This is a genomic window from Limnohabitans sp., assembly GCF_046052765.1.
Classification (GTDB): Bacteria; Pseudomonadota; Gammaproteobacteria; order Burkholderiales; family Burkholderiaceae_C; genus Limnohabitans.
The window spans coordinates 55,865-112,853 of sequence record NZ_JAVLFQ010000048.1 but is presented as its reverse complement, the minus strand read 5'-3'; the positions used below and the strand labels follow the sequence as shown (position 1 = coordinate 112,853).

At 49.6% G+C, this 56,989-nt stretch carries 52 protein-coding genes (1 of these 52 only partly in view); 22 read left to right on the top strand and 30 right to left on the bottom strand.

Annotation, left to right across the window (positions count from 1 at the left end; translation table 11 throughout):
- Positions 1-135 precede the first annotated feature (135 nt).
- Both AC9UG7_RS06175 and AC9UG7_RS06170 read left to right on the top strand, forming a co-directional pair.
- Positions 136-1,131 (top strand): alpha/beta fold hydrolase, encoded by a 996-nt coding sequence (locus tag AC9UG7_RS06175; protein WP_509585652.1) that lies wholly within the window; start codon positions 136-138, stop codon positions 1,129-1,131.
- A 60-nt stretch (positions 1,132-1,191) separates the two neighbouring features.
- Positions 1,192-1,827, top strand: a complete 636-nt coding sequence (locus AC9UG7_RS06170; protein ID WP_509585651.1) for a ParA family protein — start codon at positions 1,192-1,194, stop codon at positions 1,825-1,827.
- A gap of 61 nt (positions 1,828-1,888) precedes the next feature.
- Here the strand turns inward: AC9UG7_RS06170 and AC9UG7_RS06165 are convergent, their stop codons facing one another.
- From AC9UG7_RS06165 to AC9UG7_RS06140, 6 genes are all read right to left on the bottom strand, one after another.
- On the bottom strand, positions 1,889-2,137 hold the full coding sequence (locus AC9UG7_RS06165) for a hypothetical protein (protein WP_509585649.1): 249 nt from the start codon (positions 2,135-2,137) through the stop codon (positions 1,889-1,891).
- Between the two features lie 123 nt (positions 2,138-2,260).
- On the bottom strand, positions 2,261-3,529 hold the full coding sequence (locus AC9UG7_RS06160) for a serine hydrolase domain-containing protein (RefSeq protein WP_509585647.1): 1,269 nt from the start codon (positions 3,527-3,529) through the stop codon (positions 2,261-2,263).
- Positions 3,530-3,548: 19 nt separating this feature from the next.
- Positions 3,549-4,481 carry a fatty acid desaturase family protein gene (locus tag AC9UG7_RS06155; protein ID WP_509585645.1) on the bottom strand — a complete coding sequence of 311 codons (933 nt, stop codon included), beginning with the start codon at positions 4,479-4,481 and terminating at the stop codon, positions 3,549-3,551.
- A 34-nt stretch (positions 4,482-4,515) separates the two neighbouring features.
- On the bottom strand, positions 4,516-5,325 hold the full coding sequence (locus AC9UG7_RS06150) for a crotonase/enoyl-CoA hydratase family protein (protein WP_509585643.1): 810 nt from the start codon (positions 5,323-5,325) through the stop codon (positions 4,516-4,518).
- 13 nt (positions 5,326-5,338) lie between these two features.
- On the bottom strand, positions 5,339-6,265 hold the full coding sequence (locus tag AC9UG7_RS06145) for an NAD(P)H-dependent flavin oxidoreductase (protein WP_509585641.1): 927 nt from the start codon (positions 6,263-6,265) through the stop codon (positions 5,339-5,341).
- Positions 6,262-7,305, bottom strand: a complete 1,044-nt coding sequence (locus AC9UG7_RS06140) for a pirin family protein (protein ID WP_509585639.1) — start codon at positions 7,303-7,305, stop codon at positions 6,262-6,264. The genes AC9UG7_RS06145 and AC9UG7_RS06140 overlap by 4 nt, the downstream gene beginning before the upstream one ends.
- 223 nt (positions 7,306-7,528) lie before the next feature.
- Between AC9UG7_RS06140 and AC9UG7_RS06135 the strand changes: the two genes are divergently transcribed.
- From AC9UG7_RS06135 to AC9UG7_RS06120, 4 genes are all read left to right on the top strand, one after another.
- On the top strand, positions 7,529-7,870 hold the full coding sequence (locus AC9UG7_RS06135) for a hypothetical protein (protein ID WP_509585637.1): 342 nt from the start codon (positions 7,529-7,531) through the stop codon (positions 7,868-7,870).
- Positions 7,871-8,003: 133 nt separating this feature from the next.
- Positions 8,004-9,383, top strand: a complete 1,380-nt coding sequence (locus tag AC9UG7_RS06130) for a TolC family protein (RefSeq protein ID WP_509585634.1) — start codon at positions 8,004-8,006, stop codon at positions 9,381-9,383.
- Between the two features lie 17 nt (positions 9,384-9,400).
- Entirely contained in the window at positions 9,401-11,557 is a 2,157-nt protein-coding gene (locus tag AC9UG7_RS06125) for an ATP-binding cassette domain-containing protein (protein WP_509585631.1), read from the top strand.
- A complete protein-coding gene (locus AC9UG7_RS06120) occupies positions 11,554-12,744 on the top strand; it encodes an HlyD family type I secretion periplasmic adaptor subunit (RefSeq protein ID WP_509585628.1) in 1,191 nt (396 codons plus the stop codon). The genes AC9UG7_RS06125 and AC9UG7_RS06120 overlap by 4 nt, the downstream gene beginning before the upstream one ends.
- 22 nt (positions 12,745-12,766) lie before the next feature.
- On the opposite strand, the gene AC9UG7_RS06115 is transcribed toward AC9UG7_RS06120, so the two are convergent.
- The 4 genes from AC9UG7_RS06115 to AC9UG7_RS06100 form a co-directional block, all read right to left on the bottom strand.
- Entirely contained in the window at positions 12,767-18,511 is a 5,745-nt protein-coding gene (locus AC9UG7_RS06115) for a two-partner secretion domain-containing protein (protein WP_509585625.1), read from the bottom strand.
- 2 nt (positions 18,512-18,513) lie between these two features.
- Positions 18,514-20,451 carry a ShlB/FhaC/HecB family hemolysin secretion/activation protein gene (locus tag AC9UG7_RS06110; protein WP_509585623.1) on the bottom strand — a complete coding sequence of 646 codons (1,938 nt, stop codon included), beginning with the start codon at positions 20,449-20,451 and terminating at the stop codon, positions 18,514-18,516.
- A 204-nt stretch (positions 20,452-20,655) separates the two neighbouring features.
- Positions 20,656-21,810 carry a serine hydrolase domain-containing protein gene (locus AC9UG7_RS06105; protein ID WP_509585620.1) on the bottom strand — a complete coding sequence of 385 codons (1,155 nt, stop codon included), beginning with the start codon at positions 21,808-21,810 and terminating at the stop codon, positions 20,656-20,658.
- Between the two features lie 67 nt (positions 21,811-21,877).
- The gene (locus AC9UG7_RS06100; RefSeq protein WP_509585617.1) at positions 21,878-22,798 is read right to left on the bottom strand and encodes a ketopantoate reductase family protein; all 921 of its coding nucleotides are present in this window, start codon (positions 22,796-22,798) and stop codon (positions 21,878-21,880) included.
- A 169-nt stretch (positions 22,799-22,967) separates the two neighbouring features.
- On the opposite strand from AC9UG7_RS06100, the gene AC9UG7_RS06095 reads away from it, so the two are divergent.
- A complete protein-coding gene (locus AC9UG7_RS06095; RefSeq protein ID WP_509585615.1) occupies positions 22,968-24,377 on the top strand; it encodes a di-heme oxidoreductase family protein in 1,410 nt (469 codons plus the stop codon).
- Between the two features lie 4 nt (positions 24,378-24,381).
- Here AC9UG7_RS06095 and AC9UG7_RS06090 read toward each other — a convergent pair whose 3' ends face one another.
- From AC9UG7_RS06090 to AC9UG7_RS06065, 6 genes are all read right to left on the bottom strand, one after another.
- Positions 24,382-27,501: an efflux RND transporter permease subunit gene (locus tag AC9UG7_RS06090; protein WP_509585612.1), complete on the bottom strand. Its 3,120-nt coding sequence runs from the start codon at positions 27,499-27,501 to the stop codon at positions 24,382-24,384.
- 6 nt (positions 27,502-27,507) lie between these two features.
- Positions 27,508-28,551, bottom strand: a complete 1,044-nt coding sequence (locus tag AC9UG7_RS06085; protein ID WP_509585609.1) for an efflux RND transporter periplasmic adaptor subunit — start codon at positions 28,549-28,551, stop codon at positions 27,508-27,510.
- A gap of 17 nt (positions 28,552-28,568) precedes the next feature.
- Entirely contained in the window at positions 28,569-29,942 is a 1,374-nt protein-coding gene (locus AC9UG7_RS06080) for a TolC family protein (RefSeq protein WP_509585606.1), read from the bottom strand.
- A 101-nt stretch (positions 29,943-30,043) separates the two neighbouring features.
- Entirely contained in the window at positions 30,044-31,342 is a 1,299-nt protein-coding gene (locus AC9UG7_RS06075; protein ID WP_509585603.1) for a TRAP transporter large permease, read from the bottom strand.
- On the bottom strand, positions 31,339-31,794 hold the full coding sequence (locus AC9UG7_RS06070; RefSeq protein ID WP_509585600.1) for a TRAP transporter small permease: 456 nt from the start codon (positions 31,792-31,794) through the stop codon (positions 31,339-31,341). The genes AC9UG7_RS06075 and AC9UG7_RS06070 overlap by 4 nt, the downstream gene beginning before the upstream one ends.
- A gap of 3 nt (positions 31,795-31,797) precedes the next feature.
- Positions 31,798-32,802: a sialic acid TRAP transporter substrate-binding protein SiaP gene (locus AC9UG7_RS06065; RefSeq protein ID WP_509585598.1), complete on the bottom strand. Its 1,005-nt coding sequence runs from the start codon at positions 32,800-32,802 to the stop codon at positions 31,798-31,800.
- A gap of 90 nt (positions 32,803-32,892) precedes the next feature.
- Between AC9UG7_RS06065 and AC9UG7_RS06060 the strand changes: the two genes are divergently transcribed.
- Positions 32,893-33,432 carry a cupredoxin domain-containing protein gene (locus AC9UG7_RS06060; protein ID WP_509585595.1) on the top strand — a complete coding sequence of 180 codons (540 nt, stop codon included), beginning with the start codon at positions 32,893-32,895 and terminating at the stop codon, positions 33,430-33,432.
- Positions 33,413-34,048 (top strand): LON peptidase substrate-binding domain-containing protein, encoded by a 636-nt coding sequence (locus AC9UG7_RS06055; protein WP_509585592.1) that lies wholly within the window; start codon positions 33,413-33,415, stop codon positions 34,046-34,048. The genes AC9UG7_RS06060 and AC9UG7_RS06055 overlap by 20 nt, the downstream gene beginning before the upstream one ends.
- Positions 34,049-34,080: 32 nt before the next feature.
- Here the strand turns inward: AC9UG7_RS06055 and upp are convergent, their stop codons facing one another.
- Positions 34,081-34,719: a uracil phosphoribosyltransferase gene (gene upp / locus AC9UG7_RS06050; RefSeq protein WP_509585589.1), complete on the bottom strand. Its 639-nt coding sequence runs from the start codon at positions 34,717-34,719 to the stop codon at positions 34,081-34,083.
- 222 nt (positions 34,720-34,941) lie between these two features.
- On the opposite strand from upp, the gene AC9UG7_RS06045 reads away from it, so the two are divergent.
- Genes AC9UG7_RS06045 through AC9UG7_RS06020 form a run of 6 tightly spaced genes read left to right on the top strand, consistent with a single transcriptional unit; the run spans position 34,942 to position 40,552 of the window.
- Positions 34,942-35,991, top strand: coding sequence for an ABC transporter ATP-binding protein (locus tag AC9UG7_RS06045; RefSeq protein WP_509585586.1), 1,050 nt, complete (start codon positions 34,942-34,944; stop codon positions 35,989-35,991).
- A 32-nt stretch (positions 35,992-36,023) separates the two neighbouring features.
- Positions 36,024-37,298, top strand: a complete 1,275-nt coding sequence (locus AC9UG7_RS06040) for an ABC transporter substrate-binding protein (RefSeq protein ID WP_509585583.1) — start codon at positions 36,024-36,026, stop codon at positions 37,296-37,298.
- Between the two features lie 14 nt (positions 37,299-37,312).
- Positions 37,313-38,224 carry an ABC transporter permease gene (locus AC9UG7_RS06035; protein WP_509585581.1) on the top strand — a complete coding sequence of 304 codons (912 nt, stop codon included), beginning with the start codon at positions 37,313-37,315 and terminating at the stop codon, positions 38,222-38,224.
- Positions 38,225-38,226: 2 nt separating this feature from the next.
- A complete protein-coding gene (locus tag AC9UG7_RS06030; RefSeq protein ID WP_509585579.1) occupies positions 38,227-39,111 on the top strand; it encodes an ABC transporter permease in 885 nt (294 codons plus the stop codon).
- Complete coding sequence (locus tag AC9UG7_RS06025) at positions 39,108-39,821, top strand: GntR family transcriptional regulator (protein WP_509585576.1); 714 nt, start codon at positions 39,108-39,110, stop codon at positions 39,819-39,821. The genes AC9UG7_RS06030 and AC9UG7_RS06025 overlap by 4 nt, the downstream gene beginning before the upstream one ends.
- Positions 39,822-39,826: 5 nt before the next feature.
- Entirely contained in the window at positions 39,827-40,552 is a 726-nt protein-coding gene (locus tag AC9UG7_RS06020; RefSeq protein ID WP_509585573.1) for an aspartate/glutamate racemase family protein, read from the top strand.
- A gap of 16 nt (positions 40,553-40,568) precedes the next feature.
- Here the strand turns inward: AC9UG7_RS06020 and AC9UG7_RS06015 are convergent, their stop codons facing one another.
- The 3 genes from AC9UG7_RS06015 to AC9UG7_RS06005 are packed head-to-tail and all read right to left on the bottom strand — an operon-like array spanning position 40,569 to position 43,003.
- Positions 40,569-41,813 (bottom strand): M20 family metallopeptidase, encoded by a 1,245-nt coding sequence (locus AC9UG7_RS06015; protein ID WP_509585570.1) that lies wholly within the window; start codon positions 41,811-41,813, stop codon positions 40,569-40,571.
- A gap of 17 nt (positions 41,814-41,830) precedes the next feature.
- The gene (gene puuE / locus AC9UG7_RS06010) at positions 41,831-42,772 is read right to left on the bottom strand and encodes an allantoinase PuuE (RefSeq protein ID WP_509585567.1); all 942 of its coding nucleotides are present in this window, start codon (positions 42,770-42,772) and stop codon (positions 41,831-41,833) included.
- Between the two features lie 30 nt (positions 42,773-42,802).
- A complete protein-coding gene (locus AC9UG7_RS06005; protein WP_509585565.1) occupies positions 42,803-43,003 on the bottom strand; it encodes a hypothetical protein in 201 nt (66 codons plus the stop codon).
- Between AC9UG7_RS06005 and AC9UG7_RS06000 the strand changes: the two genes are divergently transcribed.
- Positions 42,987-43,397: a hypothetical protein gene (locus tag AC9UG7_RS06000; RefSeq protein ID WP_509585563.1), complete on the top strand. Its 411-nt coding sequence runs from the start codon at positions 42,987-42,989 to the stop codon at positions 43,395-43,397. The two genes, AC9UG7_RS06005 and AC9UG7_RS06000, sit on opposite strands and share 17 nt — an antisense overlap.
- 19 nt (positions 43,398-43,416) lie before the next feature.
- On the opposite strand, the gene AC9UG7_RS05995 is transcribed toward AC9UG7_RS06000, so the two are convergent.
- Complete coding sequence (locus AC9UG7_RS05995) at positions 43,417-43,872, bottom strand: MaoC family dehydratase (RefSeq protein ID WP_509585560.1); 456 nt, start codon at positions 43,870-43,872, stop codon at positions 43,417-43,419.
- Position 43,873: 1 nt separating this feature from the next.
- On the bottom strand, positions 43,874-44,746 hold the full coding sequence (locus tag AC9UG7_RS05990) for an HpcH/HpaI aldolase/citrate lyase family protein (protein ID WP_509585557.1): 873 nt from the start codon (positions 44,744-44,746) through the stop codon (positions 43,874-43,876).
- A gap of 182 nt (positions 44,747-44,928) precedes the next feature.
- On the opposite strand from AC9UG7_RS05990, the gene AC9UG7_RS05985 reads away from it, so the two are divergent.
- Positions 44,929-45,447, top strand: a complete 519-nt coding sequence (locus AC9UG7_RS05985; protein ID WP_509585554.1) for a flavin reductase family protein — start codon at positions 44,929-44,931, stop codon at positions 45,445-45,447.
- Positions 45,448-45,570: 123 nt separating this feature from the next.
- Here the strand turns inward: AC9UG7_RS05985 and AC9UG7_RS05980 are convergent, their stop codons facing one another.
- The 4 genes from AC9UG7_RS05980 to AC9UG7_RS05965 are packed head-to-tail and all read right to left on the bottom strand — an operon-like array spanning position 45,571 to position 49,482.
- Entirely contained in the window at positions 45,571-46,302 is a 732-nt protein-coding gene (locus AC9UG7_RS05980) for a proteasome-type protease (RefSeq protein WP_509585552.1), read from the bottom strand.
- An 8-nt stretch (positions 46,303-46,310) separates the two neighbouring features.
- Positions 46,311-47,114, bottom strand: coding sequence for a transglutaminase family protein (locus AC9UG7_RS05975; protein WP_509585550.1), 804 nt, complete (start codon positions 47,112-47,114; stop codon positions 46,311-46,313).
- On the bottom strand, positions 47,111-48,061 hold the full coding sequence (locus AC9UG7_RS05970) for an alpha-E domain-containing protein (protein ID WP_509585547.1): 951 nt from the start codon (positions 48,059-48,061) through the stop codon (positions 47,111-47,113). Before AC9UG7_RS05970 ends, AC9UG7_RS05975 begins: the two co-directional genes overlap by 4 nt.
- A complete protein-coding gene (locus tag AC9UG7_RS05965; RefSeq protein ID WP_509585544.1) occupies positions 48,061-49,482 on the bottom strand; it encodes a circularly permuted type 2 ATP-grasp protein in 1,422 nt (473 codons plus the stop codon). The genes AC9UG7_RS05970 and AC9UG7_RS05965 overlap by 1 nt, the downstream gene beginning before the upstream one ends.
- A gap of 357 nt (positions 49,483-49,839) precedes the next feature.
- On the opposite strand from AC9UG7_RS05965, the gene AC9UG7_RS05960 reads away from it, so the two are divergent.
- Genes AC9UG7_RS05960 through AC9UG7_RS05945 form a run of 4 tightly spaced genes read left to right on the top strand, consistent with a single transcriptional unit; the run spans position 49,840 to position 53,353 of the window.
- On the top strand, positions 49,840-51,240 hold the full coding sequence (locus AC9UG7_RS05960; RefSeq protein ID WP_509585542.1) for a threonine/serine exporter family protein: 1,401 nt from the start codon (positions 49,840-49,842) through the stop codon (positions 51,238-51,240).
- Positions 51,241-51,250: 10 nt separating this feature from the next.
- The gene (locus AC9UG7_RS05955) at positions 51,251-52,054 is read left to right on the top strand and encodes a hypothetical protein (RefSeq protein ID WP_509585539.1); all 804 of its coding nucleotides are present in this window, start codon (positions 51,251-51,253) and stop codon (positions 52,052-52,054) included.
- A gap of 3 nt (positions 52,055-52,057) precedes the next feature.
- Complete coding sequence (locus AC9UG7_RS05950) at positions 52,058-52,564, top strand: J domain-containing protein (RefSeq protein WP_509585536.1); 507 nt, start codon at positions 52,058-52,060, stop codon at positions 52,562-52,564.
- Positions 52,565-52,573: 9 nt separating this feature from the next.
- On the top strand, positions 52,574-53,353 hold the full coding sequence (locus AC9UG7_RS05945) for a zinc ribbon domain-containing protein (protein WP_509585533.1): 780 nt from the start codon (positions 52,574-52,576) through the stop codon (positions 53,351-53,353).
- 23 nt (positions 53,354-53,376) lie between these two features.
- On the opposite strand, the gene AC9UG7_RS05940 is transcribed toward AC9UG7_RS05945, so the two are convergent.
- From AC9UG7_RS05940 to AC9UG7_RS05930, 3 genes are read right to left on the bottom strand one after another with little or no spacing between them, the layout of a single operon-like run.
- A complete protein-coding gene (locus AC9UG7_RS05940) occupies positions 53,377-54,303 on the bottom strand; it encodes an oxygenase MpaB family protein (RefSeq protein WP_509585530.1) in 927 nt (308 codons plus the stop codon).
- A gap of 26 nt (positions 54,304-54,329) precedes the next feature.
- Complete coding sequence (locus tag AC9UG7_RS05935; protein ID WP_509585528.1) at positions 54,330-55,145, bottom strand: ion transporter; 816 nt, start codon at positions 55,143-55,145, stop codon at positions 54,330-54,332.
- Between the two features lie 54 nt (positions 55,146-55,199).
- A complete protein-coding gene (locus AC9UG7_RS05930; RefSeq protein WP_509585525.1) occupies positions 55,200-55,718 on the bottom strand; it encodes an RrF2 family transcriptional regulator in 519 nt (172 codons plus the stop codon).
- A gap of 141 nt (positions 55,719-55,859) precedes the next feature.
- Between AC9UG7_RS05930 and AC9UG7_RS05925 the strand changes: the two genes are divergently transcribed.
- Entirely contained in the window at positions 55,860-56,876 is a 1,017-nt protein-coding gene (locus AC9UG7_RS05925) for a MerR family transcriptional regulator (protein WP_509585522.1), read from the top strand.
- 8 nt (positions 56,877-56,884) lie between these two features.
- Here AC9UG7_RS05925 and AC9UG7_RS05920 read toward each other — a convergent pair whose 3' ends face one another.
- Positions 56,885-56,989, bottom strand: partial view of a hypothetical protein gene (locus AC9UG7_RS05920; RefSeq protein WP_509585519.1) — the final stretch only. The gene runs 312 nt beyond the window's last position; 105 of the gene's 417 nt are visible here — the last part of the coding sequence; the start codon falls outside the window, past its right edge; it ends in the stop codon at positions 56,885-56,887.

Here is a 56,989-nt window from a genome sequence, read left to right as displayed (position 1 = left end):
TACATACCATCATTAAAGCGTCATCCATTCCTTTGTAAGAAACACAATCATTGGAGGCTGTTTGTCTTGGTGATAGACATACACCTGCCACAAATTAAGTTTCTAATACAGATTGTTTGATCTCAAAGTTTTCCCATGTCAGTCGAGTCAGTCCGTTCAGAATTCCATTTCATCAAAGAAGGTGAAATGAATCGCAAAATTGCGTATTCATGTATGGGTCATATTGATGCAAAGCATATTTTTCTATGTTTACCAGGGCTATTAGAGACGCGTGATAGCTTTCATCACCTGCTAAGTATGCTTGAATCTTTCGCTGACTGCTGTTGGATCAGTATCGACTATTGCGGTAGAGGTGAATCAGATCCATTGCCGCTAAATACCAAATATTCATTCTCTCAATACCTTGCTGATACAGAGGATGTGATGGCGTCTTTGATTCTGCCCCAGCGAACACATACCAACCGAAAATTCCATTTGATTGGAACCAGTATGGGTGGAATACTGGCAATGCATTTAGCTCATCGTTTTCAACATAGGGTTGACAGCGTGGTGCTTAACGATATTGGTTTATTCCTTCATTGGTCATCTCTGATGAATTTGTACCAGAATATCCAAGAATCAGATACTCACTTAAGTAAGTTGCGAGTGGATGCTCGTGTGGTCGACGCTGTGCTTAGCAGGTCGCACTTTGATTTGCCCTATGAGTTCGATTTATTTGGCATGCGATTTTCATCATTGCTTGATAACTTCCATGGCAAAGTGCTATTGCTGCACAACTCGGAAAGTCCCATATGCCCATCAAACATAGCGAATCAATCTAAAACAAAATACGCTAACCTAAAAATTTGGTCTTTAGATCAACAAGGGCATCCAGCCAAGTGGGATGACAGTGCGGTGATGAAACTTGCTCAATTAATGAGACTCAAGCCCAAATCAGTTGATCATGCGCATCAAAACCTGACGGTAAATTTACCCGAAATAGCTCAAGAAGAAAATATATTCAATTTCAACTTCATTCACGCATTTCTTAAAACCAGTCAAACCTATTTAGAGTCAAGCACAGATGCTCCAAGACACTGGTTGAGTCGCATGGTCAGCAGATTCAAGTTTTGGAAGCGATCCTATTCTTGACACTTAATGGTTTTTACCCTAAATTCAAACCGATGTTCAAAGATTTATAAGGCAAGCCATATGAAGATAGCTTCATTCGTTGGTCAAAAGGGTGGGGTAGGTAAAAGTACGCTTGCCAGGGTACTTGCCGTGGCTGCCGCCCGTCAAGATTACAAAGTTTTGCTCGGCGATTTTGATCTTGAGCAACTTTCTTGTATCGAATGGAGTGCCACCCGTTTGCGAAACGGTATTGAACCCGATATCGAAGCACGTGCTTTTAAAAGTCTTAAAAAACTCCGCAAATCCGTAGAAGGTTTTGATTTAGTGGTAGTTGACACGCGCGGTTTGGCCGATGAGCTCACCACAGATGTCAGCCAGGAAAGCGATGTTGTCTTTCTTCCAACGGGCACCTCCATGGATGACCTGCGGCCCACACTTGCCTTGGCTCGAAGGCTTTCCAAAACTCGCAAAGTGGGTAACAAAATTGTATTGATTCTGTCTAAGGTTGGCCGTTCTGAGCGATTATTGGAAATCGCTAAAGAAACTATTGCAGATGCCGGTTTTGAGATGCTTGACAGCATTTGGCCAGAGAGAGACGGTTTTCAAGCAGACCTAGATATTGGCAAAGCAGGTAGCGAATCCCATAACCCCTATTTACGAGAAGCCGCAGAGGCGATTGAAGCAGATCTGTTGGCGCTGTCGCTGTTCTCCAAATAAACGCAAAAGAGACGATGTAAGTTCACTGCGTTGAATTCAGACAATTGAACGCCTCAATACATCAAGAAATATTTGTCGCGTGGGTAGCGGTATCAAATGCTTTGGCTTTGCCGATGTAGAAGCGATCAATGCGCCAATCTTTGAGTAACTCGATGGCCAATTCAAATTCCTGAGCGTTGAGTTTGTAAAGATCTGTGACTGGGAAATCATGACCTGATTCCAAAGCAAGTATCACCTTGGCAAAGGTCAGACCTTCAAAAGAATGTGGAGCATCCTCGATGAATCTTTTGACTTTTTTAATAGCACGCACAAAATTCCTTTGCAGTTAAACAAGGGTAAATGATACTGGTTTTATTAGCAGTTAAATATGACAATTTCGTGTCAATTTATTGAGTCTGGGGTCTTGATGGACCCCATGACAAGGCCTCAAGCTCTATTCAATCGCCTGATACACCAGTTGCTTGACCATGCGGCGGTAATACTGACGTTGAGGACCAGGTGTTTGCGCCATCAATAAACCGATGACTTGTTCTTTGGGATCGATCCAAAAAAATGTGCCTCCCGCGCCAGCCCAGGCGTAATCGCCTTCAGATCCCGGAACGCTTGCCATCCCTTGGCCTTGACGCACCATGAAACCCAGGCCGAAGGTGTAACCTTGTACACCCATGAGCAATTCCCCAGGTTGTAAGGGCGTTGCTACTTTGGGGCCGAGTTGATCGGAGGTCATCAATGCAACCGTTGTACGACTCAGATACCGTTTGCCTTCCAAAGTGCCGCCGTTCAGCAACATTTGGCAAAACCGCAGGTAGTCGTCGGCGGTAGTTGCCAAACCCGCACCGCCTGAATCATTGCCTTGCGCCTTGGTGATATCCAGCATGGGCGGAAACGGTTTTTGAGTCAAAGGATCTATCGCCAAGGGCTCTGCTATGCGATGGACCTTGCTTGCAGGAACCACAAACGATGTGTCTTTCATGCCCAGCGGTTTGATCAATCGTTCCTCGAGCATCACACCCAGCGGTTTTTTGCCTACGGCCTCGAGCACACGACCCAACAAATCGGTAGACAAACTGTATTCCCATGTGCTGCCAGGTTGCCACTGCAATGGCGCTTTGGCAAAGGCCTCCACTTGTTCATCAGGTGTCAGCGTGATCCATTTGGCGCCGTTTTCAAGTGAGAACAATCCCGCATCTATGTAGGCTTGTTTCATGGCGGCGGACCGGGTGAATTCCGCATAGGTCAAACCGGAGGTATGGCGCAGCAAGTCTTGGACTGTGGTGCCACGCGCCGCAGGCACCGTGCTGCTGCTGCCATCCAAGGGGTTGGCTAATACAGTTTGCTTTGCCAATGCAGGCAGGAATTTAGCCACAGGATCAGCCAGCTGCAATTGGCCTTCCTCCACCATCATCATGGCAAGCACAGACACCATGGGTTTGGTCATAGAGTAAGCACGAAAAATCGCATCATGTTTGACGCCGATGTCATCGCTAAACACCACCGCCCCTTTGCGCAATACCATCACAATCGCACCCGGCATTTGCTTGTTGTCAATTTCTTTTTGAATCACGGGCCGAATGCGCTTGAGCCTTTCCGCTGACATGCCAACCGAGCCAGGCGTTGCAGTGGGTATATCTGCCGTAGCCAAGCCGGCGAACGACAGCAATGCACACACTAGCAAATTTCTACGTTGCAGAGAAAGTTTCATGGCATACCTTTAAAAAAAATCATGGAAGTTGAACAGCTTTGCGTAAAACAGCCGCATAACTCGCAGTGAGTTCCATGTGCGGCCCTAGTCCTTGTTGGATCAGCAGGCGATGCGCCTTTTTGAGTTTCCAGCAGGGTACAAAGGTGAATAAATGGTGCTCTAGGTGGTAATTCACCCAGTAGGGCGCCACAAAAAAACGCTCGAATAAATTGGCAAAAGTCGTGCGTGTGTTGCGCAATCGGTTGTATCTGTCGCCAGTGACCGCATGCTCGGCAATATTGCGTATGCGGCTGAACAGTTGAAACCAAGTCAGCAGTGGCACCAGCCACATCCACACATACAACATGGGCTCACCACAGGCCCACAAGATGCCAAACACTATCAAGTTGCTGAGGAAAAAGGCCTTTTCATGCCGCAGTAATTTCTTCAGTCTCAACATGGGCGAACCCTTATCACCCAGACCAGAGAGCAGTTGCTCTGAGCGTTGTTTCAAACCGGTTCTGCCGCTTAAGTCACGCCATACTTTGCGCCATAAGCTGCTGGCTGACACAGGGAAAGGACGAGACAACACCAAATCGGGATCTTCATCGAGTTGGGTGTGGCGATGGTGGGTCAGATGGTAAGGCCGGTAGCTGTACATGTGTGCTCCTACGGCCCCGCCAGCCAACCAGTGACCGATGAAATCATTCCACTTGGGATGATGCATCAGCACGCGGTGGGCCGCGTCGTGCATCAATATGCTCAAGCCCAGTTGCCGACCACCGATCACTGCACTGCAAATCAAAAACGTCAAAGGATGAGGCCAAAGTGCAAACACAGCCATGCCAATGGCAATCACTAGCCATGCATGAACCACCAGCAGTGCGCCGAACAAGTTAGACCGTTGACGCAATTGAACGTTCTCAGCCTCACTGAGTTTCACGTCCACGTCTGAGATAGTTGCTTCATTCATGGTTAAGTCACAGTGTATGCAGTTTGGCAGTGGTTCAAGTGCCGGTAAAACGAGGATTGCGTTTTTCAATGAATGAGCGCACACCTTCTGCCGCGTCTTGACTGCGGGACAGTCGCTGCTGGGTGGCTTCAAACTTAGTGACCGCCGCCGCAGTACCTTCTTCAATGCACTCAAGCACAGATTGACGGGTAGCAATCACTGCCAGTTGCGCTTGTTCAGCGATCAAATTGGCAATGCGTATGGCTTCTTTCAACTCTTCCCCTGTAGGAACAACTTTTTGCACAAAATTCAAGCGCAAGGCTTCGGCTGAATCGAATTCGTCACCAGTCAGCAAATGCAGCATGGCGTTACCCGCCCCAGCGCGTTGCGACATGCGAAGCGTCGCGCCGCCAGTGGCCATGATGCCTCGCTTGACCTCAAGCTGTGAGAAGCGACAGTTATCTGCTGCGATCACCACATCAGCAGCCAGCATCAATTCAATACCCAAGGTATAGGTGATTCCCTTGACCGCCATCACCAAGGGTTTGACACGTCGACGATAGCCTGTCATGCCAAGGTCAAAAGGATCGACCAGACCATCTTCAATGGCACGCTCACCGCGTTGCATCAAGCCGGCAAACGTGGGTAAGTCCAGGCCGCCAGTGAAATGCTCTCCTTGGGCGCAAACCACACCCACCCGCAGTTCAGGGTCGTCATCTAACAGGCTATAAGCCTGGGCCAGCTGGTTCATCATGGCAGGTGTGAAGCCATTTCGCTTAGCTGGTCGGTTGATGCGAATCATCAGCAAACTATCCTGTATCTCGTGCTCAATGCTTCCAGTTGCAGTGTGTTCTGTGTGTGACATGGTTCTCAATGGATCAAAAGCTGACAGACAAACCCGCCATGCGCTGGGCAATGGCGTGGAATTGAGAGACTGTGTCGTCAATGATGGTTTGCACGCTTTTCACCTCATGGACCAAGCCTGCAGATTGGCCCGCCAGTGCAGGTGCGGCGTTCATATTGCCACCGAAATAAACATCTTGTATGCCGGTAAATGCATCAGGGCCCATTAAACCAGCTTCGTGAATTTGGGCAGTGAAATCGGCTTTCAATGCGCGTATGCAAGGGGAGGATTTGGTGTTGAGCATATAGGTACCCGTGGCAGTTGCGTTCACAATCGCTTGCTTGTAGTTGTCGTGCACAGGACTCTCCCTGCTGGCGACAAAGCGCGTCCCCATTTGTATGGCTTCTGCGCCCAGTGCGAACGCCGCCGCCATGCCTCTGCCGTCGACAATGCCGCCAGCCGCAATCAGCGGGAGCTCTGTTCTTTCCCGGATGGATTGCAGCAGCACCAAGGTGCTGACCTCTTCAGGATTTTTGAATCCACCACCCTCAGAACCCTCTACCACCAGGCCGTCTACGCCCGCATCCACGCATTTCATGGCCGCATCAAGCGTGGGCACCGCATGGTAAACAACGATGCCAGCTGCTTTGAGCGGCGCCATGAACTTGGCTGGGCTACCCGCAGAAGTGGTGACAAAACGGATGCCGGACTCGCATACATAGCGCAGCATGGCCTCGTCTTTCAAAAAACGTATCGGCAGGTTCACGCCAAAGGGCAGTCCGCTGTCGAGCATGATTTGTATTTCCCGTTGACAGTTAGCGGTTTCGCCCGATGAGGTTTCAATGATGCCTAAGGCGCCCGCACGTGACACCGCGCCGGCGAGTTGACTACGGGCTATCCAGCCCATGGGCGCTTGAACGATGGGAAAACGTGCGCCAGTGTGTGCAAGTACGCGATTCATGAAGTGATTCCTAGGGTGGGTTGTGCGAGCTCAACGCGGCCATCAGCATGCTTGGCAAAACGTCCGGCTTCACGCGGGTGAACCGGGTCATTCGAGGACCAAGGCCAACCGCCGAACTCGGTACGCCTGTAATCGGCAAATGCCTGGTGAATTTCTGCTTGGGTGTTCATGACAAAGGGGCCGTATTGCGCCACGGGTTCGCCTATGGGTCGGGCTTGCAACATCAGGACTTCGCTGTCTTGATCGCCATTGACCAGCAGCAAGTCCGTTTGTGTGTTTACCTCGGCGACGTGGCGGTTGGCCACCAGTTGTCCGCCGATATCCACCCCCTTGCCTTGAAACACATACAACTGTCTGCGTGTATCTGCATGTTGTGCGCTGGGTAGCGTCCAGCTGGCACCCGCTTGAAGGTGAACAGTGAAGATAGCCAAGTCAGCATCAGGTTGGCTGGCCCACGAGTGAGGCGGCGGAGGCAGCCCTTTCGCCCCTTCCAGCGTACCCGCTACGACCATGACATCGGTGTGCAAACCCTTGTTATCGGTATGCCGTACTTTTTGAATCTGTTCGTTCCACAGCATGGTGAAGTGGGGTTCAGCCATTTTGTCCTTTGCAGGCAAGTTCAACCAAATTTGAAACAGCTCGCAGGGATTCGGTTGATCGCGATGGCGCAGTGGAAACATTTCACAGTGAACAATGCCTTTGCCGGCAGTCAGCCATTGCACATCGCCGGGCCCGAAACGCGCTGTCGCACCCAAAGAATCTGAATGGTCAATATGTCCTTGACGAACGATGGTGACCGTTTCAAACCCTCGGTGCGGGTGCGAAGGAAAACCTGGAATCGTTTGCCCGTGGTACATGCTCCAGCCGTCTTTGTTAGCGAAATCGCTGCCGATTTGCCGCCCTGTCAGCGAGGCGGCTGGTCCCATGTGTTCGTTTCCAGCAGGGTAGTGGTCCACATGGTGCACGCAAAACAAAAACGGATCCAGCGTTTGCCAAGGAAAAGACAAGGGGGCAGATTGCAAAACAGATGGGTTTTTCATAGCTGACAAGGTTATCAGACTACTTAACGTTGCGTTAAATACACAAAATTAACAAATTCATAGGTTAATTTGTTTAAAAAACTAAAAAAATAGAAAAAAAGTAACTAATTAAGTACCGGTATCAAATATGATTGAGACCAATTTAACTCTTTTATGAAACCGGAGGTATACCGTGGAATCAACCGAAACAGAAGATCAAAAGTGGTGGTCACTGGTTAGCAGCATGGCTGAACTGCATCAATGGGAGTTGGAAAACCATCCCATGTTGTTGTCATTGACTGGCAGGCACTTGTACTACCGGTTGGCCGAGGAGTCTGTGAAAAACGATCAGTCAATGACCCGTGCACTCAAGGATTTCTTCGGTGGCATGCATTTCACAGAAAAAGCATTGCGCACACGGATTCGGCAAATGGAAGCAGATGGCTTGATTCAAGCAGTCACCAGCCAAGAGGACGCACGCTCCAAGCATTTGGTGCCAACAGAAAAATTTAATGCACTCATCACCGCACACGCAGAACAGGTCAAAAAGATTTTTGACAAGCACTTTTTGTTAATTGAGAAATAAGTCACGCCGTGAATTTGTAGACAACTGGATTGAATAGGTCATGACATGAAAGACAAATCTTCATTCAACGTGAACCAAAGCGCACAGCCAATGTCTGTCGTTTGTGAGCGTGGCAACCTTGACGGAATAGCCTATGTTTAACCGTTCCTTGCGCTTTGCATTGCTGGCATCTTTATGGGGTGTCTGTGTCATGGTGTGTTCGACTAGCCTGAACGCACAAACCGCGGTGCCGCAGCCCCATATGCCTTCAAAAGAAGGCCCACAGGCGGAATCACCCGCAGCGCCAATCAAAACCCAAGCGAGCTTGTCATTAGAGTCCGTCTCTAACCCATTGACATTGATAGAGTTGTTGAATGCAGCCTCGGTTTCTTACCCGATGTTGGTGGCTGCCAGAACCGAAGCCAAAGCCACGTTACAAGACGTTAAGGCGGTGGAGCGCTCGCGTTGGCCCAATGTGTCTGCCACTGTCGAATCCAATACGGGCAATTTACGCTCAACGCCCAGTCAGGCGCTTCAAGTAGAACAAACTATTTGGGATGCGGGACGAAGTTCTGCTCGCATCAACGAAAGCAAAGTCTTGGCGGACATCAGTTTGCTCAAAGTGTACTTACAGCAACAAGACGTTTACCTACAAATCGCTAATGCTTGGCAGAGCGCGATTGCATCGCGCGAACGATTGGCGGTGGCTGAACGTACGTTGTTGCGCTTGCGAAGCTATCAAACTCAAATGCGTCGTCGCGTGCAAGCAGAAGTCTCTCCAGTGATTGACCTTGAGCTGGTGGATTCGCGGATATTACAAACGGAGGTAGAAGAAAGCGCAGCCAAAATGTCATTGCAAGTGGCGCTGGCCCGTTTAGAGCAGTTCTCGGGCAAGAACAATTTAGCCGATCGCACAAGCCAAATGGCCTATCCCGCCAAGCTGTCAGACACCTTGGCTTTTAACCAGTTGCTAGACCAGATGGATTGGCTGCAAATCGCGAGCAACCACCCGTCGGTAGCCAAAGCCCGTTTGGAAGTTACCCAGGCCAAGCACAAACTGTCAGCCAAGGAGTCTGAGGTCTATCCGCAGGTGTTTGCGCGTGTTTACAAACCGTTCAATTCATTGCCTGGCAATCCTGATACATCCTTAACAGCGTTTGTGGGTTTGAGATACACACCAGGTGCAGGATTTGCCAATATTGTTGAAGCACAAGCGATCAACACCCGAATTTTAAGTACCGAGCAATCGGTTGAAGCCGTGCTTCGCGAAACGCTTCAATCCATGCAAAACGACCGAGAAGAATTCACCAATGCGCGGGTTCGGCTTGCTTCTTTGGATCAATCGGTCAAAGGCTCAGACAAGGTGCTTGAGTCTTACCAACGACAGTTTCAAGCAGGACGTAAATCCTGGTTGGATTTGCTCAATGCAGTCCGTGAGTTGGCGCAAAACCAGTATGCATTGGCTGACGCCAAGGCCAGCATGGCAGCTGCCATGCTCAGGTTGCAAATTCGCATGGGCCAAGACCCTCAATAAACCATCAGTCCCTCACCATGAATTCCAATCCGCAAAACGCACAATTTATCTGGGCCATGCAACGCTTAGCACAAATGCAAGGCGGAAGCATTGACATGCTGAACCTGCGCTCAGCCAGTTTGTTATTGGATTTCACAGACAAGCCCCTGCAAGCCTTGTCTGAGATTTGCCAACAGCTGACCTTGCCAAAACCCAAAATTCTTAAATACCCTGACCGTGTGCATTTGCCATTGATTTGCTACAGCGAGGAATGGGGCTGGGGCTTGCTTATCGATCGCAATCCACAAAACTTGTGGGTGCTGGTCACTCCGCAAGGCCAGCATACCCTTGGGTTGGAAAAACTCTCAGGCAATACCGCTTTGTTGCGAATCGCAGAGCCGATTCAACTTGGATTTGGTCTGTCTTTTTTAGGTGCACAAGTTCCTGATAACAGTTTCAGTTCGCTGGTCTCTCAAGGTCTCAAACAGAACCAAATGACGCTCTTAGAGGCTTGTCTGGCGTCTGGCTTCATTGGTATTTTGTCGCTGGCCACCTCTTTGTTTTCTATGCAAGTCTATGACCGGGTCATTCCTGTTCGCAGCGACTACACATTGATTATTTTGGGCGTTGGCGTGCTGATTACTATCTTGATTGAGTTGGGCATGAAATACGCCCGTTCGCACGTGATGGATCACCTTATCGTCAGCTTGGATCAGCGTTTTTCCCGAGAGATATTTCAACGCTTATTGCAATTGCGGGTAGACCAAATGCCTGCTTCGGTAGGCAGCTTGTCTGGGCAATTAAGAGGTTATGAACAGGTGCGTGGTTTTTTCACGGCAACCACATTATTTACATTGATTGACTTGCCGCTGGCCTTGGTGTTTTTACTTGTCATCATGGTGATTGCCAGTCCGTGGGTATCTGCGGTTCCATTGGTGTTCTCAGTGATTGCCTTGTTGATGGGATTTTCTATTCGCAAACAAATCATGTTGCGTGCCAAAGAAGGTGCCGCCATGTCAAACATGAAAACCGGTTTGCTGGTGGAGGCGGTCGAAGGTATAGAAACTATCAAAGCAGGTTCGGGAGGATGGAAGTTTTTGTCACGTTGGATCAACGTCACCGGAATGACGATTCAAAATGATTTGAAAATGCGCAGTGCCACAGAAAACGTCGGGTATTTGTCGGCGACGATTCAGCAAGTGAGCTACGCTTTGCTGGTGGCTGTGGGTGCATTGTTGGTGATGCAAGGGCAAATGACCATGGGCTCATTGATTGCCAGTTCCATCCTCAGTGGTCGCATACTCGCGCCAGTCATGGCCATACCCGGATTGCTGGTGCAACATGCGCATGCGCAAGCTGCGTTACAAGGCTTAGAGCGAATTTTTCAGCTAAAGACTGACAACCATGGAACCCAAAGTCCGCTGGCACCTGCTCATATAGAGGGTCACTTCACCATGGAAGAAGTGAAATTCGCTTATGGAGAAAATCCACCGGCGTTGAATGTGCCCAAGCTTGATATTCAACCCCATGAACGCATTGCCATTTTGGGGCCGATTGGTGCGGGTAAATCCACTTTGTTGCGCCTGTTCAGCGGCATGTATGTACCCATGTCTGGCAGGGTGTTGTTAGACCACCTCGATTTAGCGCATATCAACAGGCAAGTCATCAGTCAGCACATAGGCTATTTACAGCAAGACCACCGATTGTTTCAAGGCAGTTTGCGTGAAAACCTGTTGATTGGATTGCCTGATCCGGGTGATGAACTCTTGTTGCAGGCGATGCGGCAAACCGGTATGGATCGTTTCGTGGCCAGCCATCCCAGAGGCTTGGACAGGCAAATTTCCGAGGGTGGTAAAGGATTAAGCGGCGGACAAAAACAATTGGTGGCGTTCACCCGCTTGGTACTGTGCAACCCCAGTGTCTGGTTGCTAGACGAACCGACCGCCAGCATGGACGACGAGCAAGAACGTCGTTGCTTGCATGTGTTGTCGCAACAAGCGCAACAAGGCAAGACCCTATTGATCGTCACCCACAAATCCAGCGTATTGCCTTTGGTCAATCGCATCATTGTGGTTTCTGGTAACAGCATCGTCATGGATGGGCCACGAGACGCAGTCCTGAATGAACTGCAATTGCGGCACTCGCAAACTACTGCTGAAATCACTCCTCAACCTACTTTTGTACCTGCCGTATGAACGAAATCTCAACGCACATTCACCGCGATGCAATCAACCCATCGGCTGCACCCCGTTTTGCCAGATACAGTTTGTGGGTATTCATGTTCGGCTTGATTGCGCTGGTGATCTGGGCCTACTATGGCCGAATTGATCAAGTAACCCGTGCACCCGCTCAACTGATTGCACAAGGACGAACCCAGTTGGTGCAATCCTCGGACGGGGGCGTGCTGACACAGTTGCATGTCAAAGAGGGGGACACTGTCAAAGCTGGGCAACTGTTGGCCACTTTGCAAAAGGAACGAGCCGCCGCGGCTGTATCAGACAGCAGCGCCAAATTGGCTGCATTGCGCATCACGCTGGCGCGTTTACAAGCCGAGGTGTACAACACACCTTTGAAATTTGAGCCCTTGTTGTTGGTCTATAAAGATTACATACGAAACCAGACTGATCTGTATAACAAGCGACAAACCGCATTCAAGGACGACATAGCTGCTTTGGAAAATATCTTGAAGTTTGCAGATGATGAATTGCGCATAAATACCCAACTTGAAGCCTCGGGTGACGTCAGCAGGGCAGAAATTTTGCGGTTGCAACGAAGCGTAGCCGATATCAAAGCGCAAATATCAAGTAAGCGCAATAAGTATTTTCAGGATGCGCAGGCAGAAATGACCAAAGCACAGGAAGAATTAAGTAGCCAGACTGAGCAACTCAAAGACCGATCGCAGGTGCTAGAACATACCGAATTGACCGCGCCAGTCGATGCCATCGTCAACAACATCAGAATCAATACCTTAGGTGGTGTCGTACGTGCAGGCGAAACGGTGATGGAGTTATTGCCCGCTGGGGACCACTTGATTGTCGAAGCCAAAATACCGCCTTCAGACATTGCATTTGTCGCGCTGGGTCAGCCTACCAGCATCAAATTGGATGCTTACGACTCGTCCATTTATGGTTCGATGAGAGGAGAAGTGACATACATCAGCCCTGATGTGTTGGTTGAAGAAACAAGACAGGGAACAGCCAGTTTTTACCGCGTGCGTGTGACTGTGACGGGCAAGGAATTCAGTGGTAGCAAAGCTGATGCCATACGTTTGCGCCCTGGCTTGACTGCCACCGTGGAGATCAAGGCGCTTGACAGAACTGTATTGAGCTATTTGACCAAACCGATCACCAAAACCTTGACCCAGTCTTTAGGCGAAAGATAAAGCGTCTGAGAACTGACTCTGATCAGTTCCCTGTGGCTGTGTTGGTGTCGCGGGCTTGTTTGGGTGTGGGGGAATTGAAAGTCGAATTAGGCGCCCTGTTGTTGAAAGCGTTGTCAACCGGATTGGGGGGTTGAAGAGCAGGCGCTCTTTCGTTGCTTGTTCTTTGTGGTGGCGCTTGCATGCGTGCGGGGGCATTGTCCATCAATGCCAATTGGTTGCGGTTGAGCCCGCTCAATTGCTGGGGATTCAATAGCGTCACCACATTGTTCAATTGTGCGGGTGTGAATTGCGCAACTTGTTCAGGGGTAAATGATTGCAACTGTTTGTTACTGAACGACCATAACAATCGCGGTGGAATGGCGTTGAGTTGCAATGGCGTCAAGGCTTGCAATTGATTGGTAGACAGGGCGCCGATTTGGGGCGGGGTCATATTGGCCACCTGAATGATGGTCAATGACTGAACTTGCGGTATGCCCATGACGGCAATGGATTGAGGCGGCAGCGCCACAAATTGGTTCAAGCCCATATTTTGCAAATGACTGGCTTGAATATTAACGAAGGCGGTCGGTGTTATCGCATTGATTTGGTTGGGTGACAATGCCCTGAATTGTTCTGCTGTCAATGCATTCCATTGGGCTGGACTCCATACAGCCACTTGAGTGTCGGTCAGCGCTTGCAGTTGTGCCGGTTTGAGCGCAGCTATTTGCCCAGGTGTGATCGCAGCCAATTGTGAAGGTGACAAGGCTTGCCATTGCTCAGAACTCAAAGCGTTGAGTTGCTTAGGATTCAAACTCTGCAAATTGGCCGTTTGCACATTCTTAATCTGGTCAACGGTCAATGCTTTCATTTGAACATCGTTGAGTTGATTTAACTGTTCAGGCGAAAGTGAGGCAATTTGGGCAGGACTCAGCTTTTGCACTTGTGTTGCATTCCATGCGGCCCATTGTTGCGGGCTCAATGTTTGTAATTGGGCGGCAGTGAGTGCAGCCACCTGTTCTCTGTCCAAGGCGTTGATTTGCTGAGGATTCAATAGGCGTAATTGCTCCGCTGTGAGTTTGCTCAATAGTGTGGGTGGAATGACATTCAATTGAGCAGGTGTCAGGTTTTGCCATTGAAGGTTGGTGAGCGCTGTCAATTGCGTGGGACTGAGATTTTTCAACACTGCAGGTTCAATATTTTTCCAGGCGTCAGGAGAAATGGCGCTGATTTGTGCAGGTGAGAGTAACTGCCATTGCGCAGGACTCAAACTCGTCAATTGCGTTTTGTTCAAACCGGCCAGTTGTTGCGGTGTCAGCAATCGGATTTGCTGGGGCAACAACACAGGAATTTTTTGTGGCGTGAATTGATCGGCTGCTAATTGCTGAAAGTCTTTGTCCAATACAGTATCGGTGGCGGTTTTAGGTTTGGGCAGTAGCAGTGGATTGGTGAAAGCCTGTAATTGCTGGGGATTGAGTTGAGTTAATTGCTCTGGCAGCAATGCCTGTTGTTGTTTGAGTGAGAACGCAGCAAATTGCTCGGGTTGCAAAGCCGCCATTTGCTCTTTGCTCAAGGCATTCAATTGGCTGGGCGACAGTGTCGTCAGTTGCTCAGGTGTTAAACGCTTGAGCTGTGCCGATTGTAAATTTTGAATTTGCAGCGGTAACCATTCACGCCATTGGTTTTTGCCTATTTGGGCAATCACATCGGGAGAGATTTGGCTGATTTGTTCAGGCAAGAGCGCCTGTATTTGCATGGGCTTGAGTGCCGCTAAATCAGTGAATTTGACCGCTGCCAATTGCGCAGGTGTCAGCGCCTGTATTTGTTCTGGCGTCATGGACTTCAACATCAACCGCACAAAAGCATCATTCAGGGTGGGCATTTGTTCAGGCAAAAGGTGCTGAACTTGTTGAGCATTGATTCTTTGTAACTGGTTTGGCGCCAGCGATTGCAATTGCTGGCTGTTCAAGGCCTGCCATTGCTCACGGTTGAGTTCGGGGGCTTGGTTTTTGATCAAAATCTGCAACTGCTCGGGAGAGAGTGATGCAAGTTGTGCGGCAGACATGCAGTCTGGTTTTTTCTTCACCAGATCTTTAAAAACACCCAAGGGCAAGCTCGCCATTTGCTGGGGCTTGAGTGACTTGAGTTGGTTGCAAGTCAAGCAGCCCAACTGGGTTTTATTCAATGCCAAAAAAATGTCTGTGGACAGCGCATTGAGTTGAGCAGGTGTGAGTGACTGCAATTGAGATTCTTGAAATTTTGCAAATGCTTTGGGTGGAATGACATTCAATTGCAAGGTCGACAGCGAGCTTAATTGATTTTCGGTGAGTGAAGCCAATTGTTCAGGTGTCAAGGCGCTCAACTGTGCATCGCTGAACACGGTCAACTGTGCGGGCGTTAAGTTTGCCAATTGGTCGTTGTTCAGCGCCTTGAGCTGCTGAGTACTTAGATTGCTCAATTGTGTTGTGCTCAGTCCTTTGATTTGCGATGGGCTCACAAAAGAGAGTTGCTGCGGCGAAAGATTGGCTATTTGTTCTGCATTCAAATATTGAATGCCTTTGATGTCCTTGTCTGACAAGGCATTGAAGACTGTATTTTTCCTGTTCAGCCAGTCATCCGTGATAGGCGCTTTGTAGCTGATTTTGTTTTCGTTACTGAGTTGAACGTTACCAGATGCGGTCACTCCATCCTTGCCGCTTGTAGCGTTTGAAGAAGCAGAAGCAGTGGTTGTGCTGCTGGTGGAGGAAGTGGTTGATGTCGACGATGATCCAGAAGATGAGGTTGGCGTGGTGATGGTCGGTGTGATGGCCCAAGTAACTGCTGTGGAGTCCGAGAGTAAGGTCAAGCCAGATGCACTGAGACCACTGGCATAGGTGAGTTTGTAAATACCGGCACTTGAACTGTTGCTGAGCGAGGTGCCTGCCACTGTTGTTCCGCCTTTGGTGATGGCATTGGCTGCCGTACCGGAGGGTGTCAAACCAGTGACTTGGTTACCGCTGTCGTCATAAACAGCATATGAAATAACAGGAGTGTTGCCCACGACACTTGAACCGCTGATGGGTCGGCCGTAGAGTTTGCTGGCACCAAGCTCAGGATAGCCGCTGCTGCTGGTTCGCCACACGCTCAGGTCCCATCCTGCAGCCAAAAGTGCGCTGGTGGATTGCATTTGTGCAGTGGACAAACCGCTTAACCCACTGATACCTGAAGCACTGGAAATACCAGATGTGGTGGTGTTCCAAAAACTGTTGCTGACCGTGCCACCATCGTCAGACCCGAGGAATCCGCTCACCGAACCGGCGGTGCTGCTGACTGCGCCCATAGAGTAGGTATTGCTGAGTGCACTGCCGCTGCCGTTCACGCCAGTGAAGCCAGCCACATTGCTGGCTCTACCCGCTATGCTGATAGAACCGTTCGCATAGCTTTTGGACACCGATCCCCCAAACAGGTCTCCGCTAAAGCCGCCAATGCTGGTTCCTGTCTTACTGCTGTCAGACAGTGTGACCGAACCTGTGGCATATGAACCAGTCACAGTGCTTGTTTTGCCGTAGCCCATCAAACCACCTATGCGTGTGCCATTGCCTGAAACCACTGTGATGTTGCCAGTCGCGTAGGAATTACTGACGGTGGCGTTCTCGGCAAATCCTATGAGACCGCCAAATCCGGATGCATCGCCAGTGGTCGTCAATGATCCTGTGGCGTAGGAGTCGCTGACTGTGCCAGACGAATACCCTAGCAACCCACCGACGCCTTTGTACGTTTCAACGTTACCCCCAGAGTTTGCGCCTGCAGTGATATCGCCTGTGGCATAGGAAGATGACACAGTACCCGAATTCGAGCCAATCAATCCGCCAACGGCTTGGGTGGCAGCGCTGCCAGAGATTCTGGCTGTTGAATAGGAGTTGCTCACTTTGCCGGTTTCGTAATTAAACCCAACCAGGCCGCCTATGCCTATGCCAATGGCACTGGCACCTGTGGTGGTGATACTGCCAGTGACATAACTTTGGTCTACAGTACCCTCGTTTTCTCCGGCAATACCACCGATGTATTTTGAGTAGTTGCTGTCGGTTATTGCGTCAATGGATAAATTTGTCAAACCCAGGTTGGAAACCTTGGCCGTAGAACTCAGCTTTGTGAATAATCCCAAGCTGGTGTTGTTGACCCCATTGATGGTCAAGCTGTCAATGGTATGACCCAAACCATTGAATACCCCTGTAAAAGAAGTACTGGCGCCAATCGGTACGAACCCTTTGTTGCTGTTCCAACCAGCGGTTGCTGAAGCATCTATGTTGCTGCCCAAGGCGTAGTAACCAGCGAGGTCGTTTTTCATACCTTGTAAGTCGCTGGTGCTGGTACTGTCCCAACTGCCCACACTGTTAATCACTTTATACATATTTCCACCGATACTGAGTGATGGATTGGATCCAGACAGCGTGATGGATTTGCCGTTCTGCAATTTCATGGAGCCTAAAGATCCATAGATCACGGCCAAACCAGCGGTGTTACCCGTGGCATTGATGTTGGCATTGATATAAACATTGTTAATTGCGTTGAGCGTCAATGTCGTATTTGCCGACCAACTGATCCCACTTTTGATGTATATGTCCCCCAATCCGGTACTGGCTCCGCTTACTGTGCTTGTTGCATCTAAGGAATCAGAAACAGGTAATTTACGCGTTGTTATTTTGGAGTTGTCAGAATAGTTTTGTATGGTTACATTGGATGTTCCAAGAATATATTGCAAACGTATATTGCTGATGTCCCCGTCTTTGAACGCCACCACAAAATCCACGGGATCGATCAAATAACTGCCTGACTTACCGTACTTTGCGTAAGCCGTGATTTCCGCGCTGTCTGCAATCGTGACCTTGGCTGCGGAAGTTTCAATGGCACCACCATTTCCGCCGTTCGGTGCGCTGGCATCCAGTTTGCCGTCGACCAGAGTTGTGCCTGATGTCATGTCGCCCATCAACATGATGCGACCGTTTTTATTCGCAATGGTTTGGGCTTGCACAGTTCCGCTGTTTTTCACCAGACTGCCCATCAAAGCATTGGCGCTGCGTGCAGTCATCAACACCAAGCCACCGTCTGCCATCAACATGTGTTTGTTGTCAACCAAGGCGTTGACAATGCCTTGGTCTACTTCGATGGATGTCAAACTGCTGCCGCTGAAAACCAAGGTCGCTTTATTGCCGGCTGCCAATGAAATATTGCCTTGCTGTGCAATGATGATGCCTTCGTTACGCACTTCAGGCGCAAGCAAAGCGACAAAACCGCCAATAGCCGCTTGCAGTTTGCCTTGGTTCACCACGCTGGCATGGCTGCTGTTGCCAGAAAAACTGCTTTTACCCGACATAAAGTCATCGTTGCTGATGCCCATGGTGGTCACTAACAGACCACCGACATCAATTTGTGATTGGGGTCCAAAAATAACCCCGCCAGGATTGACTAAAAAAACGTGCCCTGTCGCATTGATGCGCCCCATGATTTGGCTAGGGTCACCACCGACCACTCGGTTGAGCGTGACCGATGCTGCAGAGGGTTGGATGAAGTTGACGCGGGCATCACTGCCCACATTGAATTGGTTCCACTCAATGGCTGCGCGGTTGCTGGTTTGGTTGATGTTTAAGGTATTACCGCTGTTATTGATGGTCGCGCTGCCGCCTACCAATTTACTTCCACTGGGTAATTGATTGGCGTTCACAGGGGTTTGTGCCTGCACAGCAGTCAGGCTCAGGCACGCAACGGTCAGCACCGCTGTGTGTTTGAAGCTGAATGGCTGACTGGATGGCATGGTTAAAACACCTGACTGGCACTGAGCCAAAAACGATTCAAATAGTAGGTGCCATCTGAATCATTGCCGTTGCTGGCACCTGGGTTGCTGCCTATTCTGCGGGCCCAAGTGACACGCCATTGTGACTGACCCCATTTGTTCGGATAGGAAGCGCCCAACCACAGCCCCAAGCCTTGCAATGCGTAACTGCTGGAATTTTTTTCTTTGGTCACATTCCCAAGGTCATAAAAAGCGCTGAATTTATAGGCTTGGTTGTTCCAATCTAAGTCGCGCTGAAGTTCGATGGTCATCAAACTGGCTTGTGTACCGTTGGCTTCACCCGAAGGGTAGGCGCGTACCGCACCAGAACCACCGATATTGAATTTTTCAGAACTGTCCAAGGTTCTGTTAGCCCATTGGCGTTGGTAGGAGGTCAGCAACATGTATTGGGTATCTACTTTTTGTTTGCGATTGAGATTCAACCGCCATTTGGTGTAATACCCTTCGGTGCTGACGCCTGCCGTTTCGTTGTTGACGAAGCCACGCGCAACCTGCACATTGGTATTGTTCTCACCCCCGCCCATCCACAAGTCTTGGTGGGTGGCTTGCCAACTCGCTGACAGCGAATCGAGTTGGTATCGGGTGGTTGCAATGCTGCTATGGTTGGTGAACTTTTTATGGTCACCATTCAATACCAAATCACTGCTGAAATTGCGTACACGTACCAAGGGTTGGCTGACATAAGCATTCACACCAGTAGAAGGCCCGTGTAAATCCAAGGCGTCATAAGTGCTGTTGATCACGGTGTATTTCGTGAACTCTGTACCTAGTCCCCAACGCGCTCCGCCATAACCCATGGGTTCGCTGTAGCCCAATCGCAAGTAATCCAAGCCTTCACTGTGCAGGTATTGTGCGTTGGTCGCATCCCCTCGGCCAAGCAGTCCGTAATGGTTGTATTGAGAGCTGAACCTGTAAACACCGGTGTAAGTGGAACCTGTGTTGTCAACAGAGACTTGTCCATCGTAGGTTTTTTTATCTTGCACTTGAATCAACGCCAGGGTTTCTCCTTCGTCTGTACCGGTGCTTAACCGAACACTGGCTTGCACTCCGGGTATTTCCTTGAGCAACATGGTTGCTTTGTCCATCTGGGGTAAACGCACTGGCGTATTTTTGGGCTGGACAGTGTCAACCAGTTTCACCAAAAAATCGTGTGGGAGTTTGGTGCTTTCAGGCGTTTCCATGCGGGACCCAGCAAACCGTCCTTCGGTGATTGTCATGGTGACCACACCTTCGGTCAGGTCTTGCGGCAATAAGTCAACCCTGGCCAGCACGCCATCGTCCTGGTAAAGATTGGCTACCGCTTCGGCGGCTTGTTGCAGGTCGTTCAAGTCTTTGATCGAGGAAAATTTTCGAGTCAGCATTTTGCTCAAGGTGGTGCTGCTGTAAATCGTGTTTCCTTCAAAATGGAATCGCTTGAATTTGAACTGGTTGCTGCTGTCGCCCACAGGTGAATCAGCAGGTAAATTTTTTCCGTCTGTTTTTTCAACCGTCTGAGCTTTCTCAGGTGGTGAAGGTTTTTGGGGTGTTGCTGCAGTCGGCGTTGAGGGAGTTTTATCCTGTTGGCCAGACTGTTCTGTTTGATCAAGGGGTTTTTCTACAGGTTTGCTGGCCTTTGCTTTGGGTGCAGGTAGGGCTGGAAATTGAACCCAATCAGAGGCATTGTTGGGTTCTGGCCGTGGCTGGGGTTTGCTTGGGGTTTGTTCGTTGGTGTTGGTTGCTGCAGGTGATTCGCGGTTGTCCAATGCCTTTATCGGGCGTGCAGGAAAACGAATCCAATCGTCTTTGGGAAAAGCTGCGGCAGTGTTTTCTAGTTTAGAAGCCGTGAGGGGGCTGACTTGCGCATACGCTTGCATGAGGCAGGCGCTCGCAAGGTAAGCACTGATCCATGCAACTAGCCGCACGAAGTGGTGTACCTTTTTTGTTTTTTGAATACTTTTGCAATCTAAAACCATTTAGATTTTCCCGTCTAGCCCAAACCATTTCACATTCAAGGTATCGGCACGGGTAGGTTTAAATTAAATTTATATGCTCATCGTTATGAATTCCAAGACATTCGCGTCATTACATCGATGGCATCGATGCGGTAAACGCATGGGCTATGCAGGTCAGTGCGTCAATGCTGCGTACACCAGGTTACTGATCTCATTGAGTCTTTGCGAATGCCAAGGTTCAGGCACACGCGAGTTGGTCAAGTAAGCAAACGAGATACCACTGTGGGGGTCAGCCCAGCAATAAGAGGTTCCTACTCCTCCATGTCCGAAAGCATTGGATGGGGCTTTGCTACCCAGTCCGCGAATCTCCTTGGTCGTTCCCCGCAAATGGGGTCCCAGTCCTCTGTGCATGGGCATGCCCATGAACTCGTCGACCCGCTCAGCCGTATGGTTTTGAATCGCATAGGCCAGCGTGTTTGAAGACAATAATTGCACCCCGTTTAAAGCGCCATGACCCAGCATCATTTGATACAAAGCCGCCATGCCGCGTGCGGTTCCGTAAGCACCGCCACCGGGCACACCTGCGATCTGCCAATGACGGTTGGTGCTTTCGTCGCGCAAGCGCTGTCCCAACGGGGCATTCACATCAGGCTCATACAGATAAGCCAAACGGTGCAGTTGCGCCTCAGGCAGGCCCATGAACAAATCGTCCGCCAAACCCAATGGCTCAATCACCAGCTGTTGAACCACTTCTCGAAAATCCTTGCCAGTGATAGCCTCTGCCACCATCGCCAATACCCAATGGGCGCTCAGTCCGTGGTAATGCACACGCGACCCTGGTTCCCATTGCAAATGAAAATCACATACGGCTTGCAGAATGCGTACATGGTCTTGCCACACAGCCGCAGGAACCTCTGCGTCCGGAAAACCCGCTTGGTGCGTGATGAGTTGAAGCAGCGTGATGTCTTGTTTGCCATGCGCGGCAAACCCTGGCAGATGATCAGCCACGCGGTCGCTGAAACGCAATAAGCCTTGGTCATTCAATACCCACAACGCGGTGGCCATCAGTATTTTGGTGTTCGAGTACAGCAACCAGACATGCCGGTTGTCAGCTGCTATTGCCTGCTCGTCCAAGGGCTGACCGCAACCTGTGCGAGACAAACCAAAGCTATGGTTCACCAGCAATTGGCCGCGCCAAGCCAATGCGATTTGGCAACCGGGATACCGTTGATCATCGATATGCGACTTGATCAGCGAAAAAAGTGGTTCAAGTCTGTCGGGATCGATGGGGCCGGTTTGTGTAGGTGCCTGTGTGAGCGGAAATGACATGGTCTGTCTCCATGAAATGACATGCAGTTTTGATGTGAATGGGAATAGGCCCAATGACTGAGTGATGTCATGCGGCCTTGGCTTGGGCTTTCAAAACCAAACCTCTGTAAACCGCAGAATGCGCCGGCGTGGGTACACCTAGTTGTAAACCCAACTGGTGCATACGTCCTGACAACCAAGGCAACTCCAATGGTTTGCCACGTTCCAGATCTTCCGACATGGAAGAGCGAAAAGACGGCGGTGCTGCTTGCAAAGTTTGCATGTATTCCTGTGCAATACCGGGGCGAACTGATTGACCGTGCGCCAATGCAACAGCAACAGATTCATCTATTAACTGTTGCATGAATGCCGTGGATTCTGGGTGACTGAAGATTTCGCCAACGCGCGCTCGCAACAAACTGGTACATCCTGAAAACGCAGCCAATCCCATGAATTTTTCCCAGATGATGGTTTCAATGTCATCAATCAAAGAGATATCCAGCCCCGTGCAACGCGTACCCCAATCGCCGAACTCTTGCATCACTGGGTCGTTGTTTGACTTGTCTGCTACGACACGGTGAAAGCCGCCCGGACTCTTGATCACACCTGGACTGTCTATGACAGCAGATACGTAAATCACACCGCCTAAGACTTTGGCTGTGGGCAATTCATGCTTGATCATGGCCACACTGTCGATGCCGTTTTGCAATGTCAACACGCGGGTGTGGTCAGTCACGACCGAACGCAAGGCTTGCGCGGCAGTCGCCGTGTCTGTGAGTTTGACAGCAAACACCACCAAATCCATACCGCCAATGGAGGAGGGATCATCGGTCGCCTTGATCTTTGTCAATGCCAAGTCTTTGCCAGGCATCTGAATATGAAGACCTTGTTGTTGCATGGCGACTAAATGTGCGCCCCGTGCGATGAATGTGACATCTGCGCCGGCAGCTTGCAATCTTGCACCGACATATGCGCCTACCGCCCCCGAACCCATGATGGCTATCTTCATTGTTATCTCCTTGGCTCATATCTTAGCCAGCCAACACGGAACACTTGATGGACGGTCAGTTTTGTTGACCAGGATCAACCCCAGCGACATGCTCTTAAACGGTACATTGCCATCCTGACTTATCATGTCATGGTTTTCCGGTGCCCGCCATGAAACAGGGAGTCTAATTGTGAAGAAGTTGTTGTTAAGCCTGTTGTCCGCAGTGATAGCTGTCGCCCCCTTGTCTGCGGTGACCAAGGACGTGCCTGCGGCACCTGAAGTTCTTCCGCAAGAGGTCTATAAACAGCCAGTTGCTGGCCTTTCCGCCAAGGAAATGCAAAAATTTTTGAAAGGCGAAAAGGTATTCACCAATTTTTGGATGGCCGTGAACAACCCGGTTATTCCTTTGGTTTGGGATTTATCGCAAACCGGCCCAGCAGGTGGTGAATGGGGATTGGGGCCGATGTTCATGGCCACCAATTGCGCGGGTTGTCATTTGAACGCTGGGCGCGGGCGGGCCTTGGATGCCAATGGATTGCGTGTATTTCAGCAACTGTTGCGTTTGTCGGTTCCTGGTCAAGATCCTCATGGCGGACCGAAACCTGATCCCAATTACGGCCTGGACATACAAATGTTTGACATGGTCACACGCACTGACCCTGATGCCAGAGCAGGCGAGGCTGAGGTTTATGTCGATTGGGTCAACAGCCAATTTACTTTTCCCGATGGCACTGAAATTGAATTGCGCAAACCCAGTGTGCGCATTGAGAACCTCAATTTCGGACCACTGCCCGACAACCTGATGACGTCCCTGAGGAACACGCAAGCGATCTTGGGCATGGGTTACTTAGAAGCGGTCAGTGAAAAAGACATATTGAAATTGGCCGACAAGCAAAAATCCATGGGGTTGAATGGTCACCCCAATTACGTGCGCGACGATATCAATAAAAAAACATCTTTAGGGCGTTTTGGCTGGAAGGCCAATCAACCCAGCATCAGACAGCAAATTGCCGCGGCTTTTCACAACGACATAGGTGTGACATCGGCCATTTACCCCGAACAAAATTGCACGCCAGTTCAAAAGGATTGTCTGGCTGCCATCAAAGGTGATAAACCTGAATTGCGCCCCGAATTATGGGACTCCATCACCTTCTGGTCGCAAGCCTTGGATGTGCCGCCACAACGCAACAAGGAATCGGCTGAATTCAAGAATGGAGAAAAATTGTTCGAATCAGCAGGTTGTTCAAATTGTCATGTGCCGGAGTTGCGCACTGGCAAGTACGCTGCCGTTCCTCAGTTATCTAACAAATTGATCAGACCGTATACGGATTTGTTGTTGCACGACATGGGCCCGGAATTGGCCGACAACCGCCCTGACTTCAAAGCCAGTGGTTCTGAATGGCGCACACCGCCTTTGTGGGGTGTGGGTTTGTCTACACAGGTGAATGCAAGCAACTCTTTTTTGCATGACGGTCGTGCGAGAAACCTGCTGGAAGCCATTGTGTGGCATGGCGGAGAAGCCAAATCAGCCAAAGACAAATTCATTGCATTCACCTTGAAGCAAAGAGATGACTTGATTTACTTTCTGTCGTCTATTTGATTGTTCAAACATATTCGGGTTTGCCAAAGCGCCCGAATCTCAATAGCAATGCTGGCAGTATGAGCAAATTCAGCACGGTTGATGTCAACAATCCGCCCACAATGATGCAAGCCATCGGACCTTCAATTTCACGCCCTGGTTCTCCACTGCCTATGACCAATGGCAGCAATCCTAAGGCGGTTACGATAGCGGTCATCAAGATCGATGGCAGGCGTTCTGATGCGCCTTGGATGGCCGTCTCTAAACCCCAAGACAATCCTTCTACTTCGACCAGCTGCTTGTAACAAGAGACCAGCATGATGGTATTGCGCAAAGTGATGCCAAACAAAGTGATGAAACCGACCAAAGAGCCTATGGATAACCACCCGCTGGTCAGCATCACCGCCATCACGCCACCGATCAATGCAAAGGGTAGATTAAGCAAAGTGATCAAAAGGTTACGCAGATTGCCCAAGGCTAAATACAACAGCAGCATCACACCCGCCATCGCCAAAGCAGCGTGCGTCAATAATTCATGACGCGCATGGTTTAAAGCCACTGCATCACCCGCGATGTCCACATAGTTGCCATGACTCAATCCTGTTTGAGTAATCACTTCTTTGACCTCATTGACAAATGAAGGCAAGTCACGGCCACTGATATTGCAGGTGATGGTTTGAACCCGTTTTCCATCTTTGTGCAAAATTTTGCTGCGGCCATTGCTTTCGCGAATATCGGCTACATCGGACAGGGAAAACCAGCCCCCATCAGCCAAAGGAAAACGGAATTGATGGATGCGGTGCAGGGCAGAACGCTGGGAATTGTCAGCAATCGCCACCAATGGAATCGCCTGTCCCTCACGTATCACTTGACCGACTTCTATGCCGCCATAAAAAGTGCGAACCAAGTCCAGCACGTCAGTCGTGTGCAATCCCTTTTGAGCAATGCGTTTAGGGTCTAGCATGAACTCTAGTTGAGGTGTGCCAGGCTGCGACTGGGCACTGACGTCGCGAGCACCTGGGACAGTGGAGATGGCTTGCGCCAGCACCTTGGCATCGCGGTCCAGTAAATCCAAATCTTGACCATAAATTTCAATGACCAATTCAGCAGCGAAACCAGACACGGTTTCTTCAATACGTTCAGCTAAAAATGTATTGATGCCAAAAGTCACGCCAGGAAACGGTGCTACGCCTGGTTTACCTTCAACGCTGGTGAGTTTTTTTCGAATAGTCTCGAGCACATATTTTTGTTCACTTGCGGGCAATGGACCTATCTCTACTTCTATTTCGCTGTAATGCATGCCGAAGGTGTCTGCGCCGTTTTGTGCGCGGCCCACCCACTGGGTGACGGATTTGACACGGTCTACGCTTTGAATCGCTTGTATGACTTTTTCTCCTAAACGCAAAGACTCGGTTTCAGAGGTGCCCGGCAAAGCCGTCATATGAACAATGTAATGGCCTTCGCGCAACTCGGGTACAAACTCTATGCGGAATAAGGGTATGGCAGCCAAACCTAACAAGACCGTGATCAGGGTTGAAAAAACCACTGCTTGCGCTGAGCCTTCTATGCCACGCAGCAATCTTTCATAACGTTGCTTGAGCCAATGCACAATGGGTGGATCACTGGTACGAAAAGGAATGCCTCGATTGAGCAACAAGTAGCACAAGGCGGGTGTGACAGACAGGGCCACCAGCAGTGAAGCCAACAAGGCATAAATATAAGTCAGCGCCAAAGGTTGGAACATTCGACCTGCCACCCCTGACAAAAAAAGCATGGGCATGAATACCAGCACCACAATCAACGTGGCATAGATGACTGAGCTTCTGACCTCTAGCGACGCGTTGAGTACTACCCGCCAATCAGAACGGGGATTTCCGCGTTCGCGGTTTTCACGCAGACGGCGAAAAATATTTTCAACGTCAATGATGGCATCGTCCACCACTTCACCCAATGCAATCACCAAACCACCCAGCACCATGATGTTCAAAGACACGCCTTGGTGCACCAGCACAATCACCGAGGCCAGCAGGGAAAGTGGGATGGCAATGGCCGATATCAAAGCGGCGCGGGCATTGAACAAGAATAAAAAAAGCACGGCAATCACCAAAGCCGAACCGATCAAAATGTCGCGTTCGATATTGCCTATGGATGTTTCTATGAAACCTGCGGGCCTGAACAAATCTTTGTGAACGGTGAGCCCTTCGCGTTTGAGCATGGGTTCGAGTTGTGCCAGTCGTTCTTCAATGCGTAAGGTGGTTTCAAATGTATTGGCGCCGAGCTGACCTTGCACCATCAAAAACACACCAGGCTTGCCGTTGACACTGGCGGCACTGATAGAAGGAGCAGGTGCTTCCATGATGGTTGCCACGTCACGCAAGTGCAGCACTTGTCCCCCACGCACCACCAGCGTGGCATGCGCCAGTTGTTCAATATGGTCGATCTGACCGTCGGCAGAGACGATCACCCGCTGGTTGCGGCCTTCAACAAAACCTCCCGGTCGCAGACCACTGGCGCGTCGTGTGGCTTCGATCACCTCGGCTACCGTCACCCCGTGTCGAAGGAGTGCATCGGTGTCAAATTGCACCTGCCACTGACGTACTTTGCCGCCGAATACGTTCACATCGGCCACACCAGTGGCACCTAGCAAGTGCGGTTTGACGGTGTATTCAGCGATGTCATGCAAATCCATCAGATCGCGTTTGTCCGAGGTCAAGCCTATGCCCAGCACCGAACTGGCAGACGAGGTCAAGGGTGTGATGTTTGGCGCAGCAACGCCTAGAGGCAAATGGTTGCTCAACGTGGTCAGCTTTTCACTGACCAGTTGGCGGTTGCGGTACAAGTCGCTGTCGTCACCGAACACCACAGTGACAATGGAGAGGCCGGGGATAGACTGGCTGCGCATATGGGCGACACCGACCGTACCGAACATGGCCGATTCAATGTGTCGTGTCACCAGCGATTCAACCAACTCTGCGGAAAACCCGGGTGCTTCGGTTTGTATCACCACTTGCGGTGGGGCAAATTCCGGAAACACATCCAGTTTGGCTATGCGGGTCGAATAAATACCATAGGCCAATAACATGAGTGCAAGCACCAACACCACGGTCGGATGGCGAATAGAAAAACGAATGAGTTTGACCAGCATGTGCGGCTAGTCCTTGTTCTCGTTTTTAATTTGAAAACGGAATTCTTCAGAAAGTAAAAGCTGAGCGCCGTTGGTGACCACAGCATCATTGACTTCAAACGCATCGGTAAAAAAGCCTTCTCCTTGGGGTCGGTCAACCGGCAGCGCCATGCGTTCAAACCTGTCGGTATCAGTTTTCACATACACCCAGGTGTTTCCTGCGAATCGAATCATGGCCGTTGTGGGAACCCAGACCCCTTTTTGCAGTTTGCCTTGTTGGGAAAGTACCCTGACACGAGTACCTGCACCCGCGCCGCTAGGCGCTGTGGTTAAAAGCCAGTTTTCACCTTGCAAGCCTGGTACTGATTGCGTGGCGCGACCCACCAGCGTGGCCGCAGCGCCCTCAGAATGTTCGGTATTGGAAACATCCACACGCCAAAGCTTTTGTTGTGGACGGGAGCCAAACGGCATGGCGAATTGAACGACTTCCAGTTGATGGTTGATGGCACGAGCGACCAGTCCGTCCTTATCACCTAATCGGTCGGCGAAAGCCTCGCCCCATTGCATACGAACGCCGTCTATCACTGAGCGTTGCTCAGCCTGCAAAGCAATATCGTGTTGTTCGTCTGACACCAAGGCGGCGCGTGCGGCCTCCAAGTCTCGCTTGGATGCATTGCGGCCATCGTCATAGAGTCCTTGTATGCGAGCTAATTCATTGCGGCGTTGCTGTAACTGAGATTGTGAACCGCTGAGTTGAGCGGACAGACTTAAAAAGCGTTGCTTGGCTTCTACCAAGGCTCGCAAATCCAGCACCATGCCGGTGAATTTTTGCGAGGCTGCATAAGTGGCTTGCTTCAACGGTTCGGCTGTGATGCCAGCCAGTTTTTGCGCTTCTTCTTCAATCACCACCACATTGGCTTGCGCGGGAGGGCGCTCGATGGCAGTGATCTTGTCATCGTCCTCGTGTGCACGCTGAAACTCGTCTCTGCCCATCCAGGCCAACGCCCATACCAGTAACAGAATGACCAGCGATAACAAAAGAATCAGTTTATTTTTCCAGGGTTTATCCAATATACATTCCCCAAGTTTTAATGAGAGTCAATCGTGGTGATAGGAGACTGCACTGCCAATTCCAGACTCCATTGCGCCCGCAAGAGCGAAGTCCGTGCATCAAAGACTGTACGCTCGGCCTGCAACTGCAGACTTCGCGCATCAATGAGAGCCAATGCATCCACATTGCCTGCATCAAATTGGGCAAGGCTTAGTTGTACTTGAGATTGAGCTGCTTTCAGCGCAACCAAGGCAACCCTCAGCGGTTCGGCAAGAGCGATTGCGTTCAATCGCAAACGCTCGACCTCGCTGATGATTTCTGACTGCTTGGCCAACACCGCAGCACCTTGCGCAGTTCGGTTTGCCTCAGCTGCTTCGATGGCGGCTATGTTGCGGTTGAGTAATGCAGCGGGTAATCCAAATGAAAATTGCCATACCGTGTCGCCCTGGCTCCACAACAAACCAGGGCCGAGTCGCAGACTGGGGTATTGTTTGGCGACTTGCAATTTCAATTCAGCTTCGGCCATACCATATTGAATAAGTTGTCGTGCAAAAGCCAATTGATTTTTCAAAGCAAGCTGGCGTGCTGTGACCGAATCTGGAATGACGGGTAACAAGCATTCTGCGATGCGCATGTTGTTCAAGGATTCAAAGGGAACCGCGAGCGATGTAGCCAATTGAGCTTGAGCAGAAATGTGGGCTGCGTCTGCCTCAGCCGATTCGCGTTTGGCATCTTGCAAACGTTGCGCCGTGAGTTGTACTTCTAACGCACTAGCGACACCATACCGTTCTCGCACGGCGACACTTCGTTCTCTATCGATGGCCAACTGCAGTCCTTGAACAGCCAATTGTTGACGCTCCAACGCTACTTGCCGCTCTATCAGTGCGGCACCCATTGCAGAGTACAAACGCCAAGCGGTGTCGCCAGCGCTCCATTTGACTTCCTGCGACTCCCTGTTAGCAGCTTCAGCCAGAGCCGTTTGCACCGATCCGTCGACCAACTCCCATTGCAGTCCTGCGCCTATTGCCCAAGGTGAATTTTTGCCATCGCTGGTTTGACTGTGGTGTTCCATCGTCGTGGTGAGCTCGGGTGTGGAAGGTTTTAATCCCGCTTGTATGCGTGCAAGTGAGGCAATCACTTTGGCGCGGGCAGCGCGTTGCTCTGGATGGATATTTAGCAAAGCAGTCGTCAATTTTTCTTTGGTCCAGACAATATCTGGCCAACCTGCGGTGTCATGTCCGTTGGCTGTCAACGCTGCTTGTACTTGGCGGTCGTCGATACGGCGGGCGCTATCAAGTTCAGCAGCCTTGGGCAGATCCAATGGGGCAGGGGTGTAATGACGCCAAGCGCAACCCGAGAGGACCGCCAGCATAAGCAGCCCCTTCAAGTAAGCGCTAAAGTATGTATTCATGACAGGCAGTGCGGTTATGCGTGAAATAAAGCTGGTGGTTAGGACAGCTTGCATCATAAGCATGTGTGCAGTAAAGAATTTACGGTGATCAATCCCCGCAACTATCCAGTCACGTACCCCATTTGATGGGGCAACCACAAGACAATTTGTGGAAACAAGGTCATCGCCACGAGCAGCGCCAACAGCATCACCAGAAACAACCAGCCTTCGCGCACCATGGCCATGATGGGAATGCCAGTCAACGCCTTGGTGACAAACAGCAACATGCCAAACGGCGGGTGTATCAATCCAATCATCATGTTCAGTACCACCAGCACACCGAAATGCACCTTGTCTATGCCCAACAAGTCGACCGCGGGCAACAGCATGGGTACAAACACCAGCAGCAGCACCGACACATCCAGAAAACAGCCCAGCACCAGAAAGAGTGCGTTGACCATGAACAAAAACGCCACGGGTTGCAATTGCTGTTGCTCTACCCACAATGCCAAAGCCTGTGGCACGCCTTCAGCTGTGAACGCGTATTGCAACATGAAAGAACCCGCCAAGATGATGGTGATGACGGCACTGGCACGCGACGACTCGATCACTACATCCCAAAACGCTCGCCAACTCAGCGCTTTGAAAACAAAGGCGGATAACACCAAGGCATGCAGTGCAGCCACTGCTGCGGCTTCGGTCGGTGTGAACACGCCTGAGTAAATACCCCCAAGTAAAACCACTGGCAGCGACAACGGCGCTGCCCCGCGCCACACAATGCCTAGCCATTCACTTCGTGCAATAGGTTCGTCACGCGGCATATGGCGCTTGGTGGCAATGATGTGTACGGTCAACATCATCAATAGGGTCATCAACACGCCGGGCATCACACCACCTAAAAACAATGCACCGACTGAAGAACCTGACACCAGCGCATAAATCACCATGGGGATGGATGGCGGAATCATGGGCCCCAGTGTCGCGCTGGCCACCACCACTGCGCCTGCAAACCCTGGTGTGTACTCTGGCTTTTTCAGCATTTGCCGGATAGTGACCAGCCCAGGCCCGGCCGCGTCTGCCAATGCACTGCCGCTCATACCGGAAAACACCACGCTCACCAATATGTCAACTTGCGCCAACCCGCCGCGCATACGGCCCACCAAAATGCGGCAGAAATCAAAGATGCGTTCGCTGACTGTTCCCGCATTCATCAGATTGGCTGCAAAAACAAACAGGGGCACTGCCAGTAGCACATAGCTGTTGTACAAACCTTGGCCCACTTGTTCGATCACCAGCGCCATGTCCTGACCCTTGACAGCCAGATATGCCGCACCAGACATCCACATGGCAAAGCCTATAGGCAAGCCCAATAACATGCCGACCACCACCACGGCAATCATGGTTAACAAAGCCAGCGTCATAAGCCTTCTTTCACAACCCGCACCATTTGCCATATGCCGCGCAACACCAGCATGACCAGCAATACCAGCAGCGGCAAAAATACCCAAAACAAGGGCAAACCCAACACGGCAGTGGCTTCGCGCTGCATGAACAGCACATAATCCCAACTCGCAGGCAATGCTTGCAGGGCCAGACCGCCTAACAGTACTTGACCTAGGGTTTGCAGCCACAAACGCGGCTTATCGGAAAGCCGTGCGATGAGTATGTCCACTGACACATGCGAAGCCGCAGGCACCATGAAAGCGCAAGCCCAGAAGATGCTCCAGATGTAAAGCACCACGGCGATTTCATCGGTCCAGGGCAAGGGTTGATTGAATAAAAAACGCGCACCTATTTGCAATATGAACACAGCAAACAAAGCCAGAAACAATGCACCGCCTATGTGGTCCAGCCAACGCTTGAATGTTTGCATATATCAGCGCACCGCTTGTATGCGTTCGAGCAAACCAGGTGGCCAGCTTTTTCCAATGTCAGACGTTTTATAACTGTTGTTGACATGAAGGCGAAACGCCGCCAAGTCGGGTGTACTGATACCCAAGCCTTGTTGTTTTAAAAAATCGAGTACTTGGGCTTCTTCTTGCAAGCGGTTACCGTTGTTATAGCTGGCAGCAGCTTGCGCGGCCTGTTGCACTTTAAATTGGAGCGCGGGTTTCATACCATCCCAAGTTTTTTGGCTGATGGCAATAAACAATGCATCAACCAAATGCCCGGTCATCACCACTTGTCGACTGACCTCGTAAAAACGCGCGGCGCGTACCGTGGGCAGCGGGTTGTCTTGTGCATCAATGGTGCCGGTTTTCAAACCCATGTACACCTCGCCGAACGACAGCGGAGTGGCCGTAGCGCCGAGTGATTCACCCAGAAACAACCATTCTTTAGCAGCTGGCATGCGCAGCTTGATGCCCTTGAGGTCGGCTGGTGTTTTCACGATGCGTGGCTCGCGCAGCACCAACTGACGTGTGCCCAAATAGGCAGTGGCCAGTACCTTGATGCCCATGCGCTCGGACACTTGTTTAAAGCCTTCTTCCCCTATGGGGCCGTTGAATACTTTTTGCTGGTGCGCTACATCACGAATGACATAACCGGCGGTGAACACTGAAAAATAAGGTACTTGTCGCGATAAATCGGCGGCCGACAAGGTGCTGAGCTCTAAATTACCGCGTGCCATGGCAGCTGGCTCCGCAGCTTGTTTGAACAAACTGCTGTTGAGGTAAATCTGTACATCACATTCACCTGGAGCGCTTTTATCCAGATTTTCTTTGAATACGGTCCACATTTTGGCGTGCCAGTCCTGTGGCACGGCGGGGCTGGAAATGCGCAATAAGGTTTTGTTCTGCGCCCAAGCGTTGTGGGGCAGTGCAAAGACTAGCAAGCCGCAGAGCAGGGCGCGGGGCGCGAGGCGAAAAAATAATCCATTCATAGGGAGATTTTGACATTGAAGCGTTGTGATGCCCGATTTGGCGAGAATCAATGTCAGGCGAAAATCGTTGAAACCACATAGGTAGCGTTCATGAAATCATATGGTTATGTATCTTTTGCAACTGTCATCTGCTTGGCTGGCTTCTCTCCTTGGGCATACGCAGACGAATTGTCAGCGCATGGCATTGGCTTACCTGGTCAAAAGTCGCAAGTCAATCGCACAGTCAAGATTGAAATGCGCGACAACATGCGGTTTTCACCCGACAAAATCAAAGTCAAACAAGGCGACACCATTCGCTTCGTTATAAGCAATGCGGGAGCTTTAAAACACGAGTTTGTCTTGGGTACCAAGCCTTCGCTCCAATCGCACAATGCATTCATGCAAAAACATGAAGGCATGGATCATGCCGCCCCGTCTATGGTGACCGTCATGCCTGGACAATCAGCTGAAATTATTTGGAAATTCACCAACAGCGCAAGAGTGCTTTTTGCCTGTTTGCAACCGGGACATTTTGTGGCTGGAATGCAAGGAAGCGTGACGGTTGTCGCAGATCGGTATTCCCCTCACACAGACAATTCATCTGCACCTCTTACGCCGCCAGATGAACAGCATGAACACATGCATCACTGAGATGAACTCTGCAACTTTAGACTCGATTCCGTTGTTCCCCTTGTCTCACGGTGTGTTTCCAGACGGCATGCTTCAGTTACAAATATTTGAAGTGAGGTATTTGGATTTGATCAAGCGCTGCCATCGTGAGCAAAAGCCTTTTGGCGTGACTTGGCTCAAAAACGGCAGCGAGGTTCAATTGCCTGGTGATCAACCTGACATGCAAAGCCACGGTTGTCTGGCGCATATCCGTGAGTTTGAACAGGTGCAACCCGCATTGCTGCGTATCATTTGTCAGGGCGGTTTGAGATTTCAATTGCATGAAATAGAACGTGGCCCCTATGGCGTGTGGCTGGGCAAAGTAGCCTATCTGGCGCAAGACGAACCGGTTCCCATCCCTGTTGATTGGCAAGCGCATGCGGATCGTTTGGGCGCTTGGATTGCGACAGCGCAAAAAAAAGGCCTGCAAAACAGGCTGCCTTTGTTTGCACCTTACTCTTTGGATGAGTGCGGTTGGGTAGCCAACCGGTTTGCCGAAGTGCTGCCTACACCGGTTGAACAAAAGATGGATTGGCTGATGCAAAACGACCCCTTGGCGCGATTGGCATCAGTCGCTGCTTTTTTGGCTGAAGAATGATTCCTGTGGGTAATTAGGCCATAGGGGGCTGTTCACTTGGTGCCAAAAATCCGGTCACCCGCGTCTCCCAGTCCAGGCAATATGTAACCATGCTCATTGAGTTGCCTGTCAATAGCTGCGGTATATATATGCACATCCGGATGCGCAGAGCGCATGTTTTGTATACCCTCTGGGCAAGCCAACAAGCATAAAAATTTGATCGATTTCGGTTGGGTTTGTTTCAAGCGAGTGATGGCTGCTACCGCTGAATTGCCTGTGGCTAACATAGGGTCCACCACAATGGCATCGCGTTCATGCATGTTTTGCGGTACTTTGAAAAAATATTCCACCGACTCCAGCGTATCCGGGTTTCTGTACAAGCCTATATGACCAACGCGTGCACCGGGCACGATGTTGAGCATGCCATCCAAAATGCCTGTTCCCGCACGCAATATGCTGATAATGGCTAATTTCTTTCCATCAATGGTGGGTGCCATCATGGTTTCCATCGGTGTTTCTATTTCGATATAGCTGACCTCCATGTCGCGCGTGACCTCATAGGCCATCAACATCGAGAGTTCGTTCAGTAAGGTGCGAAAGCTGTTGGTGCTGGCATCTTTTCTTCGCATCAAGGTCAATTTGTGCTGAACCAAGGGGTGGTCTATCCAGTGGACAAAGTTGTCGTGAGTCATGGCTTGTGTTTGAAATAGTTCGACCTATTTTCTACCTAAATTTGTTTGGTGCTCATGAATATTTGTGCACTGAGAATGTGCTTTGAATTAGTGGTTTTCCCTTGGTTTGCACGAAAAAAAGGCATTTTAAAAAAAATAATGCACACATTGGATGCAATTCGGATTATCTTTGTATGCAATCAGCCATTTCAGCAATGGCACCCGTTTTGCTAAGGTAATTGCATGTCAAGTTCACAAAATCCCACCAATAACAAGCTTGAGTTGATTGCTTTATCCAAGCATTACAGCGCAACCAGCATCGCTGTTGACAGCATAGACCTGACAGTACCCACCAACCACTACTGTTGTTTGCTGGGTCCTTCGGGTTGTGGCAAAACATCCACCTTGCGTATGGTGGCCGGGCATGAGACAGTGACTTCGGGTGACATTATTTTAGGTGGTCACAACATCACAGATGCCACCGCCGCCCATCGTGGCACCGCCATGATGTTTCAGAGTTACGCCTTATTCCCTCATTTGAACTCGCTCGACAACGTGGCTTTTAGTTTGAAGATGCGAGGCTTTGCCAAGGCTGAAAGACACCAACGTGCCATGGCTTTGCTCGAGCGCGTCGCTATGTCTCCATACGCGCAACGCTTTCCCGCCGAACTCTCAGGCGGTCAGCAGCAGCGCATTGCACTCGCGCGCGCACTGATCACCCAGCCGCGTGTGTTGCTGCTCGATGAGCCCTTGTCAGCGCTGGATCCTTTTTTGCGTATCCAAATGCGTGCCGAATTGCGTCATTGGCAAAAAGAGTTGGGTCTGACATTCATCCATGTCACGCATTCGCAGGAAGAGGCGATGGCACTGGCTGACACCATGGTGGTGATGAACCACGGTCGCATTGAGCAATCTGGCAGCCCGCAACAAGTGTTCAGTCAACCAGCATCCGAATTCGTGGCCCGTTTCATGGGCGGCCATAACATTCTGAAGACATCAGCAGGCTTGGTGGCTGTGCGCAGCGACAAAATCGCCGTCCTTGAGGGTGGCTCTACGTCAGAAAAACCCTCACTGAGTGCGACTTTGATTGACATCGAATACCAAGGCAGTTTCAGTTTGTTGTCTTTCAAGCCACAAAGCGATTCCAATGAACCGGTCAGTGTCATGCTGCAAGAGCATCAGGTCAATCATGCGTGGACCGCTGGCCATACTTACCAATTGCAATGGGCAGAGGCCGACAGTCACCTGTTGGGCCCAGGCTTATCTCCTCGACGTTCCCCTATCGCCGCCTGACGATCTCAGGTAATTCACTTTGAAGGAAGACCATGAAAGAAGAGAAACCGCCTGTTGAATCACTAGCGACAGACCGCCGCAAGGTACTTAAAGGTACGGCAGCCATTTTGGCCAGTGGTATTTTTCCAGCGATTCATGCCGAGGAAAAAATCGTGTTGCGCTACTTGGGCACTGCGGTAAACCAAGATAAAAAAATCGCTGAAAAATTCAAGGCTGACACTGGTATCGAAATTCAATATGTGGCTGTGACGACTGACGACGTCACCAAACGCGCTGTCACCGCGCCCAATTCATTCGACCTCATCGATACCGAATACTTCTCGTTGAAGAAAATCGTGCCAACGGGCAATTTGCTGGGCATTGATACCAAACGGATTAAAAACGCAGACAAGATCACCACTTTGTTCACCAAAGGTGAAGTAGCAGGTAAAAAAGTGGGCGACCAAGGCACCGCGCCCAAGAAAGTCATGTATTTGGACAAACCAGACAGCAAGACTTTCTCCGCCACACCTACGCAGTACATGACACTGATTCCTACGGTTTACAACGCAGACACATTGGGTATTCGTCCTGACCTGATCAAGCGCCCGATCAACTCTTGGGCCGAATTGCTCAACCCAGAGTTCAAAGGCAAGGCAGCTATTTTGAATATTCCTTCGATTGGCATCATGGATGCGGCCATGGTGGTTGAAGCCAAGGGTATTTACAAATACCCCGATAAAGGCAATATGACCAAGGCGGAAATTGATCTGACCATCAAAACCTTGATCGAAGCCAAAAAAGCCGGTCAATTCCGTGCCCTGTGGAAAGACTTTAACGAGTCCGTCAACCTGATGGCATCTGGTGAAGTTGTCATTCAATCCATGTGGTCGCCAGCCGTGACCGCGGTTCGCACCAAAGGGATTGCCTGTACCTTCCAACCTTTGAAAGAGGGATACCGCGCATGGGCAGCAGGTTTTGGTGTGCCCAAGTCTGTCACGGGCAAGAAAGCTGACGGCGTGTACGAGTTCATTAACTGGTTCCTCGACGGTTGGGCGGGCGCTTACCTGAACCGCCAAGGTTATTACAGCGCTGTGCTGGATACCGCTAAAGCCAAAATGGAAGCCTATGAATGGGCTTACTGGATGGAAGGCAAAGCAGCCGCGCAAGACATCAAGTCTCCGAACGGCGATTTGTTGGCCAAGGCCGGCAGTATCCGTGACGGTGGTAGCTATGAAACCCGCATGGGTGGCATTGCCTGCTGGAACGCAGTGATGGACGAGAACGAATACATGGTCAAGAAATGGAACGAGTTCGTCGCTGCTTGACAAACGATTGACCCATGACGACACAGCAAAACACCCAGAACTCAGTCGCACCGCTGCGCATTTCAGCGGGGTGGCAGGCTACGCCTTATTCGATGGTGTTTTTGCTGTTCTTTTTGATTCCCTTGGGGCTGATTCTCATGGTCAGCTTCTGGGAATTCAATGAATATGAAATGATTCCCACATTCACTTGGCACAGCTACATCAGCATATTTGAAGGCTGCACCCAGTTGAATGAATACGGAGATACTTGCGTCACGCTAAAAACTTATGGATCTACCATTCGCATCAGTTTGATTGTGTGGTTCATTACCTTGATACTCGGTTTCTCTGTCGCCTATTTCTTGGCGTTTTGTGTCCGTACCACTGCCATGCAAACCATGTTGTTTGTGTTGTGCACTGTGCCATTTTGGACCTCTAACGTCATTCGCATGATTTCTTGGATTCCACTGCTGGGTAGAAACGGCTTGGTCAATCAGTCGCTGGTTGGTATGGGTTTGGTGGACCAGCCTGTGGAGTGGCTGTTGTTTTCCGAATTTTCCGTCGTTCTGGCATTTGTACATTTGTACACCATGTTCATGATTGTGCCCATATTTAACTCCATGATGCGCATTGACCGATCTTTGATTGAGGCCGCCACAGACAACGGCGCCACCGCTTGGCAGACCTTGTGGAATGTCATCATTCCGCTGTCACGCACCGGCATCATCATTGGCAGTATTTTCGTCATCACCATTGTCATGGGCGACTTCGTCACCATTGGTGTCATGGGCGGTCAGCAGATCGCCTCTGTTGGCAAAATCATTCAGGTGCAAACTTCATTCTTGCAATTTCCGCTGGCTGCTGCCAATGCCGTCATCTTGCTGTTGGTGGTGTTGATGATCATTTGGGGATTGACCCGTTTGGTTGATATCCGCAAGGAACTCTGAGCATGGCAAACCAAAACTTTGAACCCAAACGACCTGCCGGTTATGTCGGTCTGCTTACCGTGTTTGTGCTTTTCGTGATTTTTTTATACGGCCCCATGGCCACCATTTTTATTCTCAGTTTTCAAGGACCTGACGGCGGCTTAACTTTTCCTTTGCAAGGTGTGTCACTGCACTGGTTTTACAAACTCGCTGAAGGTCTGGGGGTGGTCGATATCGGCGCTGCGCTCAAACGTTCCCTGGTACTGGGTTTGGTGGTCATGTCCTTGACCATGGTCATGTCTGTGTTGGCTGGATTGGCTTTTCGTAAAAAACTGCGCGGCGGCAATGCACTTTTTTATGTCACTGTCGCCAGTTTAATCATGCCATCTATCATTGTGTCACTGGGCATAGGTTTACAGTTCCGACTGCTTGATAGCGCGTTGAAGTGGTGCTTTGAGTATTTCGCCATGACCGGCATGCTTGATACTTTTGGCACATCATTGGGTTTGTACAGTTCGGCCCTAGGTGCTCATCTGACCTGGACCTTGCCTTTCGGTTTGCTCATCATGTTTGCCGTGTTCAATCGTTTCAACCCGGCTTATGAAGAAGCTGCCCAAGATTTGGGCGCTACGCATTGGCAGACTTTTAAGCATGTGGTTTTTCCTCTGATTGCACCTTCTGTGGTGGGCGTAGGCATGTTTGGATTCACACTCAGCTGGGATGAAATTGCGCGTACTTCACAGGCCATTGGTGACGTGAACACGCTGCCCTTGGAATTGCAGGGTCTGACCACTACCGTGACCAATCCCGCTATTTATGCTTTGGGCAGTATCACCACCATGGTGTCATTCTTGGTCATTGGTCTGACCATGCTAGCTGTGAAATTATTGAGTAAGCGCCGCACATGAGTGACACGGTTTTGCAATCACCGGGCATATGGAGTGACCAAGCCATGTACCAGCGGATTGTTGAATCTGTGTTGGATCACAGATTGCCGCCTGGCACCCGTTTGACTGAGGACAAGTTGAGCAGCCTTTTCGGCGTGTCACGCACCCGAATCAAACCCATTCTGGTTCGTCTGGCCAATGAGAAAATCGTCACGCTCACACACAATCGTGGCGCTTCAGTGTCTAATCCCTCCCGTCAAGAATCCATAGAGGTGTTTGAAACCCGACGCCTGATTGAGCCCGTGCTGTTGAAACGTTTCATGGAAAGAGCGCAAGCAGAAGATATCGCTTACTTATCCAACAATATCTCGCAAGATAGACAGGCTCAAGAGCAAGGCCACCGACACCGCGCTATTGGTTTGACAGGTGAATTTCATTTGTATATCGCCAGTCACGCCCAGCACGATACGCTTAACCGTTTGATGCATGAGTTGGTCACGCGCACATGTCTCATACTGATGGCCTGGGGTTCAAAGGACAAGGTATTGCGCAAAGAACATGCAGCCTGCGGTTGCCAAGAGCACAGACAACTGCTTGATGCGATTCGTTTGCGCGATGTGAAAATTGCTCAGGAGTTGATGGTTGCCCATTTGCATACTATCGAAAGCCAATTGAATTTTTCGCCAGTTACTGAAAATGAGTTTGAAATAGAACAACTTTTGCAGGATTGATCATCATGCGTCAACTCCTTGTCATCAACCCCAATACCGGATTGGTCACTACCCAGCGACTGCAACATTGGATCGATGGTTTGGTTCCTGACGATACACGGGTGGAATGCATCACAGCGCGTTTTGGCGCACCTTATATTGCATGCGAAGCCAGTCATGCAGTCGCAGGACATGCATTGATAGACGCATGGGCAAACCATATGCAAGAAACGCCACAGCAACCTGATGGCATTCTCATCGCTTGCTTTGGTGACCCTGGTTTGTTTGCGCTGCGTGAGGTCAGCGCTTGCCCAGTGAGTGGTTTGGCAGAAGCTTCATTTATTCAAGCGGCACAATCTGGCCCGTTTGCCATCGTCACGGGTGGAGAACGTTGGCAGCCCATGTTGCAGCGACTGGCAGGTAATTTAGGTTTTGAGCAGCTGTTAACTCACATTGAAATCGTTAAGCAAGATGGTGCGACATTATTGGCAAACCGCGAACTGGCTTTGCAAGTGCTTTCTCAAGCGTGTTTACGTGCTGCTGACAGCGGTGCACAGTCGATTATTTTGGGCGGGGCTGGGCTGGCTGGCTATGCCCGTGAATTGCAATCGCAGTGCCGGCTGCCATTGATTGACAGTGTCAGCGCTGGTCTGGACTTATTCCTTGGCAATCGAATGCCTGCGGCACCAACTGCAAAAAATCAATTTCATACGGATTGGCAATCTTTGCCAGACTACATGAATAAACGTTGATATCTCGGGCGGAGTTTCAAGCCAGTAAATCAGACAAACTGCGTGCGACTACCTTGGTGGCTTTGCGCAGATCTTCCAACACGATATGCTCATCTGCTCGTTTGGCGTGCGACTCCAGCACAGTGCGCGGACCTGCGCCGTAGATGACTCCGGGAATACCGCGCTCTACGTACAAACGTACATCGGTGTACAGCGGTGTGCCTAGCGCAGGTATGGGTTCTCCGAACACTTCTGAACCGTGTTTTTGCAAAGCGCTGACCAGTGGTTGGTTCCCAGGCAAGGGTTTCATGGCGTTGGCCATGAGCATGCGCCGAATATCAATGTGTATAGCGTGATCAGCATCACGCGTTGCGTTGTAATCGCTGACCGCGTTGGCCAGTACGTCACGGATATTCGCTTCGACTTCTGCGGGGTTTTCCTCTGGAATCATGCGTCTGTCGAGTTTGAACATGACCTTACCCGGAATCACATTGGTGTTGGTACCACCTTCAATCAAACCCACATTCAAATAGGGATGGCTAATGCCTTCAACTTTGGATTGAATCCGTTTGTAAAGGCTATTTTGCGCGTACAAAGCATTGAGCAATGCCACGGCAGCTTGCAATGCATCCACGCCACTGTCAGGAATGGCGGCGTGCGCCATGCGACCGTGCACCGTGACTTCCATTTGAAGGCAGCCATTGTGAGCGGTCACCACTTGATAACTGAATCCTGCCGCCATCATCAAATCGGGTTTGGTATGTCCGTTGGCCAGCAGCCAACCGGGGCCGAGCTCGCCGCCGAACTCTTCGTCATACGTGAAATGCAATTCCACCGAGCCCTTGGTAGGCTTGGCTACTGCTTCGATTGCACGCAGCGCAAATGTGAACGTGGAAAAATCGCATTTACTGACGGCTGACGCGCGTCCATACAGCTTGCCATCCACAATGTCAGCGCCGTAGGGATCCTGGGTCCAACCCTCGCCAGGTGGTACCACATCACCATGGGCATTCAGCGCAATCACCCGACCTTCGCCATAGCGTCTTCGCACAATCAAATTGGTGATGGATGACAACCCATGTTCATGCACAAGCGCGGTGGGAATTTCAAACTGTTCTGCTGGCAAGCCCATGGTGTGAAGCAATTCAGCGGTACGCAATGCGTGCGGGGTGTTGTTTCCAGGGGGTGTATCGGTAGGCACACGGACGAGTTCTTGTAAAAACTTCACTTGTTCGTCAAAGTGCGCGTCAATCCATTCGTCTATTTTTTCGTAGGTATTCATTCGTGTTGTCTTTGTTGTCAGCTGTGTTCGATGAAAGGGTGTGTCGCTTGCCAATGCCGTGCAATATCTATGCGCTTGCAGACCCACACGTCGGCGTGTTTTTCGATATGGTCTAAAAATTTTTGCAAGGCGAGCATGCGCCCAGGCCTACCTAGCAGTCTGCAATGCATGCCTATGCTCATCATCTTGGGTGAATCGGCACCCTCGGCATACAACACATCAAAGCTGTCGCGCAGGTAGACAAAAAAATCCTCAGCCTGTGAATATCCTTGCGGCAACGCAAAGCGCATGTCGTTCACATCCAGTGTGTACGGCACGACCAAGTGAGGCGCTACGCTGCCATCACTTTTTTTGACCTTCATCCAAAAAGGCAAATCGTCTCCGTAGTAGTCACTGTCGTATTCGAAGCCGCCATGGTCTAACAGTAAGCGTCGTGTATTGGGACTGTCTCGTCCGGTGTACCAACCAGTTGGCGCTTTACCAGTCAATTCTCTGATGATATTGATGCCGGTTTGCATGTGCAGTCGTTCGGTGGCTTCATCGATTTGCTGGTAGTTGATCCAGCGCCAGCCGTGACAAGCGATTTCGTGACCAAGTTCGACGAAGGCTTGGGTCAATTCTGGGTGGCGTTGTAGCGCCATGCCAACGCCGAATACCGTAAGCGGCAGGCCGCGTTTTTCAAATTCACGCAGAATTCGCCATACGCCCACGCGAGAGCCGTATTCGTAAATGCCTTCCATCGTCAGGTGACGTTCGGCGAAACTGGGCGGGTTAAACATTTCCGATAAAAATTGTTCTGAGCCGATGTCGCCGTGCAATGTTGCGTTCTCGCCGCCTTCTTCGTAATTAAGGACAAATTGCAAGGCAACGCGCGCTTGACCCGGCCAATTTGCATGCGGTGGGTTGCGACCGTAGCCTACCAAGTCACGGGGATAGGGGAGGGTGGAGTCGTAAGTCATACCAAATCGTAACCTATCAAAGTGGTTGCTTCACTCTTTGGAATGCTCTTGTGCCTGCCGCTGTTTGGCGCGAAGCGGCGTGCCCATGACATAAATAACCAAGCCCAACGGCAGCACACCATACAAAAAAAATGTCATGATGGCACCCAACACACTGCCGTTACTGGCCGTGGCTTCCACCACCGACATCAGCGTGACAACAAACATCCAAGCAATGGCTACGATATACATGATGAATATTCAGAGCGAGTTAGAAAACACCAAACCCACAAGGGTAGAGTCGGCAAGCAGGTTGATCATACGCAGTCTGCCTTTGCTGCTATCTGTGTTGAGTGCATGTGCACCACTCAAGGACATACACGCCTGCAACCAACTGGCCTATAGTCAGGCGCCGCCCGTCTACGACAACCGTCACTTCTTCGGTAACAACAGGTGTTTTGGCGGTATGCAGGCAGGCACAGGTAAATCACCGGGGGTTGTCGGTCTGCCTTCCAACCCCTTTTTGTGCGACATGTTCATGGAGGACAACGATACAAATGTGTTCGCCCGTCGCGCCATATTTGATGCTTGCATGAAGGGAGAGGCAGCGACCAATTTGCCGCCCATCAGCCCACCGACACATTGAGCTAATGCGCTTTGATAACTCAAGCGCCTCGTCGCAACATCAAAGCCGAGCGCTTGCAAGAAGCCACCAACACATCGTGCTGGTTATAGCCACGGTGCTCAAAAATCACAATGCCATTTTGCGGCCTCGATTTACTGTCGCGTAATTCCATCACTTCAGTTTGCACATGTACCGTATCGCCATGAAACAGCGGTTTTGGGAATCGAACCTCGTCCCATCCAAGATTGGCCACCGTGGTGCCTAGCGTGGTGTCGCCGACCGACACGCCCACAATCAAGCCTAGCGTGAACACGCTATTGACAATGCGCTGTCCGTACTCGGTGTGGTTTTTGCAATACTCTTCGTCCAGGTGCAACGCAGCAGGGTTGTGCGTGAGTGCGGAAAACATGATGTTGTCCATCTCAGACACAGTTCGGCGAATGGCGTGATTGAACGTTTGACCGATAAAAAATTCTTCGAAATAAAGACCAGCCATGTCAGTTCCTGTTCTTGGTTGCGAGCAGACGCAAAGCTTGCGTCAAATGCGGTTTGTCAATCATTTTGCCGTCGAGTTGAACAGCACCTGCGCCACCTGCCTGCGTAAACGCATCGACGATCTGCTGTGCGTGTTGCAATTCTTCGGGCGTAGCGGTAAAGCCCGCGTTGATGATGGCAACTTGATCGGGGTGTATGGCCAACTTACCGCTGAAGCCTTGGCGTCGAGCGCGTTGCACATCGGCTTTTAAACCATCATCGTTGCGAAAATCTACATTCAAAGTGTCAATCGCTTGTACACCGGCATGGGCTGAGGCCAACAGGCACAAGGACCGTGCCAGCACAAAAGTATCGTCAAATTCTCCATTGTCTTTTTTGTTGGTGGTGGCACCTATGTCTGTCGCCAAGTCTTCTGCGCCCCAAGTCAAACCAGCCAGTCGCGCAGAGCATCCTGCATAGCTCTGCAGTTCAAACAGTGCGCCAGCCAATTCGGTGGCCACCGGTAATATCCGTGTGCTTCCCACTGCAATACCTTCGCGTTGCTCGAGTGCACTTAAAAAATGGTCTAACTGCTGCACATCGCTGGCATTCAATGGCTTAGGCAACACGATGCCATCAGGCTTTCCTGGCATCACAGCCACGAGGTCCGGCAGTGACAACGTTGTATTCAAAGGATTGATACGTACCCAGACTTGTTGGTCTTTGCGTTCATGGTTTGATAAATATTCCAGCACCAAGCCACGAGCCAAGGGCAAGCGGTCTTGCGACACCGCATCTTCTAAATCCAGCAGCAGTGCATCTGCACCGGTGCTTGCAGCCTTGGCCATTTTTTTTTCGCTGTCGCCTGGCACGAACAGCAGTGATCTGAGCGTCATGGGGTTGTCTTTCTCGTTACATAAAGCATGCTATCAAACTGGGCTGAGTCTGGTTACGGAAATATATTTATAAAAAACTGCCAACAAAATGGGGTTTAGAAAAACCAAATCAATTAGTTGGCACATGAACGACAATAAAGGGTTTATTTCTTCAAAACAACTATGTTTTACCAAGGCGCCATATGAAATCCAACCCCACTGAAGCAATTTTGCCCGCGATTGACGGGACTGAGTTGCGCCGTTGTCTGGGTACGTTCGTGACTGGGGTAACCGTGATGACAACGCTCGGTGCAGATGGTCGCCCTGAGGGGATCACCGCTAACTCATTCAGTTCTCTGTCACTGGACCCACCGTTAATTGTTTGGAGTTTGCGCTTGGAGTCGGGCAGTTTTCATACGTTCAAAAACGCTTCCCGATTTGCAGTCAATATATTGGCGCAGGACCAGGTGTCGATATCTAACCGTTTTGCTGCTAAGGGAGTCAAAAGTTTTGCTGATGTGCCACACACGCCCGGTCTGGGAGGTATCCCCTTGATAGATGGTTGTGCCTCGTACCTTGAATGCAGCTTAGAGGCAACTTATCCTGGGGGAGATCATGAGTTATTCGTGGCAAGAGTTGATCGCATACGCATCAACGACAGGCCGCCACTGGCTTATGGCAATGGGGGCTATATGGGAGTCAAGGTATTGGATATGAATTAGGCAAGATACTTTTGTCCAATTGAAAAATACAAACAGAGTACTTTGACGCCTTGGTGGATATTCATATTGATGAAATAACCCATAGTGATTGCATGGGACGACAAGGGAAATAAGTCACCGAAATTATTTCAGCCAGTGCGGATCGGGTAGTTGTCCGAACACCTGACGCAGGCCTTGACTCCAGCTTGTGCGTAAATCTCTGAAATACACATCTTCTGCATTGATGCGGTGTCGCTTTGTCACGCGCAAATCGTTGGTTTTGACCATGGCAACATCAATGGGCAGACCCACAGACAAATTACTTTTAATCGTTGAGTCGAAAGACACCAACGCGCATTTGATGGCTTGAGACATACTGATCGTAGGTTGTATGACGCGGTCCAATATCGGTTTGCCATATTTGCTCTCGCCGATTTGGAAAAACGGTGTGTCTACGGTGGACTCGATGAAATTACCTTGCGGATAGACCATGAACAATCGAGGTGCTTCGCCTTTGACTTGGCCGCCAACTAAAAATGTGGCGGTGAAATCCACATCGCTTTGCTCAGGGGCTTCGTTCATGGTTGTATGAATTGTTTTTCGCAATTCACGACCCACCAATTCAGCAACACTGAACATAGAAGTATGCGCGGTCAAAGGTTTGTCTTCATCCATAGCGTGCTGCTTGCAGCGACTGATGACTTGTTGCGTGGTGGCAAGGTTTCCACTGTTGAGCATGACGACGACGCCTTCACCTACAGACTCAATCACAGTCATTTTGCAAAAGGTTGACACGTGATCCACACCTGCATTGGTGCGAGAGTCTGAAGCGAATACCAGTCCTTCATCGAGAACCATCCCCACACAGTAAGTCATGATTTGCCTTATTGCTGATCTGAATGTCCAGATTCTACTTTTGCATAGCTGTGCATGATTTCGTTGCCGCCTCCTATGCGCATACCCCTTACCGGGCTGGCGTCTTCGTAGTCTAGTCCCTGAGCCAGACGAATATGTCCTTGGTCGGCATCGGTAGAGTTGCTGACGTCATAGCCAATCCATCGGTTGCCAACCCAAGCCTCTGCCCATGCATGGCTGGCGACTTGTTCGTTGTGTGCCGAGTGTAGATACCCGCTGACATAACGTGCAGGTATACCTAAATATCGCGCGCACGCAAGAAACACATGCGTATGGTCCTGACATACGCCTTTGCCCTTGGCAAATGATTGGGCCGCGGTGTCACCCACGTGAGTGATACCGGTTTCGTAGGGCATGCGCTCCAGCAAAGCCAGCATCACATCGTGCAAACCCATGTAAGGTCGCGATTTAACCGTGGCTTTGAAGGGTGATATAAATGAATGAATAGCTGCATCAACTTTAGTTAAGGCCGTGTGCCGGAGAAACACCATAGGCGGCATCACGCCCTCAGGTTCGCCTTGGTCAGTCTCAAGCAATTCAACCGTGCCGCGTGATCGCAGCACAATATCTTGTGTTGCATTTTCCAGAACCAAACTGTGACATGAGTTGCCAAATGCATCGGTCCATGCAGTGGCTTTGCCGGGTAAATCCAGTTGCCAGTTCACGATGCGTTGGCGATGGGTTTTGGGTGGCGTCATGCGAAGCATTTGAATGCTGCGTCTCACGGGTTGTTCGTAACGGTAACTGGTCTCATGGAAGACATGGAGTTTCATGCGATGGACTCCAAGTAATCAGTTTGCACAGCTTCGGCCAACGCAATATTGTCTTTCACAAAAGTTTCCAAGTAATTTTCCAAACCACAGTCATATACCTCTGACAGACTGCCAAAGCGCAAATTGCTCAGTAAATTGGCGCAGCGCTTACGCGCCTCGCGACCGGTCTGCTGCGGCAACTGATTCAATATGTACGCGGTTTCGTCCAGACAAAAATGCAAGGAACGAGGTACACGAGAATTGAAAATCAGCAACTCGGAAACACGGTCTGCATCAATCGCGTCGCGGTAGGTATCGCGATACGCTTCTAATGCACTGACAGAGCGAAGCACAGCGCCTAAGCGGTAGTAATCATCTACCAAGTCGTTACTCTCGGCTTGCTCTACTTGCGTTTTTACACTCAGGATGCGTGCGGTGTTGTCAGCGCGTTCCAAGTAAGTGCCCAGGCGTATGAAGTGATAAGGTTGGTCGCGCTGTATGGTGGCAAAGGTAACGCCACGAAACAAATGTGATCGTTGTTTGATCCATTCAAAAAAGCTGGAGTCCACCGCATGGTCCGGCCCTTTGATTTTTTTCTTTCGCGTCAACAGCTCAAGCCAAGTATCGTTAATGCATTCCCACATCTCAACCGTCATGGCGCCTCGCACTGAGCGGGCGTTTTCGCGACATGACTGGATGCAGTTGAATATGGACGAGGGGTGATCCGGATCCCATGCCAAAAACTGCGCTACTTGGTCTGATCGTAATGACCTGCCTGTGGCTTCAAATGCGCTCAGCGTGTCTGTAATGACCAGGGGCTCACTGACAGTATCAGGCGTAGCGCGACTGCTGTCAGAGCTAGACAGTAATGCAAAGGATTGACCCACTTCCAGAATGCGTGCCATGTTTTCAGCGCGTTCCAAATAACGCGACAGCCAATAGAGTTGAGCGGCAACACGCGATAGCATCAGATCGCCTCCTCGTCTTCCAACACCCAAGTGTCTTTTGTGCCACCGCCTTGCGATGAATTGACCACCAGCGAACCTTCGCGCAAAGCCACGCGAGTCAGACCCCCAGGGACTATGCGTGTCTCTTTACCCATTAGCACAAAGGGGCGCAAATCGATATGTCGCGGTGCGATACCTTGGTCTACAAATATGGGGCAGGCTGACAAACTGAGAGTGGGTTGTGCAATGTAGTTCTCAGGATGTGCTTTGAGACGTTTGGCGAATTGGTCGATTTCAGATTTACTCGCTGTGGGACCCACCAGCATGCCGTAGCCCCCTGCGCCGTGAACTTCTTTGACCACCAGTTGCGACAAATTTGCCAGCACATGGGACAACTCGTCAGGCTTGCGACACTGCCAAGTTTGTACATTGTTCAATATCGGTGTTTCGTCCAGATAAAAGCGAATCATGTCTGGCACATAGGGATAAATCGATTTATCGTCAGCCACACCTGTACCCAATGCATTGGCGATGACTACATTGCCCTGGCGGTAAACCGATGCCAAACCAGGCACACCAATGAGTGAATCCGGCTCGAAACTCAGCGGATCCATGTACACATCATCGACGCGCCGGTAGATAACGTCGACTTGCTGTGGCCCTTCGGTTGTTTGCATATACACATGGCCTTGGCGCACAAACAAATCTGACCCTTCGACCAACTCGATACCCATTTGTTTGGCTAAAAAAGCATGTTCGAAATAAGCGCTGTTGAATCTCCCTGGCGTATGAAGAACCACCGTGGGTTGGTCTACCCAACTTGCAGAACGCAAGGTCTGTAATAAAAGTGCTGGGTAATGTTCAACGGGACGCACTGTGTAGCGGCGGAACAGATCAGGGAACAAACGCATCATCAGAAGTCGGTTGCTCAGCATGTAAGACACGCCCGATGGCACCCGTAAGTTGTCTTCTAAAACATAAAAATCACCATCCGAATGTCGCACGATATCTACGCCGGCTATGTGCGCATAAATTTGATGTGGTAAGTCCAGGCCGTACATGAGGGGCATATATTGGGCGTTCGCCAATATGTGCTCAGTGGGAATCAGACCAGATTTCAAGATACGCTGCTCGTGGTAGACATCATGCAAAAACATATTGATGGCTTTGACGCGTTGCACCAGACCTTTTTCCAAGTGCCCCCATTCTTTGCCATGGATGATGCGCGGTATCAGGTCAGAGGGGATCAAACGTTCAGTACCGCCATCATCGCCGTTCAAAGAAAATGTGATGCCAGTGCGACGGAAAATCAAGTCAGCTTCAGTTTGTTTGACTTGGACAGTATCAGAAGACACGCCTTTGAGCCAAGCATCAAATGCTTCATAGTGTGGACGGGCGAAACCTTCTTCATCGCTCATCTCATTGAATATGTGACTATTCATTTGATTCCCATTTCACGGTCTGATGGATATAGCAAAAGCATGGTTCATGCCCGTCAAGGTTTGGAAAATATTCTCTTAAAACTTGATTCTTGTCTCTCAGATGCACCTTGAGCGTACGAATTGCACCGAATGAGTGCGTCTGCTGCACCTAGGAGCAGATTGATACATGGCTAAAGGTGGAGCGTTTACAAGAGTTTTATGAGAAAAGAGTCAACCACCATTATTGTGTACTTTAGGATAGTATTTTAGATTAGCCATAATCTAAGTAATCAGTAGAATCACACGGCTTGACTTAGGTCAAGCTTGGTGTGCCTTTTTGATCTTTTCACAATGACAAGTATGAATTGAGGTTGTTGCATGCGGGTCATCGCTTGGTTTAAGCGCTTATTTTCCAAACGGGCAAGTCGACCTGAGAATTTATCTATAGAGATAGATTCGATTATTGAAAAATTTCATTTGGTCAAAGAGGCCAAACGACTTGCCGAGATGGGGTTGCCGTCTTTTCATGAAAAAAAACCCACTCAAAAAGAACTAGAAGTTGTTGAGCATTTAAATCTTCTTCGCGAAGTCATTCAACAAAATTACATACGTCAGTCCGAGGACATCAACGCACGCGTCGTAGGCATTGAATTGAGTTACAAGTCTTTGCAGTCCGATGCTTTGAATGCAGAGTTTGAGCGACAAACACGCAAGTTGATGGACGAGGAGGGCGCATGGCTGAAAAAGCTCGCCTACAACGCCATGGTCAGGTTCAAAGAGTTGGAAATATTCAAGAAGAACAATGGCTTGGAGCGTGAGGCCAACTTCCCCAGCCCCTCTGGCTTGATGCTGCGTTATTCCGTGCTGGTGTTCTTAATCGGTGTCGAAGGAATATTGAATGCCAATTTTTTTGCTGAAGGTCTGAGCTCAGGTTTGATTGGTGGCTTCATTTACGCTGCGTTGCTCGCAGGCATCAACGTGCTGGGTTGTTTCTTCCTAGGTAAATTTGCGGTTCCTTGGGTTGTCAGTAAGCCAGTTGCCGGAAAAATATTCGGTTCGTTTTCTATTGTGTTTGCAGCTTGCTTCATGTTTTTTGTCGCTATGTCCATCGGTCACATTCGCGAACAGTTGATGGCTGCATCCGTTGCGCCAACACGTGATGCCTGGGAAATGATGCAAAACCACTTCTTCGGTTTGAGCGACTTGGTATCTTGGTTTTTAGTGGCTATGTCACTCGGATTTGGTATTGCTGCTCTTTTTGATGGCTTATCTATTGATGACACCTATCCTGGCTACGGCGCCATGGTCAGGCGTTGTAACCAGGCAAGAGATGAATTTGAGGCTGAATTCGAAGAGGTCAGAGAGGAATTGGAAGAATTGAAGCAGGAGAAACTTGACTTGATCAACCAAGGCTTTAAAACTTTGCACGACTTATCAGCCTTATTGCGAAAAATCATGCTTGAGAAGGAAGCCGTGCACCGTGAATGCACAGACAAAATCAACCAGACTGAAGTGGTGTTGTATGCGGTCATCCGAAAATTCCGGATTGAAAATGAAGTGGCCCGTGAAGATGGATTGCGTCCCAGTTACTTTGATACCTTACCCTCTCTTTCACCGATCAATTTGCCACGTATAGAAAACGAAAAAGAAAATAACTTGATTGCGAGTTTGGAAAAAGACATACGGTTGTATGAGAATTCCGTGAACGAACAGCGTGAAAAAGTTTATACCTTGTACGAACAGTACATCTCACGTTTGAATCATTTGAAATACCATTGAGATTTGTTTCATGGCGCGCCAAACTAAATTGCAAAAAAGAAGAGCCAGAAACAATATTTTGTTCAGTCTATTGTTCTTTGCGCTGGTCATGGTAACTGTGGCAGCGGCTGTCTGGTGGAACTCGCAACGCAAACCGGGCTTGGATCCTGTCACCTACTGTCCATTAGAAGGACCCCAGGGCCAACGGGTGGTACTGATTGATCGTACAGACCCATTCAACCTTGCCCAAAAAACCTCACTGGATATTTTTATCAAGCAATTGGTTGAATCAACCCCGTCTGGTCAATTGCTGTCGGTGTATGTGCTTGGGGATGATTTTCAGGCAAACACCAAGCCCTTGTTCGAGTTGTGCAACCCTGGTGACGGTCACGAAAAAAGCCAGTTGACTGACAATGTCAAAGCCCTTAAGCAGCAGTATCTCAAGCATTTCATCGAACCTATGTTGTCAGTGACTGAGGGCATGATGAGTGCAGCTTCTGCCAAAGAGTCGCCCATTTTGGAAATGCTTCAACTTGTCAACCTGAACTCCATACAAAAACACAATATCAAAGGTGACATCACGCTGTATATTCTTTCTGACATGCTGCAAAACAGCAAGGCACTGAATATGTACGGAAAACAAGTTTCGTTTGAAACATACGAGTCAAGTTATGCGGCAACCAAATTGTTTGTGAATTTCAGTAACATCAAAGTAGAAGTGCATCTTGTCAATAGCAGTCCACGGTCATTAAATCCTGTGGTGCTTGATTTTTGGAAGGCTTATTTTGACAAAGCTGGCGTCAAAGATATTACCTTCCATGCGTTAGCAGGCTGACAGATGAAAGATCTGTACGCTGTATTGGGCTTATTACATACAGCCGAAAACGAAGTCATCAAAGCCGCCTACAAAGCGTTGGCACAAAAATACCATCCCGACAAGCATCCGGACAAAAAGGTATTGTTTACTGAAATCATGACTGAACTTAACCATGCACACGCTGTGCTTGGTAATATTAAAAAACGCAAAGACTGGGATGCATCCTGGAAAAAATATACAGATAAGCAAACCGGCAATGTGGAGCCTGAGGCAGACAACCATAAGAACGAAAACAAGCCGCAGTCCAAACCTAAAGTATCCAAACATGACACAGTCTTATCAAATATCGCCAGCAATAAAGTTGATGAATTTCAAATGATTCATTTGTACGAAGAACTGTTTGGTAACAGTTTGACTGTCCAGCACGGTTGGACCAATCACTATGTGCACAAGGTCGATGGCAAGGAAATTCGCTACAGCTTCACTGAATTGAAGCAATTAATTATTGACAAATTAAACTCCAGTTAGGTGGTGAATATGGAATATCCTTTTGAGAAATACCGATCCAGCAACAAAGACAAAGAACTCTTTCATCAATTGTTGCCAAACGTCAGTGCTGCCATGCCTGAGTATTTCAGAGCGCTTTCTGTGGCCTATCAAAGTATTGAGCAAAAAAATATGTTCAATCAACCGCAAGGCGTTCGACAAACCACGGGATTGACCAGTTCGTTGAATTTGCTGCTGATCGCCATGGTCAATGACCGGGTAATCGGAGTGAATGATGGGTTGACCAAGTTCATAGATACCTTGCGAATTCTGGTATTGAAATGGTATTCTTTTGGCAATGAGTTGAAGTCCTGCTTGTATTTTGGTTATTACTATTACACCCATAAAAGCAGTTCCGAGCATGAAGTCAAACAGCAAATCGAAGCCATTCGGTTTGTGGTGGATGAAAGCGCCCGAACTTCAGAGGACCCGCGTATTCTTGATTTGTTGGCAGCGCCAAATTCCAACCACTGGTACGGCGGTGAAAACCTGATCGGCGATAAATTACGCAACATCATCGTGCAAAAAGGAGATTTTGCTCGCGTTGATTTACCGCGCCCTGGGTTTCAAATCAGCTTTAAAGCTTCCCAGATGTATGACTTAAGGGCACCAGTCGCGCTAACCGACCTACAACTGGAAAGACCTCTCGTCACTGGAGAAAAGGCCATCGTCAGTTGTCCCAAGTGTTTACAAAAATGCCGCATCAGCATGTTCAAGCGCATGGAAATCACATGCCCCAAATGTAAACAAGTTTGGACGCAATCAGCCTGAAGTTTTTCAACAGACGTGGTGGTTTAAGTCGCCGCAAAGGCGCGACGGCGAGCATGTGCTGCGACACCCTCGGTATCTAAAACCGATTGAATCGGGGCGGTAGCGATACTTAAAGCCTGCCTAACCCAGAATTTTTCGGCTTCACAAGCCAGCGGTTTACCTAGCATCTGCAAGGCCCAGTCCGGCAGTATGTGAAATGAAGCTTGAATCACCAGATGCATGAATGGTTTGTCCCAAATATCTACAGGGTAGTTTTCAATCACTTGCAAGATTTCCCGCGTTCGAGCATTGCACACCAGTTCTGGTATGAACTCTTGCAATGCCAGTGCATTGCCTTGCGCTGTGCTTGGTAATTGTTCGGCGCCGAGTAATTCACCAACCAAAGTCATTTCTTTGGTGTAAGCATCAGCCTCAGTTGAACTCAGGGGCTGCGTTGAAAGTAATTGGTAGCCATTCAAAAAACTGGTCACCTCGCCCAGATGAACCCAGCGAAGAAGAGCCGGTTCATTTGCCACATAAGGACTTGCATCCGGCATGAAACCCTTCACCTGAGCATGAATTTGGTTAACACGTTCAATGGCTTGTATAGCCTCATTTTTTGCGCCATAAGTAGTGATCGCAACAAAATAAGCGGTTCTGCCCAAACGGCCTTTGAGGTTATGCCTGAAGTTTGAGTGATCCCAGACGGCAGCAAGGGCACGAGGATGTAATGATTGCATCATCAAAGAGGATAGACCACCTACCATCATGCCTACAAAATGCGCATGTACCCGCCATGCCATGGAGGATGGACCAAACAGACCAGGGTCTCCAGCAGGTTGTGCAAATGCATCTGGGGAGCTGGTTGAACCGGTCAGCTGTTTGATGCGCCAACCAATCAGTTCTCGCAAAGGCCCAGGTATCCAAAGTGGGGGCAACTTTTGAAGAAAGCTGTTTGCCAAAGGCGCCATTCGAGCTGAATAATCGCGCCGCATTGTCAGCGTTTGGCGATTAATTTCTGTACTTCACGCAGTTCGGCAAGAACTGTGCGCAACTCTTCTTGTATCGCGTCGAATTGCGCATGGTCTTTTTGATTTTGTTCTTTATCTGCGGTGATGGAGTCCACAATCACTGCGATGAATAAGTTGAAAATGATGAAGGTAGCAATCAGAATGAATAAGATGAAGAATATCCACGCATACGGGAAAACTTCCATCACTGGTCTGGCAATTTCTTGAGACCAACCTTCCAACGTCATCACCTGAAAAAGTGTGTAGGCACTCAACCCCATGTTACCGAACCAGTCAGGAAATTGATGCTGAAACAAATTTGTGGCAATAACCGCAGCCACATAAAAAATAATAATAATTAAACCAAATACAGAGCCTAAACCAGGCAGTGAACTCAACAAGCCACTGACCACCTTTCGCATACTGTCGACTTTGTTGATCAACCTCAATACCCTCAACACCCGCAACGCACGTAATACAGCAAGCGATCCAGAGGCGGGAATTAATGCAATGCTGACCACAATAAAATCAAACAAGCACCATGGATCAGAAAAATATCTTAATTTGCGTGCCGCAATCAACACCACGATTTCAGCGATGAAAATACCCAAAATAACGTGATCCAACCAGTGCAGTAAATCACCCCATTGGGACATGATGTCTGGGCTGGTCTCCAAGCCTAATATTGCAGCATTCAAAAGAATCAGAAACACCAAGCCATGCTGAACCCAACCATGGCTCATGAACGTTTCGATGTTTATTTGCCAGTTTGTCACTGGTGTATTGAGATTTGTAGTAGTCATGTGTACTGCCATCAGAAAAACAGACAGTACTCTATCTCAATTCACCTGAAAAGCTCAGACAGACATATTGCTTGCTAGGCTGAAAACTGAATTAGGTCCACTGGGCAGTTTGTGAATTTGCAGGGGTTTGAATTTTCTAGGCTCAGCCGTTTGGGTTTTTTGTGGTTCCGCGCCCCATACGTCCTCGGGGATTTGCTCCATCACTTCTTCCATGTTCTTGCTGACCAAGTGATGCTCAAGAAAGTCCTGCATCATCCACTTGATCATGTCTTTGTCAAATTCCTGAGGCTTGAGGAGGCCGGCATTTTTTTGATTGTTATCGAAATCAAATGCGCGAATCACATCAATTAATTTGATATCAAGGGGTTTGCCATTGGAGCAGTAGCCGCCACCTGGTCCGCGGTAAGCGATCAAAAATCCTGCTTTTTTCAACTTCGATAGCAATGACTCTAAGTAGGAAATAGACAAGCCTAAGCGTTTGCTGATGGCCAAGGTGGTTACTGGACCATCTGATTGGTATTTACACACCAGCAAAATGGTGTTGACTGCGTTTCTGGTCAAACTGGAAAACATGTGTTTCTCCCTGACTAAGTTGTATCTGACTGGGTTTATGAAGCGAATAATAGGTTTTGAAAGGGTATGTTGGAAAATAATTGCGTTTTTCGCTATTTTTTCGATAGAATAAGTGAACAAAACCTCTACAAAAGTACAATCATGTCACCTGTAACCCTTTCAGACAGCGCGTTTTCACCACTCTACAGAATAGGCGCAGTTTCTAATCTTTGTGGCGTACCTGTGGCAACCTTGCGTGTATGGGAGCGTCGTTATGGCGTGGTGGAGCCGCCCAAAACGGAGGGCGGTCAGCGTTTGTACAGTGAAAGTGATGTACTTAAACTGACTTTATTGAAAAACTTAACGCAGCAGGGCCATGCCATCAGCAGCATTGGTAACTTAGCCGTGTCTCAACTACAAGCCATGTTGAACGAACACAGAGCCGCCCGATCTATGCAAGTGGATGCGCCTACTATCCCAGCGTCCATCAGCGTTACTGTCGTCGGCTATTCACTTGCCAGTCGTATTGAGACAGAAAAATTCACACAAGTCTTTGGCCAACAATCCACACTAAAAATTAACCATGTATTTTCAGATATCAAACATGCATTGGCCTCCCCATCTACCGAGGCGCCGGATGTATTACTCGTACAAATGGGATCGGTTCAGGTGTCTTTTAAAGAAGATTTACACAAGCTTCGTCAACACTTAGGCGTTCGCCGTTGCGTATTGATTTACCATTTTGCAACTGTGGCTGTATTGCAATTTCTGCATTCATCTGGCGTCATTGCCAGACGTGAGCCCGTATCTGACGTTGATTTGAGCGAGATTATTCAATCCATCGTTTATGTAGACAACAGTTGGACTTTGCCTGTGACCGCTGGCGGCAGTACCATTCCGCCACGCAAATACAGCGACAAGGTGCTCAGGCGAATGGCCGATATTTCGACGAACGTGTTGTGTGAATGCCCTCACCATGTGGCTGACCTGATCAGTATGCTCAACAGTTTTGAAACATACAGCCAAGATTGTTTAAGCAACAGTTCTGAAGATGCCCGCCTGCACAGTTATTTGACTGCGGTGTCGGGAACAGCCCGAGCTATGTTTGAGCAGGCATTGGAACGCATTGCATTGCACGAAAAAATTGATCTTTCGGAGAATTTGGCAGGCACACACTGATGATCTGTTTAAGGCGGTGTCAGCTTCGGTATGGTGACAGGTACTATGGCGCCAGCAGCCAATGACAACGAGGCATCCAAAGCAATATCCGCACTCATTTGTGCCTGGCTTTG

What these genes read in the sequence shown, in the direction of transcription:
- AC9UG7_RS06175 (WP_509585652.1), top strand. Translation starts at nt 136, where the DNA reads ATGTCAGTCGAGTCAGTCCGTTCAGAATTCCATTTCATCAAAGAAGGT.
- AC9UG7_RS06170 (WP_509585651.1), top strand. Translation starts at nt 1,192, where the DNA reads ATGAAGATAGCTTCATTCGTTGGTCAAAAGGGTGGGGTAGGTAAAAGT.
- AC9UG7_RS06160 (WP_509585647.1), bottom strand. Translation starts at nt 3,529, where the DNA reads ATGAAACTTTCTCTGCAACGTAGAAATTTGCTAGTGTGTGCATTGCTG.
- AC9UG7_RS06155 (WP_509585645.1), bottom strand. Translation starts at nt 4,481, where the DNA reads ATGAATGAAGCAACTATCTCAGACGTGGACGTGAAACTCAGTGAGGCT.
- AC9UG7_RS06150 (WP_509585643.1), bottom strand. Translation starts at nt 5,325, where the DNA reads ATGTCACACACAGAACACACTGCAACTGGAAGCATTGAGCACGAGATA.
- AC9UG7_RS06145 (WP_509585641.1), bottom strand. Translation starts at nt 6,265, where the DNA reads ATGAATCGCGTACTTGCACACACTGGCGCACGTTTTCCCATCGTTCAA.
- AC9UG7_RS06140 (WP_509585639.1), bottom strand. Translation starts at nt 7,305, where the DNA reads ATGAAAAACCCATCTGTTTTGCAATCTGCCCCCTTGTCTTTTCCTTGG.
- AC9UG7_RS06135 (WP_509585637.1), top strand. Translation starts at nt 7,529, where the DNA reads ATGGCTGAACTGCATCAATGGGAGTTGGAAAACCATCCCATGTTGTTG.
- AC9UG7_RS06130 (WP_509585634.1), top strand. Translation starts at nt 8,004, where the DNA reads ATGTTTAACCGTTCCTTGCGCTTTGCATTGCTGGCATCTTTATGGGGT.
- AC9UG7_RS06125 (WP_509585631.1), top strand. Translation starts at nt 9,401, where the DNA reads ATGAATTCCAATCCGCAAAACGCACAATTTATCTGGGCCATGCAACGC.
- AC9UG7_RS06120 (WP_509585628.1), top strand. Translation starts at nt 11,554, where the DNA reads ATGAACGAAATCTCAACGCACATTCACCGCGATGCAATCAACCCATCG.
- AC9UG7_RS06115 (WP_509585625.1), bottom strand. Translation starts at nt 18,511, where the DNA reads ATGCCATCCAGTCAGCCATTCAGCTTCAAACACACAGCGGTGCTGACC.
- AC9UG7_RS06105 (WP_509585620.1), bottom strand. Translation starts at nt 21,810, where the DNA reads ATGTCATTTCCGCTCACACAGGCACCTACACAAACCGGCCCCATCGAT.
- AC9UG7_RS06100 (WP_509585617.1), bottom strand. Translation starts at nt 22,798, where the DNA reads ATGAAGATAGCCATCATGGGTTCGGGGGCGGTAGGCGCATATGTCGGT.
- AC9UG7_RS06090 (WP_509585612.1), bottom strand. Translation starts at nt 27,501, where the DNA reads ATGCTGGTCAAACTCATTCGTTTTTCTATTCGCCATCCGACCGTGGTG.
- AC9UG7_RS06080 (WP_509585606.1), bottom strand. Translation starts at nt 29,942, where the DNA reads ATGAATACATACTTTAGCGCTTACTTGAAGGGGCTGCTTATGCTGGCG.
- AC9UG7_RS06075 (WP_509585603.1), bottom strand. Translation starts at nt 31,342, where the DNA reads ATGACGCTGGCTTTGTTAACCATGATTGCCGTGGTGGTGGTCGGCATG.
- AC9UG7_RS06070 (WP_509585600.1), bottom strand. Translation starts at nt 31,794, where the DNA reads ATGCAAACATTCAAGCGTTGGCTGGACCACATAGGCGGTGCATTGTTT.
- AC9UG7_RS06065 (WP_509585598.1), bottom strand. Translation starts at nt 32,802, where the DNA reads ATGAATGGATTATTTTTTCGCCTCGCGCCCCGCGCCCTGCTCTGCGGC.
- AC9UG7_RS06060 (WP_509585595.1), top strand. Translation starts at nt 32,893, where the DNA reads ATGAAATCATATGGTTATGTATCTTTTGCAACTGTCATCTGCTTGGCT.
- AC9UG7_RS06055 (WP_509585592.1), top strand. Translation starts at nt 33,413, where the DNA reads ATGAACACATGCATCACTGAGATGAACTCTGCAACTTTAGACTCGATT.
- upp (WP_509585589.1), bottom strand. Translation starts at nt 34,719, where the DNA reads ATGACTCACGACAACTTTGTCCACTGGATAGACCACCCCTTGGTTCAG.
- AC9UG7_RS06045 (WP_509585586.1), top strand. Translation starts at nt 34,942, where the DNA reads ATGTCAAGTTCACAAAATCCCACCAATAACAAGCTTGAGTTGATTGCT.
- AC9UG7_RS06040 (WP_509585583.1), top strand. Translation starts at nt 36,024, where the DNA reads ATGAAAGAAGAGAAACCGCCTGTTGAATCACTAGCGACAGACCGCCGC.
- AC9UG7_RS06035 (WP_509585581.1), top strand. Translation starts at nt 37,313, where the DNA reads ATGACGACACAGCAAAACACCCAGAACTCAGTCGCACCGCTGCGCATT.
- AC9UG7_RS06030 (WP_509585579.1), top strand. Translation starts at nt 38,227, where the DNA reads ATGGCAAACCAAAACTTTGAACCCAAACGACCTGCCGGTTATGTCGGT.
- AC9UG7_RS06025 (WP_509585576.1), top strand. Translation starts at nt 39,108, where the DNA reads ATGAGTGACACGGTTTTGCAATCACCGGGCATATGGAGTGACCAAGCC.
- AC9UG7_RS06020 (WP_509585573.1), top strand. Translation starts at nt 39,827, where the DNA reads ATGCGTCAACTCCTTGTCATCAACCCCAATACCGGATTGGTCACTACC.
- AC9UG7_RS06015 (WP_509585570.1), bottom strand. Translation starts at nt 41,813, where the DNA reads ATGAATACCTACGAAAAAATAGACGAATGGATTGACGCGCACTTTGAC.
- puuE (WP_509585567.1), bottom strand. Translation starts at nt 42,772, where the DNA reads ATGACTTACGACTCCACCCTCCCCTATCCCCGTGACTTGGTAGGCTAC.
- AC9UG7_RS06000 (WP_509585563.1), top strand. Translation starts at nt 42,987, where the DNA reads ATGGCTACGATATACATGATGAATATTCAGAGCGAGTTAGAAAACACC.
- AC9UG7_RS06005 (WP_509585565.1), bottom strand. Translation starts at nt 43,003, where the DNA reads ATGTATATCGTAGCCATTGCTTGGATGTTTGTTGTCACGCTGATGTCG.
- AC9UG7_RS05995 (WP_509585560.1), bottom strand. Translation starts at nt 43,872, where the DNA reads ATGGCTGGTCTTTATTTCGAAGAATTTTTTATCGGTCAAACGTTCAAT.
- AC9UG7_RS05990 (WP_509585557.1), bottom strand. Translation starts at nt 44,746, where the DNA reads ATGACGCTCAGATCACTGCTGTTCGTGCCAGGCGACAGCGAAAAAAAA.
- AC9UG7_RS05985 (WP_509585554.1), top strand. Translation starts at nt 44,929, where the DNA reads ATGAAATCCAACCCCACTGAAGCAATTTTGCCCGCGATTGACGGGACT.
- AC9UG7_RS05980 (WP_509585552.1), bottom strand. Translation starts at nt 46,302, where the DNA reads ATGACTTACTGTGTGGGGATGGTTCTCGATGAAGGACTGGTATTCGCT.
- AC9UG7_RS05975 (WP_509585550.1), bottom strand. Translation starts at nt 47,114, where the DNA reads ATGAAACTCCATGTCTTCCATGAGACCAGTTACCGTTACGAACAACCC.
- AC9UG7_RS05970 (WP_509585547.1), bottom strand. Translation starts at nt 48,061, where the DNA reads ATGCTATCGCGTGTTGCCGCTCAACTCTATTGGCTGTCGCGTTATTTG.
- AC9UG7_RS05965 (WP_509585544.1), bottom strand. Translation starts at nt 49,482, where the DNA reads ATGAATAGTCACATATTCAATGAGATGAGCGATGAAGAAGGTTTCGCC.
- AC9UG7_RS05960 (WP_509585542.1), top strand. Translation starts at nt 49,840, where the DNA reads ATGCGGGTCATCGCTTGGTTTAAGCGCTTATTTTCCAAACGGGCAAGT.
- AC9UG7_RS05955 (WP_509585539.1), top strand. Translation starts at nt 51,251, where the DNA reads ATGGCGCGCCAAACTAAATTGCAAAAAAGAAGAGCCAGAAACAATATT.
- AC9UG7_RS05950 (WP_509585536.1), top strand. Translation starts at nt 52,058, where the DNA reads ATGAAAGATCTGTACGCTGTATTGGGCTTATTACATACAGCCGAAAAC.
- AC9UG7_RS05945 (WP_509585533.1), top strand. Translation starts at nt 52,574, where the DNA reads ATGGAATATCCTTTTGAGAAATACCGATCCAGCAACAAAGACAAAGAA.
- AC9UG7_RS05940 (WP_509585530.1), bottom strand. Translation starts at nt 54,303, where the DNA reads ATGGCGCCTTTGGCAAACAGCTTTCTTCAAAAGTTGCCCCCACTTTGG.
- AC9UG7_RS05935 (WP_509585528.1), bottom strand. Translation starts at nt 55,145, where the DNA reads ATGACTACTACAAATCTCAATACACCAGTGACAAACTGGCAAATAAAC.
- AC9UG7_RS05930 (WP_509585525.1), bottom strand. Translation starts at nt 55,718, where the DNA reads ATGTTTTCCAGTTTGACCAGAAACGCAGTCAACACCATTTTGCTGGTG.
- AC9UG7_RS05925 (WP_509585522.1), top strand. Translation starts at nt 55,860, where the DNA reads ATGTCACCTGTAACCCTTTCAGACAGCGCGTTTTCACCACTCTACAGA.